This window comes from Nocardioides sp. Root151, from assembly GCF_001427925.1.
Taxonomy (GTDB): Bacteria; Actinomycetota; Actinomycetes; order Propionibacteriales; family Nocardioidaceae; genus Nocardioides.
Window position 1 is genome coordinate 222,543 of sequence record NZ_LMGG01000001.1, and the last position, 55,649, is coordinate 278,191.

The window sequence follows — 55,649 nt, forward strand, 5'->3', positions numbered from 1 at the left end:
GAGGTGCTCCCCGAGTTCGGTCGCCTCCTGCGGGTGCTCGCCGAACCCGCGGCCGCTTCGGCGGCGGATCGCGCCAACGCCGTCGACGACCTGGTCGGCATCGGGCACACGTCGGGAAGCGCCCTCCTGCTGGGCGTGGGTCTCGCGCTCGCGTCGCTGTCATCGGCCGGGCCCCCGGCAGCCAGCACCGACGCGACCTCCCCCGACACGCAACGGAGCCGCTGCGCATGAGGCACACCCATGTCGAGCTCAGGCGCGGCGCGTACGCCGACTCCGTGACCCTGCTGCAGGTCAGTCGCACCGTCGCCGCCGGGGCCGGTGTCGAGGCCGCGCAGGTCGCGATGGCCACCGACCTCAACCTCGACGTGCTGGCCGGCATGGGCTTCGCGCCGCCTCCGGACGTCACCGCCAACGACATGGTGGTGGCGTTCCGGTTGTCCGACGCCTCGGCACTGGACGCCACCCTCGTCGCGGTGGACGCCGCCCTGGCAGGGTCGAGCCGCGTGGCAGGCGGCAGTGCCGAGCTGGCGCCGCCGCGCACCACGGGTTCGGCCCTGCGCCGCGACGCGAATGGCGGTGACGTGCTGGCGCTGGTCTCGGTGCCCGGTCCGAGTGCGTTCGTCGAGGCGATGGACGCACTCGACGCCGGTCACGACGTGATGGTCTTCAGCGACAACGTGCCCCTGGATCAGGAGGTCGCGCTCAAGCGCACGGCGACCGCGCGCGGGCTCCTGGTGATGGGCCCCGACTGCGGAACCGCCGTCGTCGGCGGACTGGGCCTCGGATTCGCCAACGCGGTGGTGCCGGGACCTGTCGGCATCGTGGCCGCCTCCGGCACCGGATGCCAACAGCTGATGGCCCTGCTCGACCATGCAGACCTGGGGGTTGGATCGGCCCTCGGCGTCGGCGGACGCGACCTGTCCGCCGACGTCGGAGGGCTCTCCACGAGGGAGTCGCTGCGCCGTCTCGACGACGACCCGGCGATCGAGCTGATCGTGGTCGTCTCCAAGCCGCCGGCGGCCGAGGTGGCCGCCACCATCCGTGAGTACGCCGCCACGCTGGGCACCCCGGTCGAGCTCGCCCTGCTCGGCGCAGGTCAACCCGACCTGACTGCCGCGGCGGAGACCGTGCTGGCCAGGCTCGGACGCGAGGTCCCGGACTGGCCCGTGTGGGGCGAGGCGACGGCCCGTGCGGACGGCGGTGGGCTGCTGCGCGGGCTGTTCGTGGGCGGGACCCTGTGCGACGAGGCCATGCTCGTGGCGACGCAGGTGATCGGCCCGATCAGGAGCAACATTCCCTTCTCGCCCGAGCTGGCCCTCGGCCCCGACCTCGACGCCGACGCCCACCTGATGATCGACTTCGGCGACGACACCCTCACCTCCGGGCGGGCGCACCCGATGATCGACCCGACGTTGAGGCTCGAGCACCTCGCAGAGGTCGCCGCCGACCCGCGGACCGGCGTACTGCTCCTGGACGTCGTGCTCGGCCACGGTGCGGAGGACGATCCGGCGGCGTCTCTCGCGCCGGCCATCGCGCGGGCGGCGTGCCCGGTCGTGGTCGCGTTGGTCGGCACCACCTCCGACCCCCAGGGCCTGTCCCGGCAGGCGGAGGCGCTCTCGGCCGCGGGGGCCGAGGTCCACCTGTCCAACGCGGCGGCCTGTCGCCGCGCCCTCGAGCTGATCGGTGGCGCGCGATGACCACACCCACCCGCATCGTCAGCGCCGGTGCCGGGCTGTTCGCCGACGCGATCGAGGCCCAGGCCGTGCCCGTCAGCCGCGTCGACTGGCGGCCGCCGATGCCCGGCGCCGAGGCCGACCTCGCCACGGTGGCCGCCGACCCCCTGCGCAGGCCCGCCAACGAGCAGGCACTGGCCGCGATGCTGGGAGTGCAGGCCCTGCTGGTCGACGTCGCTCCGGCGTCGGAGGTGCTGGGCCTGCACCGGGGCGAGTTCCTGCACGCCGGTCCGCCGATCGGGTGGGAGACGACGTCCGGTCCGTTGCGCGGTGGCCTGATGGCCGGCGCCGCGCTCGAGGGCCTGGTCGACGACCCGGAGGAGGCCGTGGCCCTGTTCGAGTCGGGTGAGGGGGTCTCCCTCGAGCCGTGCCACCACCGCGACACGGTCGGGCCGATGGCGGGTGTGGTCACGCCGTCGATGTGGATGTTCGTGCTCGAGGACCCCGCCACCGGCAGGCGCGCGCACTGCTCGCTCAACGAGGGTCTCGGCAAGGTGTTGCGCTACGGCGCCTACTCCCCCGAGGTCCTCGACCGGCTGCGCTGGATGTCGGCGGTGCTGGGGCCGGTGCTGCAGAAGGCGGTGCGCACCAGTGGGCCGGTCGACGCGACCGGCATCCTCACCCAGATGCTCCAGATGGGCGACGAGGCGCACAACCGCAACCGGGCCGGCACGTTGATGCTGCTGCGCGACCTGTCCCCCGCGATGGTCGACTCCGGATTCCCGTCCGCCGACGTCGCGGCGGCCCTGCGCTTCATCGGTGGCAACGACCACTTCTTCCTCAACGTGGCGATGCCGACCTGCAAGCTCGCCCTCGACGCGGCTCGCGGCATCGACGGCTCCACGATGGTCGTGGCGATGGCCCGCAACGGCACCGAGTTCGGAATCCAGACCTCGGGCACCGGCGACCAGTGGTTCACCGGACCGGCCCAGGTCGCCGACGGGCTCTTCCTGGGTGACTACGGCCCCGACGACGCCAACCCCGACATCGGCGACTCCGCGATCACCGAGACCGCCGGCATCGGCGGCTTCGCGATGGCGACCGCACCGGCCATCGTGCGGCTGGTCGGCGGCAGCGTGCCCGACGCCCTCGCCACCACGCGCCGGATGCACGAGATCACCCTCGGGGAGAACCCGCGCTGGTCGATCCCGGTGCTCGAGTTCCAGGGTGTGCCGAGCGGCATCGACGTGAGCCTGGTCTGTCGCACCGGCATCCTGCCGCAGATCAACACCGGCATGGCCGGCAAGGTGGCGGGCGTCGGGCAGGTGGGCGCCGGGCTGGTGACCCCACCGGCCGAGATCTTCCCGCAGGCACTGGCCCAGCTCGCCGCCCGCGCCCGGGCTCGCAGCACCACCTGAAGCCGACCCGTCGCCAGTTCGTGTCGACCCGTCGCCAGTTCCTGGGTGCACGCCGTCCGACGAGTCAGGCGGGCTGCCAGAAGGCGGCCTTCAGGTCGACCTTCCCGGAGGGGCGCATCGGAGTGTTCTCCTCCAGGTAGCACTGCCGTGCCTCGTCCTGGTGGCTCGGCGGCAACGACCCGTCGGCGCGCACCACCCGCCACCACGGCACCGGCCCGCCGTGCATCGCCATCACGTTGCCGACCAGGCGCGGACCACCGATGCCCAGGACCTCACCCACGACGTCGGCCACCGCGCCGTACGTCGTCACGCGTCCCCGCGGCACGCGTTCGACGTACTGCAGCACCGCTTCGACGTACTCCTCATTCACGCGCCCAAGCCTAGGGCGAGGACATGCTCTAGCCGCGCACCCAGCGGTAGTCCCACGTCTCCGAGTCCTCGTCGATGTCGAACACCGGGACCACGCGCTGGCTCCCACCCGTGAAGGTGGTGATCGTCGGTCCCTGCACCGTGGTGGAGGCGATCAGTCCACCCTCGGGGGCGATCGTGACCGGGTTCTGCTCGTCGTCGACGGACACCACGACGCCGGTCCGGGCGTCGGCCAGGGCAAGATCGGTGAAGCCGTTGTCGTTGCGGAACGGCGCCGCCCGGTACCGCCCGTCCAGGTGCTCGACACCGTCCGCGAGGGCGGCGAGCTGGGCCAGGTCACCGCCGACCGGACGGGCCACGCCGGTGCCGGGCGCGACCGCGACCAAGGGGAAGCGGCTCAACGGTGCCGTGCGACCGGCCGTGGAGAACCACCAACCGGCGGAGTCGGCCAGCTCGAGCTGCATGCCACGGACCGCGCGCATCTCGGTCAGGCGCGTCCCGGACAGCCGGTACCAGACCGGCGCCTCGTCGTCCCCGCGACGCAGGAGGCCCGACGGGTCCTGGAGCTCGAGTCCGTCGACCGCGCCACGCACCGGGCTCTCGCGACCGTCCCTCCCCACGAGCGCCAGACCGGTCCCCCGGTCGACCAGCGCCGAGCGGCCCACGACACCGAGCACCGTGCCCTGTTCCCGGCCGACGCCGTCCAGCTCAGCCGAGGTGTCGCCGAGCCGGAGGCTTCCCTCCACGGAGGTCGCGGCCGTGTGACCGTCCGCCGAGAAGCTGATCTCCCCGAGGTCGTCGGTCGGCAGCTCGACCGGCGTCGCGATCGGCTTGTCGAGGCGGAGGGCGACCAACGCCCCGTCCTCGTGCCGTTCGAGCACCATCAGGTCACCGGTGCGGGCGACCACCTCGGCGGGCCCCCCGCCCAGGGTATCGGCCGTCTCCGTGTCGCCCGTGAGCACGTCCTGCACAGAGACGAGCTCCTCCGGCCCGGGCTCGTCGGACGCGGTGGACCCGTCGGACGCATCACCCTGCGTCTCGGTGCGCACGGCCAGGCGCTGGCCGTCCTCCAGCCGTGACGGGTCTCCGTCCAGTCCGTGGATCGTGTCGACGGAGCCCTCGGAGAGATCGAGGTTCCAGATCGTGTCGTCCCCGAAGAAGCTGACCGTCCCCGGCACTGCCTGCCGGATCACCGCGTGCTCGGGCAGCGTCACCTCGTCGACGACCGTGCTCTCCCGGTCGACGACGTACGCCGTCCGGCCGCCGTGCACCACGGCGTACGTCGTGTGGCCGGCGCCGACTCCCTGTCCGGCCGTCACGACCGGACGGCCGGGGTCGCCGCACGCGCAGGCGGGCTCGTCCCCCGTGCACGCGACGACGCCGAGCAGCGCCCCCACCACCGTCAGTCGGGTCCCGAGAAGCGTCAGAGAATTCATGGGGGTACGACGTACGACGAGCAGGGGCGGTTCCGTGGCCGGACACGACACGGCCCCCACCCGGTGCTCGCCGGGCGGGGGCCGTGACGTGGGTCAGCGGGTCAGAGCACGGGCTCGAACGGCTCGGTGCCGGGGACCAGGCGCAGGCCCGGGATCCCCGAGTGCTGCTGCGCATACGAAAGCTCGCGGGACAGGTCGCCGATGTTGTTCGACAACGGCAGCGGCGCCAGACCGAGCGTCGAGAGCGTGCCGACCGCCTTGCCCTGCGCGTCGAGGAACGCGCTGCCCGAGTCACCGGGGACACCGGGGGTCAGCGTGTAGAGCGGGTGCGACCAGCCACCGTCGGCAGCGTCGTCGCCGAGGCTGATCCCGGTCTTGGGCGAGAGCAGGGTGATGCCGCCGCGCAGGCTGGAGTTGCCGTAGGAGTAGACCTTGTCACCGGTTGCGGTGCCGGTGGTGTTGATGCCGACCGGGCCACCCCAGAACGGCACCGACGGGTTCACCTTGGCCACGTCGGGGGCGCTCACCTTGACCAGTGCCAGGTCGTTGTAGGCACACGTGTTGGCGTTTGTCTCCCCCACGGCGTGCATCGTGTTCCAGCTGCTGTAGGCGATCGTTCCGGTGCCCACCTGGGTGCCCTCGGAGATCAGGCTGCCCCCCTCGTTGAAGGTGACCTTGGTGCCCAGTGGAAGGGTCCCGGCGTCGCAGCCGTTGGTGTCGGTGGCCTCGCCGGTGCCCGAGCAGTGGGCGGCCTGGCCGAGATAGACGTTGCCGGCGTCATCGGTGAAGACGAAGTTGGCGGTGCACTGGCCGCCCGACGTGTAGGTCTGGACGCCGGGGTGGATCACGGCGGTCTCCGCCGGGGCCCAGGCCTGGGCGGTGGCCGCAGAGTTGGCCGCAGAGGTGGCCGCCTGAGCAGGCATCACGGTGACCGCCAGGGCGACGGTGCTGGCTGCTGCGACTGCGCCGACCATCAGGCGAGTCGGGGTGAACTTCGGGGTGAAACGCATGAGATGCGTCCTCCAGTCGGTGTGTGGGAGTCACTGCACCAACGACCCCCGGCCCGAAATGGTTACGACCCCATGGCCCGATCGGGCCATGGGGTCGCTGGGGTCGACCGGTCAGTAGGTCGGCTGGCTGGGGTCGATCTGGTTGACCCAGGCCACCACGCCACCACCGACGTGCACGGCGTTCTCGTAGCCGGCACCCTTGACGATCGCCAAGCACTCGGCCGACCGGACGCCGGACTTGCAGTGCAGCACGATCTGCTTGTCGGAGGGCAGCTGCTCGAGCGCGTTGCCGTTGAGGAACTCGCCCTTCGGGATCAGCACCGCGCCGGGGATGTTGTTGATCTCGGCCTCGTTGGGCTCGCGGACGTCGACGAGCAGGAAGTCGGCACCGCCGCCCTCCTTCTCCTTGATCATGTGCTCGAGCTGGGTCACCGAGATCGTCGAGCCGACGGCAGCGTCGGCCGCCTCCTCGGAGATCGCGCCGCAGAACGCGTCGTAGTCGATCAGCTCGGTGACGGTGGCGTTCTCGCCGCAGAGCGCGCAGTTGGGGTCCTTGCGGACCTTCAGCTTGCGGTACTCCATCTCGAGTGCGTCGTAGATCATCAGCTTGCCGACCAGCGGGTCGCCGATGCCGGTGAGCAGCTTGATGCCCTCGTTGACCTGGATGGAGCCGATCGCGGCGCAGAGCACGCCGAGGACGCCGCCCTCGGCGCACGACGGGACCATGCCCGGCGGCGGGGGCTCGGGGTAGAGGCAGCGGTAGCAGGGCGCCTCGGCCGACGTGCCGTCCTCCTTGACCGCGTGCGGCCAGAAGACGGACGCCTGGCCGTCGAAGCGGTAGATCGACCCCCACACGTAGGGAATCTTCAGGAAGTACGCCGCGTCGTTGACCATGTAGCGCGTGGCGAAGTTGTCGGTGCCGTCGAGGATCAGGTCGTAGCCCTCGAAGACGCCGAGCACGTTGTCGTTGTCGAGGCGGCCCTCGTGGATGACCACGTTGACGTGCGGGTTGATCTCCTTGATGGAGTCACGCGCCGACTCGGACTTCGGACGGCCGATGTCGGACTGGCCGTGGATGACCTGGCGCTGGAGGTTCGACTCGTCGACCTCGTCGAACTCCGCGATGCCGATCGTGCCGACACCGGCGGCGGCGAGGTAGAGCATCGCCGGCGAGCCGAGGCCGCCGGCGCCGATGACGAGCACCTTGGCGTTCTTGAGGCGCTTCTGCCCGGACATGCCGACGTCGGGAATGATCAGGTGCCGGCTGTAGCGGCGGACCTCGTCGATGGTCAGCTCGGGGGCTGGCTCCACGAGCGCGGGATAGGACACGGGGACTCTCCTCGGACGGCAATTGTGCTGACACCGGTGCAACGCAACGTACGACGTCCATGTTCCCTGCGGCCGGGTCCGAGCCCGGTCACGTCCCGTCATCCGGACGGGGACGAAACAACAAATTTTGCGCCAGCCTCTTGCGTAGACGACAAGAAAAGGACGAATGTCCTCTTTGGATCGTTGGTCCCGTCCGCACTCCTGCCGTCGGCAGGAACGGATGCTCCCATCGAAAGGCAGACACGTGAAGAAATTGGCACCCGGCCTCCTGGCCGGAACCGCCGCGCTGGCGTTGAGCATGACCATGCTCCCCACCGGCACAGCCGCACCGAGTCCCAGCCCACAGGCATCTGACTCGAGCGCGAAGACCAAGCACGACAACCGCCCGGGGCCCAAGACCCGCGAGCAGACGAAGCAGCGCCAGAAGGCGCTGGCCATGCTCAGCAACGGCACCGCCACCCTCCGGAAACAGCCCGGCGGCGGCGCCACGGTCGACCTCGGCAACGGCGAGTTCGTCGAGTTCCCGGTCGAGAAGGAGGACAAGGTCTTCACGGTCCTCGCCGAGTTCGGCACCGAGGGGTCCGGCCGCTTCGGCCGCACCCCCGGCCCACTCCACAACGCGATTCCCGAGCCGGACCGCGCCCTGGACAACTCCACTGTCTGGGCACCGGACTTCAACCAGGCCCACTACGAGGAGATGTTCAACGGCGACGGCGAGTCGTTCAAGAATTACTACTCCCAGCTCTCCAGCGGCCGCTACACCGCGACCAACACGGTCAGCAACTGGGTCACGGTGCCCGGCAACGCGTCGTCGTACGGCGACAACGCGATCGAGGACGACGGCGGCTCGTGGGCCTTCATCCAGGACAGCCTCAACGCGTGGTACGCCGACCAAGTGGCCGCAGGCAGGACCACCGCGGAGATCGACGCCTACCTCGCGCAGTTCGACGAGTGGGACCGCTACGACTTCGACGGTGACGGCGACTTCAACGAGGCCGACGGCTACCTCGACCACTTCCAGGCCGTGCACGCCGGCGAGGGCGAGGAGGCCGGGGCCGACCCCGACGCCATCTGGTCGCACCGCTGGTTCGTCAACGCCACCGACTACGGCGTGTCCGGCCCGACCGTGGGCAGCACGCCCAACCTGTACGGCGGCGCCCGGATCGGCGACTCGAAGTACTTCGTCGGCGACTACACCGTCGAGCCGGAGAACGGCGGCCTCGGCGTCTTCGCGCACGAGTTCGGCCACGACCTCGGCCTGCCCGACTACTACGACACCGCCGGCGGCGAGAACGGCACCGCGTTCTGGACGCTGATGTCCTCGGGCTCCTGGCTCGGGCACGGCGGCGACGCGGACGGCATCGGCAACACCCCCGGCCTGATGGGTCCGGAGGAGAAGCTCTACCTGGGTTGGCTCGACTACTCCGAGGTCAGTCCCGGGGAGTCGGCCTCGATCGGCCTCGGCCCGTCGCAGCACACCTACGACGGCCAGGACCAGGCGATCAAGGTGAACCTGCCCGACGCCTCGGTGACCAACGCCTACACGACGCCTCCCGAGGGTGCCCACGCCTGGTACTCCGGACGCGGCGACCAGCTGAACAACACGTTGACCCGCGAGGTGCCGGCCGCGTCACGCGTCTCCGTCTCCGCCAGCTCGTGGTACCAGATCGAGTCCGGGTACGACTACCTCTACGCGGAGTACTCGCTCGACAACGGCGCGACGTGGACGCAGCTCGGGAGGCCCCTCACCGGCAACTCGAAGGACTGGGCCAGCCTGAAGTTCGCCTACTCGGCCAACGGACAGGCTTCGTTGTTCCGGTTCCGCTACCAGACCGACGGCGGCGTCAACGAGGCCGGCGCGTTCATCGACCAGGTCTCGATCAAGGCCGGGAAGGCCTACGCGTTCGACGACGGCGCCGAGGCCGGCGACAACGGCTGGACCGTGAAGGGCTGGTCGGTCTCCACCGGCACGGAGACCAAGAGCTCCACCCGTTACTACCTGCTCGAGAACCGTGCGTACGTCGGCTACGACGCCACACTGCAGGTCGGTCCCTACCAGTTCTCCGAGGGCGTCACGCGCCCGAACTGGGTCGAGCACTTCCCGTTCCAGGACGGCATGCTCGTGTGGCTGGTCGACAACCGGTACACCGACAACAACGTCTCAGCCCACCCGGGCGCGGGCTATGCCTTGCCGGTGGACGCACGTCCGACGCCGATGACGTTCGGTGACGGCACCATGCCGAGCAACCGTCGCCAGCCGTTCGACGCGACGTTCGGGCTGCAGGCCACCGACGACGTGTGCCTGCACAAGCAGGGAGCCGACGGTACGACGTACGAAGCGTGTGCGCCGTCCTCGCCGGGCATCGCCACGTTCGACGACAGCAACCCCGAGGCCTACTGGAGCGCTGCGAACCCGCAGAACTCCGTGAAGGTGGCCGGGGTCGGGGTCACCGCGACGGTGACCGCACAGCAGGGCGACGTACTGACGGTGCAGGTCGACAACCCGTGACCTGAGCCGATCCATGGTGTCGGCCCCGTCTGCCCGGAATCCACCGGGCGGGCGGGGCCGAACTCATGAGTACGGGTAGGCTTCCGTCGGCGGGCAGGTACCGCCACCGCACCGGAACGAGGAGCATGCATTGAGCAGTGGGCACGACGAACTGGGCGAGGTTCGACCCCGCGGCGGACGCATGCCGCGCAAGGCGCGTCGCGCGCAGCTTCTCGGTGCGGCGCTCGAGGTGTTCGTGGCCCAGGGCTACCACGCGGCGGCCATGGACGAGATCGCCGATCGCGCCGGTGTGTCCAAGCCCGTGCTCTACCAGCACTTTCCCGGCAAGCTCGACCTATACCTCGCCCTGCTCGACACGTCGTGCGAGACGATCATCGCCAACTGTCGCGCCGCACTGGAGTCCACCGACGACAACAAGCTGCGCGTCGGCGCGACGATGGCCGCCTTCTTCGAGTACGTCTCCTCCGAGACCGGCGCGTTCCGCCTGGTCTTCGAGTCCGACCTGACCAACGAGCCCGCCGTCCGCGACCAGGTCGAGCGGGTCACCCGCGAGTGCGCCGAGATGATCGCCGGCGTGATCCACGAGGACACCGCACTCCCCGACGAGGCTTCGCACCTGCTCGCCGTGTCCCTGGTCGGCATGGCGCAGGTGAGCGCCCGCTACTGGCTCACCGACTCCTCGAGCATCGACCGCGAGGACGCCGCCAGCCTGATCGCCGGCCTGGCGTGGCGCGGCATCCGCGGTTACCCGCTCCAGGACTGACCGCCTGACTGATTGACTGAGCCAGCACCCCCGCAAGCACGCCACAGAGAGGAAGGCCCCGCCATGGAGGTCAAGATCGGTATCCAGCACGCCCCACGCGAACTCGTCTTCGAGGTCGATTCAGACATCGACACCGTCGAGAAGACCATCTCGGACGCCGTCGCCGCCGATGGCGTGGTCGCGCTCACCGACACCAAGGGCCGCCGCGTGATCGTGCCGGCCGCTCGCCTCGCGTACGTCGAGATCGGCACCGGCGTCGCCGGCCAGGTCGGGTTCCGCTCCTGACCGGAGCTTCCTGGCACGAGAGGCAGCCATGGTCACCGAGACACTCTGGGCCCTGATCGGCGGCACCGTGATCGGGCTGTTCGGCAAGGCGGTCGCCCCCGGCGACCGCGACAACATCCCGCTCTGGCTCACCATCATCTGCGGCATCGCCGGTGCCGTGATCGGGTCGTGGGCCTACGGGCAGTTCTTCCCGCAGGCCACCCCCGGCGTCGACTGGTGGCGACACGGCTGGCAGGTCGCCGTCGCGGCGATCCTGGTCATCATCGCCGCCGGGTTCACCGGCCGCCGCCGCCCCTGACCCCCGCCCCACCAGCAGTAACGCGTGGGTCGGTCAGTCGATCGCGTTCTCGAGCGAGAGCGGGTCGTCCTTGTCCTGCTTGGCGACCGTGGTGCGCAGCTCGGTGTGCGGCATCCGCCAGACGGCGACCAGCGTGACCAAGGTGACGAACCCGGCGACCACGAAGATGTAGCCGGTGCTGTCGCCGTACGCGTGCCGCACGATGGTCAGGATCGGCTCCGGCAGCGCGTCGAGGTCGAGCGTGCCGCCGCCGGTGGTGTCGTCGGGGACCGGCAGGCCCTCGCCCCGGAGCCCGGTGGCGATGTGGTCGCTGACCCGGGTCGAGAGGATCGCGCCGAGCACGGCGATGCCGATCGTCCCGCCGAGCGAGCGGAAGAAGCTGACCACGCCGCTGGCCGCGCCGATGTCGCGTACGTCGACCGTGTTCTGGACGACGAGCACGAGGTTCTGCATCAGCGAACCCTGGCCGAGGCCCATCAGGATCATGTAGATCGACAGGTGCCAGATCGGGGTGGTGTGGTCGGTCAGGCCCATCAGCATCAGGCCCGCGATCAGCATGACCGTGCCGGTCAGCAGATAGGGCTTCCAGATGCCGGTGCGGGTGATCAGCTGGCCGGAGACCGTGGCGCCGACCATGCTGCCCAGGATCAGCGGCAGCATCAGCAGTCCGGCCTCGGTGGGCGTGAAGCCCTGTGCCACCTGGAAGAACTGGCTCAGGAACACCGACGTGCCGAACTGGGCGATGCCGACCGCGATGCTGGCGAAGACCGCGAGCGTGGTGGTCCTCTCGAGCAGGATCTTCGGCGGGATCAGCGGCTCGGGGTGGCGCGACTCGACCCGGATCAGGGCGAGTACGGCGACGGCCGCGGGCACCAGGAAGTAGAGGCTCTCACGCGAGACCCAGTCGAAGTTCTTGCCGGCGAACGACACCCAGACCAGCGGCAGGCTGGCGGCCACCGAGATCAGGCCGGCACCCCACCAGTCGATCTGCACCGAGCGGCGGACCTGCTGCAGGTGGAGGAACTTCTGCAGCATGCCCAGGCCGAGGATCGAGATGGGTACGGCGGCCCAGAAGCACCAGCGCCAGCCGACGGTGTCGACCAGGAGTCCGCCGATGAGCGGGCCCGAGACGGTGGCGACGGCCATCACGGCGGCCATGTAACCGCTGTAGCGGCCGCGTTCGCGGGGCGGGATGATGGAGCCCATGATGGCCTGGGAAAGCGCCATCAGCCCGCCGACGCCGAGGCCCTGGAGGGCACGGGCGCCGAGCAGCTGCGGCACGTTCTGGGCGAACCCGGCGGCCAGCGAACCGAGCAGGAAAACGACTCCGGAGACCTGGACGAGCAGCTTCTTGTCGAACAGGTCGGAGAGCTTGGACCAGATCGGGCTCGACACCGTCATCGCCAGCAGGGTGGTGGTGACGACCCAGGTGTACTGCGTCTGGTTGCCGTGCAGGTCGCCGATGATCGTCGGCAGCGCGGTGCTGACGATCGTGGAGCTGACCATGGCCACGAAGAGCATCGACATGAGGCCGGTGAGGACCTCGAGGATCTCCTTGTGGCTCAGGTTCGGCTCGGTGCGGGCGGTGCGGTCGGTCATGCGAGTCCTTCGGTGACGTTCGTGGTGGCGGCGTGCGTGGCGCCGGCCTCGGTGGAGTGCGCGGAGGTCGCCGCACGCTGGGCGGCGATCGACGCGATGCGGTCGGAGATCTCGTCGAGCAACCGGGCTGCCCGGAGCACCTTGACCTCGTCCCAGTCGGTGAACTGCGCGCGCAGCGTGCTGACGTAGGCCGCGCGGAGGGCAGTGAGCCGCTCGGCACCCGCGGCGGTCAGGCTGATCAGCTCGGCCCGGCCGTCGTCGGGGTCGGGACGGCGTACGACGAGTCCGTCGGCGTCGAGGGACGCCAGCTGGCGGCTGATCACCGACGGGCCGACGTTGATCTGTTCGGCGATGAAGCCGGGGCGGCAGTCGCCGTGGTCTGCCAGCACCTTGAGCAGCGTGACGTCGGCGCGCTTCAGGTTGCCCGGGAGCTGCACCCACAGGTGGCCGGTGGTGCGCAGCGCGCGTGGCAGCCGGAAGAGGCTGTGGCTGAACACGTCGAACGCGTCGACGGGCTCCGGATGCTTGACCATGTCAACTATTGTGACCCGATTGCTTTCATCAAGCAATTAATTGCCGGGTGACGTCCGCCACCCGGCGCCGGGCAGGAACGCGCGGGAAGGGCCCGCGCAGAGGACCGCGAACGGTCAGTGTGCGAGCCCGAGCTCGGCCATCCGCTCGGCGTGCCGCTCGGTGAGCCGGGTGAACATCCGTCCGATCGCGGCCAGGTCGAGGCCGGGTCGGTCCACTCCCCCGGCCAGCAGGGCCGAGAGGGCGTCGCGCTCGGCGGCCACGCGCTGCGCCTGCGAGAGCGCCTCCCCCATCAGGCGGCGGCCCCACAGGGCCAGCGGGCCGCCCACGCGGGGGTCGGCGGCGATGCCGGCCCGCACCCGGTCGACGACGAACTCACTGTGGGTGGTGCGCTCGAGGGCGCCCAGGATCAGGTCGCGGGTGTCCACGTCGACGAAGGCCGCGATCTCGGCGTAGAAGTCGCGGGCCAGCCCGTCGCCGACGTACGCCTTGACCAGGCCCTCCAGCCAGTTCGACGGGGCCGTGTGCGCGTGGAACGAGTCGACCGCCGCGCGGAACGGGGCCATCGCCTCGAACGGGTCGGCGCCCAGGGACTCGAGGCGGTCCCGGAGGCGCAGCACGTTGTCGAACTCGGCACTGGCCATCGTCGCCAGGGCCACCTTGTCCTCGAGGGTGGGCGCCAGCTTGGCGTCCTCGGCGAGGCGCTCGAAGGCCGAGATCTCGCCGTACGCGATCACTCCGAGGAGGTCGACGACGGCGGCACGGTACGACGGGTCGGCGAAGGCAACGCCCTCGCCCTCGCTCGGGGATTCAGTCATGTCCGCAGCGTACCGATAGACTTGTGGTCATTGCGTGGCGCGACCGAGTTCGCGCCCCCCTCTCGGCACCGCACCGGGACCGGTCCCCAGGGATCGTCCAGATGAACGCAGGTGCCGGCGCATGTGCGCGGCAGATCCGCACTTCGGAGTCGGCCGCACAGACCTACTCACGGAAGTGAACACACGCTCTTGACCACCTTCAGAGAACTTGGCGTCCTGCCCGAGATCGCAGACGCCCTCGAACGCGCCGGCATCGTCGAGCCGTTCCCCATCCAGGAGATGACCCTCTCCGTCGCCCTGCTCGGCACCGACCTGATCGGCCAGGCCCGCACCGGCACCGGCAAGACCCTCGCCTTCGGCATCCCGATCCTGCAGCGCACCGTCGCCGCGCACGACGCCGACTACGCCGAGATGGCCCAGGGCAAGCCCCAGGCGCTCATCGTGGCCCCCACGCGCGAGCTCGCGCTGCAGGTCTCCAACGACCTCCACCTGGCCGGCAGCGACCGCGGCATCCGCGTCCTCACCGTGTACGGCGGCGTGGGCTACGACCCGCAGCTCGACGCCCTCAAGTCCGGTGTCGACGTGGTCGTCGGTACGCCGGGACGCCTCCTCGACCTGTCCAACCGCAAGGCACTCGACCTGTCCCACGTGAAGTCGGTCGTGCTCGACGAGGCCGACGAGATGCTCGACCTGGGCTTCCTGCCCGACGTCGAGCGACTGCTGTCGAAGACTCCCGAGACCCGCCAGACCATGCTGTTCTCGGCGACCATGCCGGCCGCGATCATCGCCCTGGCCCGCACCCACATGCGCCACCCGATGAACATCCGCGCCGAGTCCGCGGCCGACAACCAGATGGTGCCGGCCACCGCGCAGTTCATCTACCAGGCCCACGACCTCGACAAGCCCGAGATCATCGGTCGCGTCCTCCAGGCCGACGACGCCGACAAGGTCATCGTCTTCACCCGCACCAAGCGTCAGTCGCAGCGCATCGCCGACGACCTGACCGAGCGTGGCTTCAACGCCAGCCCGCTCCACGGCGACATGCAGCAGACCTCCCGTGAGCGCGCGATGACGAAGTTCCGCGAGGACAAGATCAAGGTGCTGGTCGCGACCGACGTCGCAGCCCGCGGCATCGACGTGGCCGGCGTCTCGCACGTCATCAACTACACCTGCCCCGAGGACGACAAGACCTACGTGCACCGCATCGGCCGCACCGGCCGCGCGGGTGCCACCGGCACCGCGATCACCTTCGTGGACTGGGCCGACCTGACCCGCTGGAAGGTCATCAACAAGACCCTCGGCCTCCCGTTCGAGGAGCCGCAGGAGACCTACTCGACCTCCGAGCACCTCTACCACGACCAGGGCATCCCGGCCGGCACCAAGGGTCGCATCAAGGACCCGGAGCCGGTCGAGAAGAAGCCGTCGACCCGTGACGGTGACCGCAACCGTCGTTCCGGTGGTCGCGGCAGCCAGGGCGCTGCCCCGGCCGAGGGCGGCGAGAAGACCGCTGCTCCGCGCAAGCGCAACCGCAACCGTCGTCGCACCCGCAGCGGCGAGACGGTCGCGGCGAACACCACCCAGGCCGACTGACACACACGTCGCCGCTCTTCTCCGGCCCGTCACGAGTTCGCTCGTGGCGGGCTGGTGCCATTTCGGTGACCGGTGCGCAGGACGTTGTGCGGGACGTCCTGCGTCGCGGTCGCCCGGGCAGCCGGAGCGCAGGACATTGCGCAGGACGTGGTGGTGCGGGAGGCGCCGGTCAGATGACGACGACGTCGGTGCCGATCGGGGCGAAGTCCCACAGGGCCAGCGCGTCGTCGGTGCGCTGGCGGATGCATCCGTGTGACTGCGGCGTGCCGAGCTCCTTCTCGCTCTGCAGCGGCTCGCCCCCGGCGTACGGGATGTCGTGGAAGCCGATCGCGGCGTTGGGGCCGTGCGCGAAGCGCACGAACCACTTCATGGTGCCCGAGTCGTCGATGCCCCAGGCCTCCTCGGAGCGCGAGAACACGGCGTAGGAACCGGGCTGGAGGTTGTCGTAGACGCTGCCGGAGACCAGGTAGGTCCGCTCGACGGTGTCGTCCTCCTCGATCAGCCAGACCCGCTGGTCGATCTGGCTGAAGACCACGCGCTTGCCCTCGCCGGAGTCGGCCGGGACCAGCGTCGGGTCGGCCGCGAGCACGAGGGGGTCCGAGACCTCCTTGGGCCCGGCCACGTCGGTGTTCCGGGACTGCTCGGCCCGACCCGGGTCGGCCTCACGGAGCCCGGCCTGGCCGGACCCCGACTGCCCGGACCCGGACTGCTCGGGCCTCGGGTCCGCCGACGGTGACTGGATCGCACTGCTCAGCGCCGCGGCACCGCTGCCTCGGGTGGGCAGCACACCCGTGCCGCCGAGTACGGCGACGAGGGTGACCCCCACTGCAGCCAGCACCGCGAGGATGCGGCCGTACCTCGGCCGGATCGGTTCGAGGCGATGACGGCTCACGACAGCGTCACTTGTCCTTGCGCAGCTTCACCAGGTTGGCGGCCACCTCGCGGTAGGCCATCGCACCCTTGTTGCTGCGGTTGGTGGAGAGGATCGAGCGTCCGGCGGCCGGGGCCTCGGCGAACTTGATCGTCTTCGGGATCGGCGGCTCGATGACGGCCAGGTCGTAGGTGTCGGAGATCGTCTCCAGCACCGTGCGGGAGTGGTTGGTGCGGCCGTCGAACAGCGTCGGCAGCACGCCCCAGACCTTGAGCTTGCGGTTGGTGAACTTGCGAACGTCGTGCACGGTGTCGAGCAGCTGGCCGACACCACGGTGCGAGAGCGTCTCGCACTGGAGCGGGATCAACACACCCTGCGCGGCGGTCAGTGCGGCGACCGTCAGCACGCCCAGGGACGGCGGGCAGTCGAGCAGCACCCAGTCGTAGTCGACGCCGGACTCGGAGAGGTCGTCGAGGGCGCCCTTGATGACGTGCTCGCGGCCGGTGCGGGTCAGCAGGTCGGCCTCGGCCCGGGCCAGCTCGATCGTGGCCGGCAGCAGGTCGACGCCGTCCTCGGTCGCGATGATCACCTCGGTGGGGTCGAGCCCCTTGGTGAGCACGTGGTGCACGGAGAGCTCGAGGTCCTCCGGGTCGATGCCGAGGGAGAACGTCAGGCAGGCCTGCGGGTCGAGGTCGACGAGCAGGACGCGGTGGCCGAGCTCGGCCAGGGCGGCGCCGAGGGAGGCGACGGTGGTGGTCTTGGCGACGCCGCCCTTCTGGTTGGCGATCGCGAGCGTTGTGGTGGTCATCGTGCTACATCATGCCTGACCGGCCACGGCGTACCGCACAGGCATGCCGACCCCACGACTGGCGAGTCGCCCCCGCCCCGGCACAGTGGGTGTCGCCGGAGGTTCGTCGGGGGTGGCGAACCTCCGGTGGTGCCCACTAGCCGTCACCGGCGATGAAGGCGCGGACCGCGTCGGCCACCATCTGTACGGCGATCGCGGACAGCAGCAGACCCGCGATCCGGGTGACCAACAGCACGCCGCTCTCGCGAATCACCTTGAGGATCCGCACCGAGAACCGCATCGCCGCCCAGGCGCTATGCCGAAGTCGGCATAGCGGCTGTTATGCCGACTCGATGGTTATGCCGAGTCGGCGCTCGGTGGTTGGGGTGGCGCGGGTTGGCCGGCACTTTCTGGGGTGAGGGGCATGGTGGCCCAAGCGGAGGACAGAGCGTCGGTGCCGAGCTCGCGGCGGCCTCCGGGGGTGAGTTCGTCAAGTTGGAGGGCGGCCCAGTAGTCAGCGTGTCGTTCACAGTCGAGAACGGCGGTGATGTCGCCCCTGATGGGTGCACGCTTGCGGTGGGCAGACACTTGTAGGTAGCGGTGTCCGGAATCGGTCGCGCGCCAGGCGAGGATCTGGGGGCGGGAGAGGATCAGTGCCCAGGCGAGGAGTTCTGAGGGATTATCCACGGTGGCGGTGACGTCTCCGACGACGTCGAGTTCGCGGCTGATCCGTAGCAGGATCGCTAGTTCGCGCGCGTCCTTTGCTGGGTACATCATTTCTCCGTTCGAGCTCGGACCGAGTGGATGAGGCTCAAGAGCCCGGGGGCATGGGCCAGCTTTGGATCGTGCGCCGAAGTGTTCGTCGGTTGCCGGGAGGACCCGACCGGAGGGCGGGTCCTCCCGGATGGGACGCCGAGGGCGTCAGCGTGTGCGCGGCTCGGGTCCCTGTTGGCCGCCTCCGTTGTTGACGAGCCGTGCCAGGGCTTTGCGGAGGGCTGCGCTGGCGTTTGCGACGCTCTGCACGATCTTGCTTGCAAGTCCTCGCAGTGTTTCGCTTGTGTTGGGCAGTGCTGGCATGACCACCCCCTCTCGTGATCTCAGGATGACCACACACCGGGAGGCCGGCTGCGGCTGGCCTCTGCTCAGGTCGCCACGGGCGATCCGAGACTTGACGATGCTTAGGCGTTGATCTCCTTGGCGGACTCCCCGGCGGTGATTTCGACCTTGCGGGGCTTGGCCTTCTCCGCGATGGGGAGCCGCAGGGTCAGCACACCGGCGTCGTAGTTGGCGCTGAGCTGGTCGGCGTCGAGGGTCTCGCCCAGGAACAGCTGGCGGCTGAACACGCCGTAGTTGCGCTCGTCGACGACGCGCTCGGCGTCACCTGCCGGGGGCTTGCGTTCGGCGTGGACGGTGAGCACGTTCTGCTCCACGGTCAGATCGATGGAGTCAGCCGAGGCGCCGGGGAGGTCGAGGTGGACCACGAAGGCTCCGTCGTCTCGGTAGGCCGTCATCGGCATCACGGCCGGGCGGGCACGAGTCCCCAGCATCGCCTCGGTGAGACGGTCGAAGTCACGGAACGGATCGGTTCGCATCAGCATGAGTTCTCCTCCTCACTAGCAGTTCTGACATGGGATCTGAGGCCGGGTTGGCGTCAGATAATCTACTGTTGCTATTTCAGATTTTCTCTCATTGTGCGAAGATGTCAAGAGGGAATTCCAACCTTCTCTAAAGGTGCTATCAGCGACGGGAGGTAGGGCATGGACAGGAGACGGACAGAGGCGTTCGAGGTGCTGGGCATCCCGGTGGACAGCGACGCGGACGCGGTGGCCCATGCCTACCGCCGGCTCGCGCGCGTTACCCATCCCGACGTCTCGGCGGAGCCTGAGGCCGCGGCCCGGTTCGCTGCTCTTGCTGCCGCGTACAGGCTGGCGTCCCAGGTTGATGCCGTGACTGAAGGCTCCGCATCCGCCCGCAGGCCGGGGATGCGATACCCGGGCTCCGCTTACGGACGCGAGCCCGGCTACGGTGACCCGACTTCCGACTGGGCGCGCGGGTGGGGCTCGGTTCCGCAGTGGCCGATAGCGTTGTGGCCGAATCGAAGCGGACGCCCGCGTCCAGGTGTCCCGATCGTCGCAGGGCCGGTTTTCATCAGTCCAGCCCGCCGCCCGGGCAATGGGGAGGTTCGTGGTGGTTGATCTGGGTGCCAACCGTGCACTGTTCTCGATCTCGGTGGCCGCAGAGGTTACCGGCGTCAACCCACAGATGCTGCGCGTTTACGAGCAGAAGGGATTGCTTGAGCCTCACCGCACCGAGGGCGGGACTCGTCGCTACAGCAATCAAGAGCTAGATCGGGTCAGCGAGATCACCACCCTGCTCGCAGCCGGACTGAATCTGGCCGGAGTGGAGCACGTGTTCCGGCTCCGGGCCGAGAACCATCGCCTGCAAGGTGAGGTCGACCGGCTCCGCCAGGGGCATACGGCCGCGGAGACCACCGAGGCAGGCAGACCCCACTCCGGCGGGTGATCGTATGGGTGAACTCGCTATCGTGCTGCGCAACCCTCCGGGAGACGGGTCAACAGGGCTGGGGATCGCCGGGCCCCTGACCCATGGCACCACGCCGGCCCTGCGTGACCACCTCCGGCGACTCATAGACACCACGACCGGAGCGCCCTGCATCCTGCTCGACATGTCCTGCTGCACCGGCATCGACGTGGACGGTCTCCTCGCCCTGGCCGTGGCCCAGCACGCTGCACGACTGCGCAGCGGAGACCTTCGCCTGACCCGTACCCCGGCCCTCATCGCCCGCCAGATACGGCAGCACAACTTCGACCACCTCCTCGACGACTCGACCAGCGACGAAAATTGACTTGGCCGACACCCGGGCACTTCGCATTGCCGGTGAAGGCCGACCGGAGCGGGCAGAAGACGGGACAGCCCACGAGCCGGGACTGTCGCGACCTCCACAGTTGGGGGACGATCGCTGTTGGCATAACGCGGCAGCGCTGATCGCCTGTTCTTCTCACTGTTCTGGAGAAGGAGGCGCGACATGGAGCACTCTGCGATGTCGCCGAAGAAAGTCGTACTGACCGGACCGCTCGCTGTTCACGGACCCGGGTTCGCCGCCGAACTGCACAGACAGGGCTTTGCGCCGTTGTCGGCGGAGCACCAGGTGCGGCTCGCCGCTCACTTGAGTCGCTGGATGCAGGCCCAGTGCGTTGAGGTCGCCCAACTCACGACGGGTCGAGTCGATGAGTTCCTGTTGGAGCGGCGCGCGACGCACACCAATCGCTATTCGCACAGGTCACTGCGCACCCTGCTCGGCTTCCTCAACGAGCTCGGCGTCCTGCCAGAGGAGGCGCCTGTCGCGCCCACGCCCATCGAGGTGGTGGTCGCCGGCTTCGAGGGCTACCAGGTCCGCGAGCGTGGCCTGTTGCAGCGGACGGCTGCCGCGCAGGCGTCGCGCGTGCAGCGGTTTCTTGATCAATACTGTCCGCCGGGCGGAATTGAGGATCTGTCCACGGCCGAGGTCACCGCCGCGTTGCTAGCCGAAGGCACTGACCATGCGGTGTCGTCGGTCAAGCGGTTGGGTTACACCCTGCGATCGTTCCTGGGCTATGCGTTCCTGACCGGACTGATCGATCGCGATCTGTCGGGAGCATCGATTCCGATCCGAGCGCACCAGCCGTCCTTGCTGCCGATCGGGATAAGTCGCCAGCAGACCACGGCCCTGCTCGCCGCATGTGACCGCCACACCGTGGTGGGACGTCGCGACTACGCGGTGATCCTGCTGCTGGTCCGGCTCGGGCTGCGTGCCACCGAGGTCGCCCGACTCCATCTGGACGACCTCGACTGGCACCACGGCGAGATCACCGTGCGGGGCAAGGGCCGCCGGGACGAACGCATGCCGCTGCCGTCCGAAGTCGGCGAAGCATTGGCCGACTACCTGATGCGGGCACGTCCGAGCGACGCCCCCGAGCTTCGCACGGTGTTCCTGGCGGTTCGAGCCCCGCGTCGGCCGATGGATCGCGTGACCGTCTCCTCCATGATCGGTCGGGTCTGTGAACGAGCCGGGCTCGAACCCATCGGAGCGCACTTGCTGCGGCACACCTTGGGAGAGGCGATGATCCGTGCCGAGGTCCCCTTATCGTCGATCGGCCAGGTGCTGCGCCACCACGACCCGCTGACCACGGCCAACTACGCCCGAGTCGACGTCCACCGACTCCGCGATCTCGCCCGTCCATGGCCCGCGAGAACGCTGGCCAACATGGCAGGGGCTGTCCGATGAGCGCGCCGATGGTGATGACTGTGCCGGGCGCAAGCGCGGACACGGCTTCCGCGTGGTGGGCTACGCAGGTCGCGGACTACCTGAGGTTGCGGCGCTCGCTCGGGTTCAAGCTGACTTGGGACGAGCACCTGCTCAACCGGTTCACTGCCTTCCTGGCCAGCCGGGAGATCTGTGTGGTGACGGTGGCCGACGCGGTCGCGTGGTCGGCCTCGCTACCGGCCGGGCAGGCACATAGACCCCTTACACGCGCCTCAGTCAGGTTGACCGCCATTCGCGGATTCGCCACCTACCTGCACTCCTTGAACCCGGCACACGAGATCCCGCCAAAGGACGTGTTTCGATGGTGCAAGACCCGTCCGACGCCCTACATCTACACCGAGGAACAGGTCCAGGCACTGTTGGGTGCCTGCGCGAGCATGATCCGCTACGGTCGCAGTGATCTCTATCCGGTGCTGTTCGGGTTGATTGCGGCCACCGGGCTGCGACTCGGCGAGGCGCTCGGGATCGGGCTCGATGAGGTCGACCTCGATCAAGGGATCCTGACGATCACCCGCGGCAAGTCCCGTGACCCCAGGCTGGTGCCCCTCCATCCGACCACCACCGCCGCACTGCGTGACTATGCCCAAAGCGTCGCCCCCACCCGTCGGAGCGGAAACGCCCGAAGCGAACGCGCGGGCGGTCGGGTCAGGTTCTTCACCCTCCCTGGGGGTGGGCCGCTGCCGCCATGCAACGTGCACCATGCCTTCCGCGAGGTCACCACCCGGATCGGGGTGCGCACCGAGACCGTTCGACCGCGCATTCACGACCTGCGGCACACCTTCGCGGTCAACACGCTGCTGGATTGGTATCGCGACGGCCGCGACGTCGCCGCGATGATGCCGGTGCTGTCGACCTACCTGGGTCACACCAAGCCAGCCATCACCTACTGGTACCTGACAGCGACACCCGAACTGCTGACCATGGCCGCGGGACGCCTTGCGATAAGCGAAGCAGGTGAACGATGACCAGTCTCGCTCCGCTGCTCCAGGCGTTCTTCACCGACCGGCTGATGACTCAACGACGCGCCAGCCCACACACCATCGCCGCCTACCGCGACACGTTCCGCCTGCTGCTCGAGTACACCACCGCGCAGACCGGGACAGCACCTTCGGCATTGCAGATCAGCGACCTGGACGCACCATGCATCAGCGGATTCCTAACCCACCTTCAGCAGGTTCGCGGCAACACCGTGCGGACCCGCAACGCCCGCCTCGCGGCGATCCACTCCTTGTTCGGCTATGCCGCGCTGCGCCATCCCGAACACGCCGCCGTCATCCAGCGTGTTCTGGCCATCCCATCGGCACGAATCGAACGCAACCTGGTCAACTACCTCGATCACGCCGAGGCCGACGCCCTCCTGCAGGCCTGCGACCAGACGACCAGGACCGGACGCCGAGACCACGCCATGTTCGCCCTGGCAATCCAGACCGGACTGCGGATCAGCGAGCTGATCGGCCTGACAGTGGCAGACATCCACCTCGGGACGGGACCTCACGTCCACTGCGTAGGCAAAGGCCGCAAGGAACGCCGCACTCCGATCCTGGCCGGGACAGTTGCTGTGATGAGGCCCTGGCTCACCGAGCGCAACGGTCACCCCGACGATCCGCTGTTCACCACTACGGCCGGTCGTCCGCTGAGTCGCGACGCGATCGAACGACGCATCAGGCTGGCTGCGACACGAGCCCAAGCCGTCTGTCCGTCGCTCGCGGGCAAACGAGTCACCGCCCATACCCTGCGGCATAGCGCGGCGATGCGACTGCTTCACGCCGGTGTGGACACCACCGTGATTGCGCTCTGGCTCGGCCACGAGCAGATCACCACCACCAACATCTACCTGCACGCCGACATGACCATCAAGGAGAACGCGATTGCCAAGATCACTCCGCAGAGCGTCACAGCCGGCCGCTACCAGCCGTCCGACCCTGTGCTCGCTTTCCTCGCCAACCTCTGACTATGCCGACCAAAGGGCTACGCCCACCGACCTGCGGCCACCCTGGTTCGGCATAACCACCGTGTCGGCATAACAGATGCAGAGGTGCACCAGGATCACGCCGATCGAGACCGCGGTGACGTCGGCGACCGAGTCGATCTGCTCGACGAACAGCATCGTCGCCACGATCGCGCCCGGCCCGGCCAGCAGCGGCGTGCCGAGCGGCACCATCGCGATGTTGGCGTCCTGGCTGGCCACCGGATCCTTCTCGTTGCCGGTCAGCAGCTCGAGGGCGATCAGGAGCAGGAGCAGCCCGCCGGCGCACTGCAGCGCCGGGATGGAAATGTGCATGTAGCGCAGGATCTGGTGGCCGAAGAAGGCGAAGATCGTGATCACGAGGAACGACACGGCCACCGCCTGCCAGGCGGCCCGTCGCATGGTCGCAGCCGACCGGCCCGCCGTCAGCGAGAGGAACACCGGGATCGTGCCCGGCGGGTCCATGATCACGAACAGGGTCACGAAGACCTCGGTCAGGAGGACCGCGTTGAGGACCTCGCTCACGGCCGCAGCACGTCGGTGACGGGGCGCCCCGAGGCAACGGCCGCGGCATCGGCGAGGTCGACCAGCCGCTCGAACTGGTCGGGCGCGGTCGTGTTGCAGCCGAGCTCGTGGTTCTTCTTGCCGGTGCCGTGGTAGTCGCTGGAGCCGGTCTTCACCAGGCCGAGGTCGTCGGCGATGCCGGCGAGCTCCTTGCGGGACCTGGTGTCGTGGTCCTGGTGGTCGACCTCGAGCCCGGACAGGCCGGCCTGCGCCAGAGCCGCGATGTCGTCCGCGGTCATGCCGGTCGGGGCGTGACGACCCCACGCGTGGGCGATGACGGTCACGCCGCCGGCCTCGCCGACCACGCGGATCATGTCGACGAGTGGTGCGGCGTAGCGGTCGACGTACGCCGGGCGGCCGGGGCTGAGGTAGCGCGCGAAGGCCTCGTCGCGGTCACGCACGACGCCGAGGTCGACCAGCGCATCGGCGATGTGCGGCCGGCCGGTGGCGGCCGGGTCGCCGGCCACCCGGTCGACGTCGGCCTTGCTGATGTCGATGCCGCAGCCACGCAGTCGCTCGATGACCGCCGGCACCCGCGAGTTCCGCCCGTCGAGGATGCGCTGCAGCCCCTCGACCAATGGCGGGTAGGTCGGGTCGGGCAGGTAGCCCAGCAGGTGCACGCCCTGGTGGTTGTGCCGGGTGCTGATCTCCATGCCGCGGACGAGGGTGATGCCGAGCTCCCGTGCCGTCCCTGCCGCCTCCGCCCATCCCTCACTCGTGTCGTGGTCGGTGAGGGCCACGACGTCGAGCCCGGCCGCGGCCGCCGCGCGGATCAGCTCCTCGGGAGTCTGCGTCCCGTCGCTGGCCCGTGAATGCGTGTGGAGGTCGATGCGCACCTCGGCAGCCTAGTGGGTACCGCCGGAGGTTCGTCGGGGGTGGCCCGTGCTCTGGGTGCGTGCATCGCAAGGAGGAGGAGCGAAGGCGGGGCGGAGCCCCGTCGAGTCTCCGACAACGCCGCGAGGTGCGTGCACAGGGTTCGGGACACACGACGAACTTCCGGTGGTGCCCACCTAGTGGCAGTTGGCCGAGGGGCCTCACCAACGAGGCGGTGGACCACCGAACGGAACCTCCAGCAACGAGGCCCCGATGCCCGAGACGTCGGCGAGGGGCAGGTCGTCGGCCAGCAGGAACACCGCGGAGGCCGGGCGCAGCACCAGCCACAGCCATCGCCCCCGTGCCTCCCCCGCCACGACGCTGCGGTCGAGGGTGAGGTCGTTCTCCGCGGTCGAGACCGGCCACAGCGAGACCGGTTGCGCATCCAGGCGGACCCTGGTCGTGGGACGCGATGCACCGATCTGTGCGCCGGGGTCCGAGTGGACGGTCCCGGCGCAGCGCGCGCCCAGCCCGGTGCCGGGTTCCTCGCTGACCACCAGGACCTCGACGGGCCCGTCGAGGTCGCTGTTCCCTGCCAGCGCCACCATGGTCGCCCGCGCCCGTCCCTCACCCCGCACGACACCGAAGTCGGTGACCCGCCAGCCACTGGCCAGCGGCCAGGGCAGGTACGTCGGGAAGTCGTCGGCCCGGTTCAGGTGCTCGCCGAAGTCGTCGTACGACGCCTCGTCGGGGCTCCACAACGGTGGCACCGTGCCGTGCTGGCCACAGCGCCAACCGTCGTCCGCCTGCATGAGCGGGGACGGACACCGAGGGCAGCCGGCGTTCAACGACACGAGTCAACGGTGCGGCGCGGCGACGTCTCCGTCAAGGGGCCGCGGTCACGCGTTCCACCTCAGGACCACCCGGGACTCCCGTTCGTGGCCCAGCACCGACACCGTCGAGGTGTCCAGGCGCAGCAGGCGTCCGTCGGTCGCCGGCAGGCCCAGCCACCGAGCCGCAAGGACGCGCAGCGAGTGGCCGTGTGCGAAGACCAGCGTGCGGCCTGCGACGGCCTCGGCCCTGGCCACCACGCGGTCCAGCCGGGCACCCACCTGCTCGGCGGTCTCGCCACCGGGCACGGAGTGGGTCCAGACGGTCCAACCCGGCACGATCCTGCGGATCTCGGGGGTGGTCACGCCCTCGTAGTCGCCGTACGCCCACTCGCTCAGGTCGTCGTCGATGACGGCGTCCGGGAAGCCGGCCAGCTCGGCGGTGACCCGGGCCCGCTTGCGGGGGCTGGTCAGCACGAGGTCGAACTCCTCGCCGGCCAGCCGCTGCGCCAGCCCGCGCGCGACCTTGACGCCCTTCTCGGTCAGGTCGAGGTCGGTGACCGAGGTGTGCCGGCCGTCGCGGCTCCACTCGGTCTCGCCGTGGCGCACCACCCACAGCTCGCGAGCGGGCGCGTCCGTCGTCTCCCCGGTCATGGGGCAACTGTGCCACGGCCGACGTGCTCGATGACCGTTGTCCCGCCGCGACGGGGCTTCACGTGCGATGCTCACCGCCATGACCACAGCCGCTGAGCCGACCCGGGCTCGCCTCGCGGTCGCGGCCGCCTTCCTGGCCCAGGGGCTGGTGTTCATCAGCCTGACCACCCGGCTGCCGACCCTGCAGGACCGCTGGGAGCTCGGTGAGGCGGCGCTCAGCGGCCTGCTGCTGATGATGGTGCTCCTGGCCGGCGCCGGTTCCGTGATCGCCGAGGTGGCCGCCAAGCGGCACACCAGCGCAGCAGTGCTCCGCGCCGGGCTGGTCCTGGTCGCGGTGTCCGCACCCACGGTCGCGGTGGCCCCGTCGTTCCCGTTGTTCGTGCTCGGCCTCGCGGCGTACGGCGTCGGGCTGGGCGTCGTCGATGCCGCCAGCAACATGCAGGCGGTGGCGGTCGAGCACGCCTACGGGCGGCCGATCCTGCCGTCGTTCCACGGCGCGTGGACCCTGGGCGGGCTGGTCGGCGCCGGCGTCACCCTGGCCGTGGCCGGTACCTGGCCGGTGAGCCTGGTCGCCGTGGTGCCCTTGCTGGTCGCCTTCGGGCCCCTGCTCCCCCGCGTCGGCGACCCGATGCCCACCGACATCGACGTGCCGTGGCGCCCGATCGTGCTGGTGGGGCTGGGCATGGTGCTCTTCTACATGGTCGACACCGCCTCGATGACCTGGGGACCGACCTACCTCGACAACACCTTCGCGACGCCCGAGAGACTGGTCGCCCTGGCCACGTTCCCCTACCTGCTGGCTACGCTGATCATGCGGCTCGCCGGAGACCGCCTGGTGGCCCGCTTCGGACCGGTCGTGCTGCTGCGCGTCGGCGGAGTGCTGGCCGCGGCAGCGCTCGCCGTGGTGGTCTCCGCGCCGACCTGGCCGGTCGCCGTGCTCGGCTTCACCCTCGTCGGGTTCGGGGTCGCGGTGATCGCACCGCTGAGCTTCTCGGCCGCGGCCCGCATCGCCGGCGGTGACGACGTGCCGGCGCACCTGCGCCAGGCGCGGGTCGACGCCGTGATCGGCCGGTTCAACCAGTTCAACTACGTCGGCGCGCTGCTGGGCTCGGTGCTCACCGGCCTGGTCGGCGCGGACAACCTGCGGATCGGCTTCGCCGTACCCATGGTGCTGGTGCTGGCCATCGTGCCGCTGGCCCGCGCCTTCCGCTGAGCCCTGGGTCCGGGCTGAGCCCGGATCCGGGCGGAGGCGGGCTCAGCGCGGGACGAGCGCCCAGTAGTCGAGGTCGAGCAGCACGCCGGCGGCGTACTTGCCCTCGTCGTTGCGCAGCGTCATCGACTCGTCGCGGCCCTTGGTGGCGACCAGTCGCAACCGGAGGGCGCCGACGCCGGGGGCCGAGGTCGTGGCCTTGTCGAGCACCTCCGACCACGCGTAGACGGTGTCGCCGGCGAACGCCGGCGCGGTGTGGGCTCCGGCGTTGATCGCGGCGATCAGCTGGGCGTTGGCCAGGCCGTTGAACGACAGCGCGCGCGCCATCGAGATCACGTGCCCTCCGTAGATCAGGCGGGTGCCGTCGGGCCGGGCCTCGGTGTTGAAGTGCACCTTGGCGGTGTTCTGCCAGAGGCGGGTGGCAAGCATGTGCTCGGGGTCGGTCAGCGTGACGCCGTCGACGTGGTCGATCTTCTCGCCGACCTCGTAGTCGCCGAAGCTGTGCGGCTCGCCGGCCGCCGCGAAGTCGTACGCCGTGAAGTCGAGGCCCGCGGGCAGCACGAGGTCCTTGGCGGCCACCGAGGCGGCCAGGTCGGGTACGACGGTCTCCGGCGCCGGCGCGTCGTGGTCGCGCTTGTGCACCATCACCCAACGTGCCCAGTCGAGCGCCACCTCGCCGCGCTGGTTGGTGGCCGTGGACCGGACGTAGACCACGCCGCTCCTGCCGTTGGAGTTCTGCTTGAGCCCGATCACCTCCGAGGAGGTGCTCAAGGTGTCGCCGGGCACGACCGGCTGGTGGAACCGGCACTCGGCGTACCCGAGGTTCGCCACGGCGTTCAGCGAGATGTCGGGCACGGTCTTGCCGAACGCGATGTGGAAGGCGACCAGCTCTTCCACCGGCGCGGGGTCGAGCCCGGAGGCCTTGGCGAACTCGGCGGACGAGGGCACCGCGAAGCGAGTCGGGTAGAGCGCGCCGTAGAGGGCACGGTCGCCCTCGGTCACGGTGCGGGGCGTGGCATGGCGCAGCACCTGCCCGACGGTGAAGTCCTCGAAGAAGTTGCCCGGGTTCGTCTTGGTCATGGCGTCATGGTGCCGCACCCTGACCGCTCGCGGGCCCTCGTCTCACGTGGAATTGGCCACAGTCCCCCACGCCTCCCGCAGGCTCAGGCGCCTCCCCCACCGGCCTTGCGACGGTGCATCTTCGGGCCGCCACCCTCGACCTCGGAGCCGTGGACCTTCTCGCGAGCAGTGGGCTGGCCGTCGGCATCGGTGGGGTGGTGCGCGTTGTTCTTGCGGTCGAGAGCCTCCCGCATCTTGGCCTTGAGGTCGGCGTTGGCGTCGCTGGCGTCCGTCATGGTGTCTCCTCGCGTCGGTCAGAGGTTCCACCTTGACACTCAACACGTCCGGGGCCAAGGGGTTATCCCGCCGGTCCACGGGGTAGTTTCTGCGCATGATCCGTACGTGGGTGGTCGGCACCCTCCTGGTCCTGGCCCCGGTCGTCCTGACCGGATGCGCAGCCGATCCCTCCGGCAGCGAGATGGTGATGGGCGAGGCCGCGGGCACCGCGGAGGCACCCGACGCCGCCCAGGAGGAGACCCAGGCGCCTCCGGACCCGTTGGCCACTCCGGACGCTCCTGCGCCGTCCTCCGCGGACCCGGCGACGGGTATCCGCATCACCAAGCAGGGCTACGAGTACTCCGCGCCCCAGGGCTGGGTCGAGATCACCAAGCAGATGCGCGAGAGCGGCCAGGACATCGACACCGCGGTCGGCGAGGCCATGTCCGGCGCCACCACGGTGCGGGAGAACCTGAACGTCGTCCTCACGCCGGCGCCGGGCGGATCGATGGAGGCCTACGAGGCGATCGCGGCCGACACCCTGAAGTTCATGGTGAAGGACCTCGACGTCTACGACCGCACGGTCATCGACGGACGGGAGGCAGTGCACGTCGGCGGGGTCGCCGAGGTCGGCAACGCCTCCTTCTTCTTCGAGCAGTACATCGCGGAGAAGGACGGCACCATGTACGCCATCTCCTTCGCCGTCGACCTGGCGACGCCCGAGGCCGGCCGCCGGGAGCTGATCGACTCCGTGCTCGCCTCCTGGAAGTGGCCTGCCTGACGACAGGCTGAGAGAATCGTCGGCATGCACACCATCAAGCGACCCGCGGCCGCCCTCGCCGCCGTCCTGCTGGCTGCCGTCGCCCTGACCGGCTGCGGTGGCGACGACGGCAAGGACAAGGCGTCCGACGACTCCAGCTCGAGCGCGCCGGCGTCCGAGGACCCGACCGACGAGCCCTCCGAGGAGCCGAGCACGACCGACTTCGGCGCACCGGCGAAGGGCGACCGGGTCAAGGGCGCGGGATACACCTACCGCGTTCCCGCGTCCTGGACCGGGATCACCAAGAAGGCCGCGCAGGTCGACCGGACCATCGACTCGGCCGCGGGTGAGAAGCAGTTCCCCGACGGATTCCAGGACACGGTCATCGTGTCCTTCGACAAGGCCGAGGCGGGCACCGGTCTCGACGAGCTGGAGGCGTCGGTTCCCGACCAGGTCAAGAAGATCGTGAAGAAGCTGGAGATCCTGCCCGCCGTCACGATCGACGAGGTAGCCGCGATCCACTACCGCGGCACCGTCGGCAAGGCCGCTGGCACCTCGGCGTACGTCCTCGACCAGTACGTCGCCATCGACGAGGCCGGCAAGATCACCGTGATCTCGTTCTCGTTCTCCCCCGGGCTCGCCAGGCCGGCGCAGCAGAAGCTCGTGAACAGCGTCCTGGCGTCCTGGAAGTGGAGCGCCTGACAGCACGGACATGCGGACGGCCCGGCTCCCCACGTGATGGGGGCCGGGCCGTTCGTCGTACGGGTGATCAGCCCTTGAGCTTGTAGTCCTTGAGCAGGGACCGGCCGATGATCATCTTCTGGATGTCGGAGGTGCCCTCGCCGATCAGCATGAACTTCACCTCACGCATCAGGCGCTCGATCTCGTACTCCTTGGAGTAGCCGTAGCCCCCGTGGATCCGGAAGGAGTCCTCGACGACCTCGTTGGCGAACTCCGAGGCAACCATCTTCGCCATCCCGGCCTCGACGTCCATCCGCCGACCGGTGTCCTTCAACCGGGCCGCGCGCACCATCATCGTGTGCGCCGTCTCGACCTTCGTCGCCATGTCGGCCAGGCGGAACAGCACCGCCTGGTGGTCCGCGATGACCTTGCCGAACGTCTTGCGCTGCTGGGCGTAGGCGATGCCCAGCTCGAAGCCACGCCACGCCAGCCCACACGCGCGAGCAGCCACGTTGACCCGACCCACCTCGACACCGTCCATCATCTGGAAGAAGCCCTTGCCGGGCTCACCACCCAGGATCTGGTCGGCCGAGATCTGGTGACCCTCAAGGATCATCTCCGTGGTCTCGACACCCTTGTAGCCCATCTTCTCGAGCTTGCCCGGCACGGTGACGCCCTGCGCGGTCTCACCGAAGCCCGGCTTCTTCTCGACCAGGAACGTGGTCATGTTCTTGTAGACCGACTCGGCACCCTCGTCGGTCTTGGTCAACAACGCCACCAGCGTCGACGTGCCACCGTTGGTCAGCCACATCTTCTGGCCGGTGATCGAGTAGGAGCCGTCCTCCTGCTTGGTCGCCTTCGTCGAGACCGCAGAGACGTCCGACCCCAGACCGGGCTCCGACATCGAGAACGCACCCCGGACCTCGCCGGTGGCCATCTTCGGGAGGTACTTCTGCTTCTGCTCCTCCGTGCCATGAGCCATCAGCAGGTAGGACACGATGAAGTGGGTGTTGATCACACCCGAGACGCTCATCCAACCGCGGGCGATCTCCTCGACCACCAGCGCGTAGGTCAGCAACGACTCACCGAGGCCGCCGTACTCCTCGGGAATCATCAACCCGAAGATGCCCAGCTCCTTGAGGCCCTCGATGATCTCGGTGGGGTACTCGTCCGCGTGCTCGAGCTCCTGGGCCACCGGAATGATCTTGGCCTCGACGAACTGCCGAACCGTCTTCAGGATCTCGTCCTGGATGTCAGTGAGACCCTCGGTCTCGCAGAGTCGTCCCATCTTGCTTCCTTTCAACGCGACTCCGGTCAGGGCCACATCGTCGTGGCCCTGACCGGGTCATTTCTGAGTTCGTGCGTCCGGGGGTCAGTACTCCCAGTCGTCCGGCGGCGTCAGCTCGGGCTCCGGCTTGGCGGCGTCCCAGGCGGACGAGGTGCGGAGCCTCGTCGACGTGCGGTACGGGATGTACTTGGCCAGGTAGGAGTGGCTGTACCAGATCGAGTCGAAGTTGCGGTTCCAGTCCCGGAACAGGGACACGCCCTTGAGCCTCAGGATGATCTCGTCACCACGCAGGCCGGCGTTGCCCCAGTTGCTGGAGCCGGTCCAGATGTGGGCCGAGGAGCGGTCACCCGCGTAGTTCCCCGAGACCAGCAGCACCTTGTGGTGGCCGTAGAGGTCGATCTCGCCGTCGTAGTCGGTGTCGTAGCCGGCCACGTGCACCGGCACGTAGCCGCGCGCCGTACGGGTGGCGAAGACGTTGCGGGCGCCACGGTCGGCCCAGCTGTACCAGACCCGGACGTTGCAGCCCTGGGCGAACAGCTGGCGCACCTTCTTGGCCAGCCACGTGCCGCGCTTGCCGGAGATCGTGTGCATGCCGACGCGGATGACCGTGCGGCCGTTGATGCCGGTCCCGCCGTTGGCGCCGGTGCACGTGATCTTGCGCATCTCACGCATCTGCGGGTCGTTCTTGACGTTCCAGCCCGGCAGCGGCAGCACCTCGAGCTGCCAGATGCCGGCCCGCTTGATGTAGTGCTGCCTCGCCGCCGACAGCTTCCGGTCAGCCTTCAACTGACGGTAGAGGCCGAGGAAGTCGCGGTACATGTTCGGCTTGTTCCACGTCGTGTAGAGGTCGTTGTGCTGGTTCACCGCGGCGTTGCCGGTGAAGTTGAACGACCCGGTCATGATGACGTTCTTGACCGCACCGGTGTAGCCGAACAGCACCATCTTGGTGTGCAGGTTCTCGTATCCGGCGCGGCAGCTGCCGACGCAGATGTGGTAGAACGACGGCCTGCTCCGGTTGGTGCCCAGGGCACCCTTGAGCTTGCGCATGGCGCGGTTGATCTGGTGGTTGTTCAGGATCACCTGCACGCGAACGCCGCGCTTCTTGGCGCGGATCAGCGCGTCGGTCAACGGCATGCGGTCGAAGGAGAAGAGCGAGATGCGGATGTAGGAGCCCTTGTGGGCGTGGTTGATGCCCTCGAGGATCTGGTTCTCGATGCGCCACATGTCGGCCGGACTCGAGCGCGCGTGGTTGAAGGTGCCCCCAGGGATCGGCCTCCATCCCGCGGCTTGCTGATTGGCTGGTGTGGTTGTGGCTGCCCCCGCTGCCGGTGATGACTCAGCCGGGCTGACGACAGCGCCGCCACCCAGCATCACGACCAGAATCGAGAGAGCACTGATGACTGCTCTCAACGTCTTCCCCTTCTCCATGTTGATCTGCGAAAGAACTTCGGAACGCTAACACGCGATTCGGGCTCAGGTGGTTTCATCTCGAGCGCCTCACGAGCCCGGGTGAGCGATCTCACCTCGGTCATGAGGTTGGCGATCGCCTGGGCCGCGAGGTCGAGAATCTCCCCGTCCGGAACCTCACCTGGATGGCGAAGGTCGCCGAGCTCGACCGGCTCCAGCAGACTGAGGTCACCGACGAGATCGAACTGCCGCTCCTGCAGCATCTCGATCGAGCGTCGGGCACGTCGCTGGAGCTCCTCGAGCATACGGGTGCCGGGCCGGAATTTCTCTCCACTCGCCGGGATCACCCGGCCCATGGCGAGGTAGCCCCGGATCCAGCGACCACGGTTGCCGGCGGAGGAGAAGTCCTCGAGCCGACCGTTCACCCGGCGCAGCAGCTCGGCCTCGACGAGGCCCAGGGAACGGTTCGACGGCTCCTCGGGGACCTCGAGCCCTTCGGGTCCGACGTCGACGACAGACGCGAACCGCCGCCACAGCTCACCGGGTTCGGCCCGCCCGACGGCGACGGGGAGGACGTGGATGCGGGACGGCTCGACCACGCTCCCCCAGCGCTCGAGTATCTCGGCCAGGTCGAACGCTCCCCAGCCCCACTCGTCGGTGGGGTCGTAGTCGGCGCGCTCGGGCCATTCGTCGATCGACAGGTCGCCGCCGTTCTTCACCCACTCCTGCCAGTACGACGTACCGAGGGTGACCAGGTCGCGTGCCGTCAGGATCACGTGCAGCTCGGCGTCGGGGAACGAGTCGCACGCCCGGCGTACGTGCTCGGGGGCCGCGGCGCCGAAGAACTCGTGGCTGATCAGGACGTCGCCGTCCCACGCCAGGGCCTCGTCGACCAGGTCCTGCCACGGGGCGGTGATGTCACCCGAGCGGCGGGCCAGCTTCGGGTCGTCGCGGAGGTCGAGGGAGGCCAGCAGGTGGCGGCGTCGGTGCCGGCCCGGAATCAGCAGGCCGCGCTCAGCGAGCAGGTCCTTGTTCGCCCAGACGACGTCCTGGAGGTAGGTCGTGCCCGTCTTCGGGAGACCGATGTGCAGGAAGACCCGTCGGGTCATTTCTCAGGGTCACTCACACTGTCGTGGTAGCGCTTCAGCGCCTCCGCCACGCGGGACTCGTCACGCTCCGACAACGGCACCAGAAGCTCCATGACGACGTCGGTGAGCTCGGCCAGGCGCAGGTTGACCTGCCGGCACTCCTGCACCTCGGCCTCGAGGGCGGCCAGGCGCCGGGCGGTGCCGGTGCGGTCGCGCGCGCGGCGGGCCACGTCCTTCAGCTTGTCCACGTGATCACCAATCTGCTGATGGGGGTTCCGGCGACAGAGGGACCTGGCGCCTCGGTGCTGCCGTCGTCGAGCTCGACCAGGTCGGCCCGCTCGACCACGCGGCCGCCGGTCGACTCGACCTGCTCCAGCAGGTCCTCGAGGTTCAACGGTGAAACCCCGAACGGGTGACGGCCGGTCGCCGGCGCGGTCTGCACCTGCAGGTGCAGCCGTCCGGTGGTTCCGACCACCATGCGGGCCAGGCGGAGCAGGCTGAGGCGGCCGAAGTCGTCGGTGGTGTCGGCCACGTGCCGGGCCAGCGCGATGCGGGGGCCGGGTTCGCGGGAGAGCTGTGCACCCGCAGCCAGCACGGACCGGAGCTCGGTCAGGTTGACGAACTGGAACGTCACCGGGAGTCCGGCGTCGGTCGAGCGCCGGGCCTCGCGACGGAAGCCACGGGCCACGTAGTCGAGACCCCAGGTGGTGACACCCTGCTTCGCCAGCCAGGCGGCATCGCGGCCCGCCCCGCAGCCGATGTCGACCGCGGTCTGCACCTCGGGCTCGCGCTCGCGCACCCAGTGCACGAACGACGACTCGCGCGGGTGCTCCTCGTCGACCTTGGCGGGCCGGCCGTAGTAGCGGTCCCAGACCTTCTCGCGGCCGACCCGGGTTCCCCGGAACCAGCCGTTGAGCCGACGGACCGTCGCGTGCGGCGTCTCGAACTTGTACGCCGGGTCCGGCACCTTCCAACTGGGCCCGTACATCGCCTCGAGCAGGTGCTCCGGGTGCGCCGGCGCCGGGAACGGGCGGCCCTCGAACTCGATCTCGTGGGTCGGGAAGATCCACTCGGGACGGAACGGGTGCCCGACCTCGCCCATGAGGTAGAGGTGCCCCTCGCGCAGGAAGCCGCCGAACACGTCGAGCCCACGGACCGCGCCGTCGGACTCGGTGACCAGCACCTTGAAGGCGAGCCCGCTGTATCGCGTCACCGGGTAGCCCATGTCGATCAGTGCGCGCTGCAGCCGGAACGACTCGAGCATCGCGTCGACCGGCTGGTCGTGACGGCTCACGTAGCCGAGATCGGCGTCGGAGTCGTGCCCGATCAGGCCGCCCTGGCGGACCGCGCCGAGGAGCGTGCCGTAGGCCATGAACGCCTCGACGCCACACGTGGCAAGCGCGTCGACCACGGCCCGCATCGAGTCGAGGAGCGGCCCGGTGTGCTCGGCGCTGCGGCTCTCGAACAGGCGGGAGAGCCGGTTGCTCTTGTCGAGTCCCAGGGGATGGCCGTCGGAGTCCTCGACCGTGATCGCACCGTTGCCGCTGCCGAGGCTGACCTCGGCGCAGAAGAGCTCGTCACCACTCACGTGGTCGACCAGCGCGAGGGTCGTCGTACCGTCGAGGAACCTGCGCAGCGCCTCGGGCCAGCGGGCGAGGAGCTCACGACCGTCGGCGACCGTGTCGCGGCGCGACCAGAAGGACCAGACCCGCCGGTCGTCGAACTTGACGTCGATGGCACGGTCCCGGCGGCCGCGCATGCGAATGCCCTCGTCGGAGATGCTGATGTCCCGGATCACGGGAGCGGTCGCCTTCATGGGCAGTCCTCCCTCGTCAGGGTCGTCGCTGCGTTCGGCACCATGCTACGCATTCCACCCGTTGGCCCGGCGCAGTGCCTGACCCGCGGTTGCGATGAGATCGTCCACCTTCGACGGGCGGGCTCCGACGGCCACGTCGGTGGTGGCCTCGAGGTGGTCGAGGACGGCGAGGGTGGCCGCCCGCACCTCTGCCTCGGGTGCGCTGGCGGCCTTGCGCGGGAGGTCGGGGAAGCTGCTCGACACGGGGAGGTCGTCGAGGCTGCCGTAGAGCTCGAACCGCGAGTCGGACATCGCCTCGCGCAGCTCCTGGTTGAGCGTGGCGGCGTACTCGGCGGCGCGACGGTCGAGCACGGGCCTGCTCTCGGAGGCGCGCAGCGGGGCGAGCACGTCGCGGGCCAGCGCCCGCATGCCCACGCGGTAGCGACGCGGGGGTACGTCGGCCAGGTGTGCGTTGACGCGCCGCAGGAACTCGCAGGAGCCGAACCCCAGTGAGGTGTTGTCGTGCACGTCGTCGAGGTCGACCCCGCTCCCGTCGAACCCGGCAGCGGCACTGAACCGGTCCCACAGCTCCGAGCGGGGCGCGTCCGGGGGCGGGACGGTGACGACGTGGGTCTTGGCGATGCCGTGGGCACGACTCCATCGCTCCAGCATCGGCGTGATGTCCTGGGCACGGTGGAAGGTGCGGTGCGCCCGGGAGCGGGTCACCCGGCGACTGCGCGAGGGCTCGATGCGGCGCAGGTAGTCGGGCCACGACTCGTCACCGAAGTTGCGGGTGTAGGTCTGCCACTGCGCAGGGATCACCCGGGACTGGTCGCGCACGGTGAGGATCACCTCGATGGTGGCGTGGGAGTTCCTCAAGGGGTTGAGGAACGGACCCATGTGCCGGTCCGAGGCGAAGCTGAGGAACTCCATCGACACCACGGCCGTGGTGTCGGGGTCCATGGCGCCCACGGGCTGCACGAGCGCGCGCCACTTCCGCTTGTTCTTCCCGGGCTGCTTCGGCAGGTTGAGCACGTCGCGCACGGCGCGGGACTGGACCCCGAAGGCCCCACCGAGGAACACGGCGTCACGCTCGGCGAGCAGCTCCTGGTTGTTCCCGAGCACGGACTGGACGAAGCTCGTCCCGGTCTTCATCGCACCGATGTGCAACACAATCCGGCCAGCCATCGTCGCCCTTTCTCCCCTCGCTCCGAACCCGTCGTCGGCATCGCGCGCAAGGTATCACCGGGGGCTCCCCCGACGACATCCGGTGCGACACGCCGACAGGCGGCCGCGTCGGAGTGCCCGGGAAACCGGTCTCCGACTGTCATGCTGGCGCCTACGTGCCCAGAGAAGTCGATCGGTTAGGAGGGCACGCATGAGGCTGGCCCGGTTCACAACGTGGCGGCGTTCCCATCCTCGCGTGCTCATCGGAGCCGGCCTCGCCCTGGTCCTGATGGCGACGGTGCTGCACTTCGCGTCCCCCTTCGACTCCGACGGCAACGGCAACGACGACGGTCAGGCCAGCCTGAGCGCGGAGAACCCGCGCGCACCCGCACCCACCGGGGCCACCCAGTTCCGGATGGCGTCGTTCAACCTGCTCGGCGCCGGCCACACCAGGCCCGGTGGCGACCGACCCGGCTGGGCCTCCGGCGAGCAGCGCATGGTCTGGTCCGTGCAGCTGCTCCGCCAGCAGAACATCGACCTGGTCGGCTTCCAGGAGATGCAGGACCCCCAGTTCAAGAAGTTCAAGGCGCTCACCGGCACCCAGTACGGCATCTACCCCGGCTCCGAGCTGGGCCCGGCCGCGATGCACAACAGCATCGCGTGGCGCCGCGACACCTGGGAGGTCGTGCAGAAGAAGTGGGTGCACATCCCCTACTTCGGCGGCGACCTGATCCGCATGCCCTACGTGCAGCTGCGCCACGTGAAGACCGGCCAGCTCGCGTGGTTCGCGAACTTCCACAACCCCGCCAACGCCCGCGGTGACGCCCGCAAGTGGCGGATCAAGGCGACCAACATCGAGATCGCCCTGGCCAACCGGCTGCGCGAGAACTACCCCGGACAGCCCGTCCACTTCACCGGCGACATGAACGAGCGCGAGCTCTACTTCTGCCCGGTCTACCGACGCACCGAGCTTCGGTCAGCCAACGGCGGCTACTTCACCGGGTCCACCTGCCACCCGCCGAAGCCGATGCCGGTCGACTGGATCTTCGGCACGGCACCGACCCGCTTCACCGGCTACGTCGCACTCCGCAGCGCCCTGGTCCGCAAGAGCACGGACCACCCGCTGGTGATCGCCAACGCGAGCATTCCCCCGGCGCGCGCCCAGACCAGCGGAGTGACCCGGGTCGTGGTCATCTCGGTCGAGGGACTGCGCCCCGACATGCTGGCCCAGCTCGCCGCGGCAAGGGCTCCGGGCATGGCCTACTTCATGGAGAAGGGCGCCTCGACGCTCGACGCCCGCACCGAGTACACCCGCACCACGCAGCTTCCCAACGCCACCTCGATGGTGACCGGGCGCTCGGTGACGGCGAAGTACGGCGGCCACGGGGTGGGCGTCGACAGGGACACCGGTGGCACCATCGCCCAGGCTGCGGGCCACTACGTCAACAGCGCCTTCGCGATGGCACACGACGTCGGCTACTCGACCGCGCTCTACGCCCAGGATCCGGCCATGGCGATGATCCGCAGGTCGTACGACGCCCGGCACGGCGCGCTCGACCCCCAGACCAGGGACTACGGCCGCAACAAGATCACGACGTACGCCCAGAACAGGAGCAGCGCGATCCTGGTCCGCGACTTCACCCGCCAGCTGGCCACGTCCCCGCGACGGTTCTCCTTCCTGCAGCTCAACGACCTCGACACCGTCGGTCACGAGTCGGGCTACATGTCTGCGGCGTACAGGAAGAGCGCCCGACGCGTCGACGAGCTGGTCCGCCGGATCCGGGTCACGATCAACAACTCCGCGACCCTGCGTGGCCACACCCTCGTCGTGCTGACCACCGAGCATGCGGGCTACCGGCGTACGAACTCCGATCCGTCGCTGCTGCGCAACCACCAGATCCCGTTCGTGGTGTGGGGCCCCACCGTGCGCGCGGGCACGGACCTCTATGCGATCAACCCGCAGCTGCGGCGTCCCGGTCGCACGAGGCCCGGCTACAACGAGGCACAGCCGGTGCGCAACACCGACGTCGCCAACCTGGTCATGACCGCGCTGCGCCTGCCCTCCGTCCCCGGCAGCAACATGAACCGCGGACAGACGTTGAACGTCTTCGGCGGTCCGTGAGCACGATTTCGCGTCCCGGCCGATACGGTGGGGTCTCGTGAGCACTGCCCCTTCCCGCGTCTTCGTGGCCCGACTGGTCGGGCTGCCGATCTTCGACCCCCAGGGTGACCAGGTCGGCAAGGTGCGAGACCTCGTGGTGGCGCTCCGCACCGAGTCCAGCCAGCCGCGTGTGCTGGGGCTGGTCGCCGAGGTCTTCGGCCGGCGCCGCATCTTCGTGCCGATGACCCGGGTCACCAACATCGACTCCGGGCAGGTCTACACCACGGGCCTGCTGAACATGCGTCGGTTCCAGCAGCGGCCCACCGAGACCCTGGTGATCGGGCAGATGCTCGACCGCAACGTGCGGGTGATCGGCTCGGAGGTGACCGGCGTCGTCTACGACGTCGCCATGGAGCAGGCCCGCAACCGCGACTGGGTGCTCAGCCGGGTCGCGCTCCAGGAGCCGGGACGGGGGTTCCGCCGCAAGGGTCAGACCCACGTCCTCGAGTGGGGCGAGGTCACCGGTGTGACCCGGCCGGAGGAGAGCCAGGGCGCCACCCAGCTGCTCGCCTCCCTGCACGAGATGCGGCCGGCCGACGCGGCGAGCGTGATCCACGACCTGCCGAAGGAACGCCTCGGCGCGGTCATCGCCGGTCTCGACGACGAGCGTCTCGCCGACGTCCTCGAGGAGCTGCCCGAGGAGGACCAGGTCGAGATCCTGGAGCACCTCGACTCCGAGCGGGCCGCCGACGTGCTCGAGGAGATGTCACCCGACGACGCCGCCGACCTCATCGCCGACCTGCCGCCCGAGACCGCGGCCCAGCTGCTCGAGCTGATGGAGCCCTCGGACGCCGAGGACGTCAAGCGACTGATGTCGTACGCCGAGCACACCGCCGGCGCCATGATGACCGTCGAGCCGGTGATCCTGCCGCCCGACGCGACCATCGCCGAGGCCCTGGCCCACGTCCGCAACCCCGACCTCACCACGTCCCTGGCCGCTCTGGTCTACGTGTGCCGGTCGCCCCTCGAACCACCGACCGGGCGCCTGCTCGGCGTCGCGCACATCCAGCGCCTGCTGCGTGAGCCACCGTCGACGCTGGTGGCCGCCGCACTCGACCAGACGCTCGACCCACTGCGTCCCGGGATGAGCATCGACGCGGTCGCCGCACACCTCGCGACGTACAACCTGGTGGCCGCCCCTGTCGTCGACGACGACGGCCGGCTGCTGGGCGCGGTCACCGTCGACGACCTCCTCGACCACATGCTCCCGGAGAACTGGCGCGAGCAGGTCCCGCGCACGGGGGTGACCCATGGCTGAGCGCCGAAGCCGTCTCGACACACCCCGCGAGGTACGCCGACCGCTGGTCCGCCGGCCGACGTACGACTCGGAGATGTTCGGCGTCTTCGCCGAGCAGTTCGCCCGCTTCATGGGCACCGCGAAGTTCCTGATCTACATGACCCTGTTCGTGGTGGTCTGGATCGGCTGGAACGCGCTCGCGCCCTCGTCGGTGCGCTGGGACGACTACCCCTACATCTTCCTGACGCTGATGCTCAGCCTCCAGGCGTCGTACGCCGCACCGCTGATCTTGCTCGCGCAGAACCGGCAGGAGACCCGCGACAAGGTGATCGCCGAGCAGGACCGGCAGGCCAATGCCCGGGCCCACGCCGACATGGAGTTCCTGGCCCGCGAGGTGGCCTCACTGCGGATGGCGGTCGGCGAGGTGGCCACCCGCGACTTCCTCCGCTCCGAGCTGAAGGTCCTGCTGACCGATCTCGAGGAGCTCGCGGCCAGCGGGCCTGAGGAGGAATCCGGGGACGAGACCGAAATCGTTGAACCTCGGAGCACCACGTAGGCTTGGGGATCATGAGCACCCCCACGATCGAGCAGGTCACCGCCGCACTGGCGACAGTCAACGACCCTGAGATCAAGCGCCCTATCACCGAGATCAACATGGTCGACCGCATCGAGATCGGCGACGACGGCGTGGTCTCCGTGACCGTGCTCCTGACCGTCGCCGGGTGTCCCCTCAAGGACACCATCACGCGTGACGTCACCGCCGCGGTCAGCCGGGTGGCGGGCGTCACCGGCGTCGACCTCGAGCTGGGCGTGATGACCGCCGAGCAGCGCGCCGGCCTGCAGGAGATCCTCCGCGGCGGCCAGGCGCAGCGCGAGATCCCCTTCGCCCAGCCCGGCTCCCTCACCAAGGTCTACGCGATCGCCTCCGGCAAGGGTGGTGTCGGCAAGTCCTCGGTGACCGTGAACCTCGCCCTCGCGCTGGCCAAGCAGGGCTTGCGGGTCGGCGTCCTCGATGCCGACATCTACGGCCACTCGGTGCCGGCCATGCTCGGCGTGGGCGACGCCCGCCCGACCCAGGTCGACGACCTGATCATGCCCGTGCCCACGCCGTCCGGTGTGTCCGTGATCTCGATCGGCATGCTCAAGCCCAAGCGCGAGCAGGTCGTCGCCTGGCGCGGGCCGATGCTCGACCGTGCGCTCGTGCAGATGCTCTCCGACGTCTACTGGGGCGACCTCGACGCGCTCCTCCTCGACCTGCCGCCCGGCACCGGCGACGTCGCCATCTCGCTGGGACAGCACCTCCCCAACGCCGAGGTGATCGTGGTGACCACCCCGCAGGAAGCCGCCGCCGAGGTCGCCGAGCGCGCCGGCACGATGGCCTCGATGATGCACCAGCGCGTCGTCGGCGTCGTCGAGAACATGAGCTTCCTGCTCTGCCCGCACTGCGCCGAGGAGGGCAAGCCCGAGCACCGCCTGGAGATCTTCGGATCCGGCGGTGGCGACCGGGTGGCCGCGACGCTCTCCGAGCGCTTCGGCTACGACGTCCGCGTGCTCGGCCGGATCCCGCTCGACGTGTCCCTCCGCGAGGGTGGTGACTCGGGCAAGCCGATCGTCGAGGCCGACCCGACCGCGCCTGCCGCCCAGGAGCTCAACCGCATCGCGGAGGGCCTCTCCGGACGGGGCCGCGGGCTGGCCGGCATGCAACTCGGACTCACGCCCTCCAGCCGGTTCTGATCCGTGTTCGACATCGGCCTGGCCGAGATGGCGGTCATCGCCCTGGTCGCGGTGCTGGTGTTCGGACCGGACAAGCTGCCCGACCTGGCCCGTCAGGCCGGGCGGTTCCTCAAGCAGATGAAGTCCTACGCCAACGCGGCGCGTGACGACCTGCGCAACGAGCTGGGCCCGGAGTTCTCCGACCTCGAGCTCCGCGACCTCGACCCCCGCACGATCGTGCGCAAGCACATCGCCGAGGCGATGGCCGACGATCCCCAGCCCGAGAAGCCCCGGGGCCGCCGCCCGTTGGACGCCGGCGAGCTGCCGCCGTACGACGCCGAGGCGACCTGAGGCAAGCGCCCTCAGCGCCTGGTGTGCACCGCCGCCAGCGCCTCGAAGGTGAAGAGGTGGAGCTCGCGCTGCTCCCCCATCACCGCTTCCACGAAGTCAGCGCCGACGCGGACCGGTACGACGTCGTACTGGGCGCCGTCCAGCATTCGCAGCCCGCAACGCTCCTGTGACTCGCTGATCCGCCGCAGCGCCGACCCGAGACCGAGCTTCGCCGTGACCGGCCAGGCGTCGTGCGGGACCGACCGTGGCGAGACGCCCTGCATGGCGCTGATCGCGGCCAACCGCACGATCCACTCCTGCTGCCCGGACTCGACCAGGCACCAGCCGGTGGCCACCCGCACCAGCTGTCCGCGCAGGGCGCCCAGACCGGTGACCCGCAGGGCCACGTCGGAGCCGACACTCGCCATCAGCCGGCCGGCCGCGTCGACCGAGGAGTACTCCGCCCGCGCACGGTCGGCCACCTCCATCTGGCGCTCGGCGTCGAAGACGGCGCCGGCCTCGCCCTCGAGGTCGTCGAGATAGGCGAACAGGTCGGCCTCCCAGGTCATGGGGAGGAGCCTCCACGGCTCACGCCGCCCTGTCAACGACCCACACCTGTGGAGAAACCGTTGACAAACCACGTCACGAGACGTTCACTGATGCAAACGCACGCAAACGAAAGCATTGGCCATGTCTCGGGTCCCTCACACCGCACCGCTCAGCCGCTGCCTCCTGGTCTGGGCGGGCGTCTCCCTGGTCTGCCTGGCCGCCCTCGTCGCGCTCCTTCCCGACCTCCGGCGCTGCGGCGTGCTGCTCGACGCCGGGGCGCTGGCCGACGCGCCCTTCGACCGGGCCCTGGCACTGCTGGCCGTCGTGGCACTGACCGGGAGTGCGGTGTGGTGGTGGGCGGTCACCTCGTTGGCCGTGCTCGAGGCCGCCACGGCCGTCCGGGTCCGGGGCTGCCCGCCGGCGATGCGCCGGGTGGTGCTCCTGGCCTGCGGAGTCACCCTGGCCTCCGGGCTGTCCCCTGCGGTCGCCGACCAGTCTGCGGGCCTGCCGCCTCGACCTGCCGACCCGGGGCACTCCGTGCTGGCCGGCCTCCAGCTCCCCGATCGCTCACCGGGTGTGGTCACCCGGCCCGCCACGGCCGGTGCGACGTCCGCGCCCGGCGCCGTGCGCGTGCGGGCCGGCGACTCGCTGTGGTCGATCGCCGAAGGCAGCCTGGGGCACGACGCCGACGACGCATCGATCGACGCGCGATGGCGGCAGATCTGGCAGGCCAACCGCGAAGTGGTCGGGGCCGACCCCGATCTCATCCATCCCGGCACCCGCCTCCGCCTACCCCGGTCGCGAGCCTCCGCGGTCCGAGCCTCCACCGTCCGTTCCAGCACCGACCAGTCCGCCCGCGAGCAGTCCGCCGAGGAGAAGTGATGTCGTCGACCCGCAACAACGTCAGGGCGCTGATCAGCCCCCGCCAGCCCGTGGAACCCGCTGCGAACAGCTTCCAGGGCACCCTCGCCCTCGAGCTGGAGCCCGACCTGGGTCCGCCCTGGGCGCCAGAGCAGTCCCCTCAGCGCGGCGCCGACGTGGTCGCCGTCGCTCCCCCGGTCCGCGCCGACCTGCACCGCTGGATCGTGACCTTCAGCCAGGCGTGTGTCGAGGTGATCGGCGGCGACCGCCCCGCCTCCCAGCTGGTCCGGTGGACCTCACCCCGGATCCACGCAGAGGTCGCCTACCGGGCCGGCGTGGTCGCGCGCGCCGGCGTACACGCTGCCGGGCACGGCCGTGGCCGCCGTCCCGTGGTGCGTCCCCAGGTGCAGACCGTGCACACCTGCTTCCTCGACGACGACACGGTCGAGTTCTGCGTGCGGGTGAAGTACGGCGAGCGCAACCGCTGCCTCGCCGGCCGCCTCGAGATCGTCAGCTCGCGCTGGCAGTGCACCGCGTTGGAGTTCGGGTAGCAGAATTCGCTCTGCGAATGCCGCTACCCGAACTCCAACGCAGTGCGGGTCCCAGCGGCAGGAGTCGAACCATGGGTTGTTGTCACGGAGCGCCAGCGGAGTTGACGAGAACCCACGGTTCGACGAGGTGAGCAGGGCCGGGAGCTCGCTGCCTCGTCAACCCCAGGGGGTTGGCCTCAACCGCAAGAACCCCGGCCTGAACCGCAAGAACCCCCGGCTCGAACCGCAAGAATCCACGGTTCGCGCAACAAGAACCCGGGGCTCGCCTCAGCCGTTGACGCGGGTGGTCAGGCCGGTGGGCCCGCCGGGTGCGCCGTGGCACTTCTTGTACTTCTTGCCCGAACCACAGGGGCAGTCGGCGTTGCGGCCCACGTTGGCGAACGGGTCGTCCGCGTCGGTGACCGTCGTGCCGCCGGTGACCTCGGCCTCGCCGTCCTCGGAAGGACCGGTGTAGGACAGGTTCGCCGGGGGCGCCGGGGCCTGCAGGCCCTTGGCGCTGATCCGCGGTCCCTCGTGCACGTGGGTCGGCTCCGCGTCGACGGCGGTGACCTCGTCGGCCTCGACGACCTCGGCGGGCGCCTCGTCCTCCTCGACCTCGACCTCGAGGTTGAACAGGAAGCCGACCGACTCCTCCTTGATGCCGTCCATCATGGCCTGGAACATGTCGAAGCCCTCGCGCTGGTACTCCACGAGCGGGTCTCGCTGGGAGTACGCGCGAAGGTAGATGCCCTCGCGCAGGTAGTCCATCTCGTAGAGGTGGTCACGCCACTTGCGGTCGAGCACCGAGAGCACGACGCGACGCTCGAGCTCGCGCATGTTCTCCTCGCCGACCAGCGCCTCGCGCTCGTCGTACGCCTTCTGGGCGTCCTTCTGCAAGGTGGCGGTCAGGTCGACCCGCGACATGGCCGCGCGGGCGCCGGCGTCCTCCTCGACCTGGGCCAGGCTGAGGCTGATCGGGTAGAGCTGCTTGAGCGCGGTCCAGAGTGCGTCGAGGTCCCACTCCTCGGCGAAGCCCTCGGTGGCACCGGTGACGTAGGCCTCGATGACGTCGTCGACGAAGCCGCGCATCTGCTGCTCGAGGTCGGCACCCTCGAGCACCTCGCGGCGCTCGCCGTAGATCACGTGGCGCTGGCGGTCCATCACGTCGTCGTACTTGAGGACGTTCTTGCGGGACTCGAAGTTCTGCGACTCGATCTGGCCCTGGGCGTTGGCGATCGCGCCGGTGACCCGCTTGTTCTCGATCGGTACGTCGTCGGGCACCTTCAGCATGGTGAGCACCCGGTCGACCCAGTCGGACTTGAACAGGCGCATCAGCTCGTCCTGGAGCGACAGGTAGAACCGGGACTCCCCCGGGTCACCCTGGCGGCCGGAACGACCACGCAGCTGGTTGTCGATGCGACGGGACTCGTGGCGCTCGGTGCCGACGACGTAGAGGCCGCCGGTGTCCTTGACCTCGTCGTGCTCGGCCTTGACCTGCTCGCGGATGCGGACCAGGGTCGGCTCCCACTCGGCTTCGTACTGATCGGCGGTCTCGCCCGTCGGCTCGAGGCCCTTCTTGCGCAGCTCCTCGTCGGCCAGGAACTCGACCGAACCGCCGAGCATGATGTCGGTGCCTCGACCGGCCATGTTGGTCGCGACCGTGACCGCGCCCTTGTGGCCGGCCATCGCGACGATGCGCGCCTCGTCGGCATGCACCTTGGCGTTGAGGACGCTGTGCGGGATGTTCTTCTTCTTCAGCAGGCCGGAGAGCAGCTCGGACTTCTCGACCGAGACGGTGCCGACCAGCACCGGCTGACCGTTCTTGTGGCGCTCGACGATGTCGTCGCACACGGCGAGGTACTTGGCCTCCTCGGTGCGGTAGACGAGGTCGGCCTGGTCGTTGCGGAGCATCGGCTTGTTGGTCGGGATCGGCACCACGCCGAGGTTGTAGATCTTGTCGAACTCGCTGGCCTCGGTCATCGCCGTACCGGTCATGCCGGAGAGCTTCTTGTAGAGGCGGAAGTAGTTCTGCAGGGTGACCGTGGCGAGGGTCTGGTACTCCTCGCGGACGGTCACGCCCTCCTTGGCCTCGATCGCCTGGTGCAGGCCGTCGTTGTAGCGGCGACCGGCCAGCATGCGGCCGGTGTGCTCGTCGACGATGAGGACCTCGCCGTCCATGACGACGTACTCCTTGTCCTTGCGAAACAGCTCCTTGGCCTTGATGGAGTTGTTCATGAAGGAGATCAACGGTGTGTTGACCGAGTCGTAGAGGTTGACGATACCGAGGTGGTCCTCGACCTTGGTGATGCCGCCCTCGAGCACGGAGATGGTGCGCTTCTTCTCGTCGACCTCGTAGTCGACGTCGATCTTCATCGTGCGCGCGATCTTGGCGAACTCGGCGTACCAGCGGACCTCGTCCTGGGTGGGGCCGGAGATGATCAGCGGGGTGCGCGCCTCGTCGATGAGGATCGAGTCGACCTCGTCGACGATCGCGTAGCCGTGGCCGCGCTGCACGCAGTCCTTGATGTCGGAGGCCATGTTGTCGCGCAGGTAGTCGAACCCGAGCTCGTTGTTGGTGCCGTAGGTGATGTCGCAGTTGTAGGCCTCGCGACGCTCGGCCGGACGCATCGACGGGAGGATCACGCCGGTGCTCAGGCCGAGGAAGTGGTGGATGCGGCCCATCATCTCGGACTGGAACTTGGCCAGGTAGTCGTTGACCGTGACGATGTGGACGCCCTGGCCGGCCAGTGCGTTGAGGTACGCCGGGAGGGTGGCGACCAGGGTCTTGCCCTCACCGGTCTTCATCTCGGCGATGTTGCCCATGTGGAGCGCCGCGCCACCCATGATCTGGACGTCGTAGTGACGCTGGCCGATCACGCGGTGGGCCGCCTCGCGCACGGTGGCGAAGGCCTCCGGCATGATGTCGTCGAGGGTCTCGCCCTTGCCGAGGCGCTCCTTGAACTCGTCGGTCATGGCTCGCAGCTCGGCGTCGCTCATCTTGACGAAGTCGTCCTCGATCGCGTTGACCGCCTTGGCCACCGCCTCGAGCTCGCGAAGGATCTTGCCCTCACCGATACGGAGGATCTTGTCGAGGATGGCAGGCACGAGGAGGAACTCCCTGGGTAGATGGTCGAGCCGGCGCCAGGCCAAGCCGCCCGCGCCGCAGGCAATGCTACCCACGGGCCAAAGAATTTCCGCTACCGATGCCGCTCGGGCACGGCCGGGGTCAGTAGCCGACCCACCCGCTGCGGGTGTACTCCAGGATCACCGGGTCGAGCAGCGTCGAGACCTGCACGTCGCGCTCGGCCCGATCGGGCGGGAACACGGTCGCCGCGCCGAGCGTCGCGTCGTTGACGAACCGCAGCCCGTCGGGGACGTCGTCGTCCAGTGACAGCGTGGTGGGCTCCTCGGTGGCGAGGACGAAGCCCCAGTCGCCGAACGAGGGCACCTCGGCGTGGTACGGCACGGTCGAGAGGCCGCTGGCCGCGACGGTACGACGAACGCACCAGAATGCGTCGGGGGCGAAGAACGGGCTCCCCGACTGCACCACGGTGCGGCCCCCGGGCGCCATCAACGGCCGGAGCATCCCGTAGAACTCCTCCGAGTAGAGCTTGGCGATGGCCGTGGAGTCCGGGTCGGGGAAGTCGACGACGATCGTGTCGAACCGTCGGTCGCCCCCGGTCTGCTCGCGCACCCAGGAGAACGCGTCGGCCGCGATGCGGGTGACCCGGGGGTCCTCGAACGAGTGCTCGTTGAGCGAGCTGATCGGCTCGAAGCTGCGGGCCAGGTCGACGACTGCCGGGTCCAGGTCGACCAGGGTGACCTCGTCGACGTCGTCGTACTTCAGGATCTCGCGGAGGGCGAGGCCGTCGCCGCCGCCGAGGACCAGCACCCGTGCGTGCGGCCCGGACATCGCCGGGTGGACCAGCATCTCGTGGTAGCGGTACTCGTCGACCGAGGAGAACTGGAGGTCGCCGTCGAGGAAGAGGCGCACGTCGGTGTGCTCGGGCCCGGTGACCGCGCCGCGGGTGACCACGATGTCCTGGTACGCCGAGCGCTCGGCGTGGATGATCGGGTCGCGGTAGAGCAGCTGACGGGCGGTCGCCTCGAACTCCGACGCCTTCCACGCCATGCCCCCGAGGAGTACGGCGACCAGACCGCAGGCCAGCGACGCCGACACGAGCCGGCGGCGTTCACCGGTGCCGCGGAGCAGGACCAGGGCCACCAGCCACGCGGCGGCGACGTTGAACGCGGCCACCACCAGGGTGCCGATAAGCAGGTCGAGCATCGGGAGCAGCACGAACGGGAAGGCCAGTCCCCCGACGAGGGCGCCGATGTAGTCGACGGCGTTGATGTTGGCCACCGCGCGGGCCGGGTCCTGGGCCCGGAACCGCTGCAACAGCTCCATCAACAAAGGGATCTCGGCCCCGATGAGCATGCCGATCAGCAGGGCGCAGATCACCATGGCCGGCGTGTAGAACTCCAGCCAGGCGAACGCGACGTACAGCAGCGGGACGCTGAACCCGCCGATCAGGGCCAGCCCGAGCTCGACGCACAGGAACGCGGCGAGTGGACGGCCCAGCCACTGCTTGGCGAAGAGGGCACCGAGACCCATCGCGAACATGGTCACCGAGATGACGATCGCGGTCTGGGTGATCGAGCTGCCCAGGAGGTAGCTGCCCAGGGTGACCAGTGCCAGCTCGTAGACCAGTCCGCAGGCGGCGCAGATGAAGACGGCCACCAGCACGACCACGGTCATGGCTCGTCCGACCGGCGCCTCGGGTCGGGCCGTGGTGTCCGCGGTCAGGGTCGGCAAGATCAGGACAGGGAGGCCATGACGATCACGCCGACGGCCAGGTTCATGGCCACCGCGACCCAGACGGCCGGATCGTCGTCCTCGTCGGTGAGGGTCTCCCCCAGCTTGCCGGGGGTCAGCAGGTCGAGCACCACGAAGGCGGCGCCCTGCATCGCCACGCCGATCGCGCCGTAGGCCACGGTCTCGACGAGGTTCTCCAGGGTGTCGCCGTCGGCGGTGAAGATCGCGCTGGCCACGATGCCGCCGATGGCCAGCAGCGATGACGCCAGGACCAGCGACGCGTCGCGGTTGCGGTCGACGAAGATCAGGTGGCCCAGGCGGCCCGGGGTCAGCAGGTCGACCATGTAGAAGCCCACCGCCAACAGGACCAGTCCGACGGCACCGAAGGCCAGCGACGCCAGCACACCTTCAACGAGTTCGTTCATGGGGTTCCCTTACTTTCCGCTTCCGCTGCCGCCGCCGCGGAAGAACCCGCCGCGCTGGTAGTGACTGCTCCAGAAGAAGAGCAACGTGCCGTGGTGCCGGTAGCCGGCGTCGAACTCGAAGAGCGTGACGTCGGTGCCCGACCCGTCGTCGTCGGCCTCGACCTCGACCAGCCAGTCGTTCTTGTAGCGCAGGAAGTACGTCGAGTCCTCCTGGCGCTTCTCGCTGGGGTCGGTGCCCTGGTCGATCGCGGCCACCGTCTGGTCGACGGTGTCGTCGGACGTGTAGTGCCGACCGTCGTTGTCGACGTCGCCGTCGACGTACGTGTAGTGGTCGTCGAGCCAGCCCTCGGGGCTGCTCCTCAGCGCGTTCCAGATGAGGGGGACGGCGATCAGCGCGACGACCACGAGCACGGCCACGATGATGAGTCCGCGCGGGTTGCCCGGCCGGCGGCTGGCGTGGCGGAACTCGGGTTCCTCAGTTCCGGACATCGGTGCTCACCCCTGTCGTCGCACGCGTGGTCGTGTGGACCAGCTCGCCGGTCTGCGGATAGGCATGCCAGGACTCCCAGGAGATCGCGTCGGGTGTGCGACGGAGCGCCAGCGCGGTCACCGCGTGGGGCACCCCGGGGAAGGACACCACCAGGGCGTCGGGGTCATCGGCCAGGGACGAGGTGAGCACGTCGACCCGGGCCACCAGGTCGTCGGCCTCGAGTCGCTCGACGCCGGAGGTGAAGTCGTAGCCGGGGGCGCCGATCTGCTCGGGCATGGCCGCGGCCCCGGGGAGGTCGCAGGCCACGGTCTCGGAGAGCAGCACGTCGCCGGCGGCGTCGCGGACCAGCACCTGGTGGGAGGCGCCGAGGACCCGCAGGTCGACGACGACACCGTGGCCGACCTCGAGGGTGCGCGTCACCAGGGCCACGCGCTCGGGGAGTCCGACCGCCCAGCGCAGGGTGGCGGCGCGCACGTCTGCGAACGCCACCGAGATTTCCTGGACCGTCATGTCAGTCGCGGTCTGAGCCGGGGAAGACCGTCAGCTCGAACGGTTGCAGGACCTCGCCGACCGACGCCTCCCACGAGGAGCCGAACCTCTCGAAGCCGAGCAGCTTGCCGTCCTTGCTCTTGTAGTCGGCGTAGTCCACGTTGCCGCTGGGCGCCGTACCGGTGCTGCCGAGGGCCGAGAAGCGGGCGGTGCCCTGCTCCTGCAGGCGGTAGGCCACCCCGGCGACGATCACGTCGCGGTCGCCGGCCGAGCCCTGGTCGATGTCACCGAGCGCGAGTGAGTGCCACAGGGAGACCTCGAAGCCCTCGTCGTCCTCGACGCAGACCCAGCGCTTCTCGTCGGCGTCGTCGAGGAGGTGCTCGGTCCAGAGGTAGCCCTCCTCGTTGAAGTCGAGGCGCCCGCGGACGAACCACTTGTGGCCGAGGTATTCGATGACGTCGCCGTTGCGCAGGTCGCGCAGGGCCTGGGTCGAGGCCACGTCGGCGGTGCCGACCACGTCGTCGGGCTGCCACGGGGACTCGCCGGGCTTCTTGCGCCGTTGCAGCAGCCAGATGGTGACGCCCACGATGGCGGCCACCACGATGATTCCGATCAACCAGCCCACGACGATCCCCGTTTCCCAGTCAGTGTTCTCGGGAAACAGTAGCGAGTGCCGCGGCCACACCGGCGGCAAGGTCGCCGCGTGGCTCCACCACGATCTCGTCGAGGCCGAGCCAGCCGGCCAGCCGCCGGAGCTCGGCGGCCAGCTCGGCGTCGGTGTCGGGCGCCGCGGTCTCCTCGGCGTACGCCGCCTTGACCAGCAGCCGGCCGGTGGCCCGGTCGGCCTTGAGGTCGACCCGGCCGGCCAGCCGGTCACCGCTGAGGAACGGCAGCACGTAGTAGCCGTGCAGCCGCTTGGCGGCGGGCACGTAGATCTCGATGCGGTAGTGGAAGTCGAAGAGCTTCTCGGTGCGCTCGCGCTCCCACACCACCGGGTCGAACGGGCTGAGCAGGGTACGGGCCCGGACCCGCCGGGGCAGGCGCGCGTCGCGGTGGAGGTACGCCGGGCGCGTCCAGCCGTCGACCCGAACCGGCAGCAGCTCGCCGTCCTCGACGAGGCGCTCGATCGCCGGGCCGGCGGCCATTCCTGCGTTGTCACGGGTGCTGGCGCCCATCGGCATGCGGTAGTAGTCGGCCAGGCAGCGGCCGGTGGCGACGCCATGGGAGACGGCCGCGCGCCGGACCAGCTCGACGGCCGCGTCCTGCGGCGTCGGGGTCGGGGCGTTGAGGACCTCGGCGGGCAGCACGCGCTCGGGCACGTCGTAGACCACCTCGAACTGGGAGTTGCGCCCGGCGACGGCCACGTCGCCCACCATGTAGAGGTAGTCGAGCACCTTGCGGGACTCCGACCAGTTCCAGCCCCAGTGCTTGCGGTCCCGGGGCTCGGAGCTGAACTCCGCGTCGAGCTGGCGTGCGGTCACCGGACCGCGGTCGCGGACAGCCGCCAGCACCTCGTGCTCGAGGCCCGGCTGGGTGTCGGTGATCGGCCACCACTTGCCGCGCCGGACCCGGTAGGACGCCATGCGGTGCTGCATGAACGGCCACAGGTCGACCGGCATCAGCGCCTGCACGTGCGCCCAGTACTCGATGAGCTGACGGGGCTGCCGGGCCCGGTGCTCACTGGCCTTGCGCAGGAGCTCGGTGTCGTAGGGGCCCATCCGCGAGTAGAGCGGCATGTAGTGGGCGCGTTGCAGCACGTTGACCGAGTCGACCTGCAGCACGCCGGTGCGGGCGACGGTACGGCGGAGCGTGCGCAGCGTGGGCGTGGCATGCGGCGCATCGAGGAAGCCCTGGGCGGCCAGGGCCACCCGGCGGGCCTGGGCCAGTGACAACGACTCCACGGTCAGGGAATGTCGAGCAGCTTCTCGCGGACGGCGTACATGACGGCCTCCATGCGCGAGTGCAGCTGGAGCTTCTCCAGGATGTTGCGGACGTGGTTCTTCACGGTGTTCTCGCTGATGAACAGCTGGCGGGCGATCTCGCGGTTGTTCATGCCCTTGGCGACCAGGCGGAGCACCTCGAGCTCACGCTCGGTGAGCCGGAGCCCGGTCGGCTGCTCGCGCTCGGGGCGCGACATCTGCTTGAACTCGTCGATCAGCTTGACCGCCATCGAAGGGCTGATCAGGGACTGTCCGTCGGCCACCACCCGCACGGCCTGGGCCACCTCGTCGATGGAGGAGTCCTTGAGCAGGTAGCCGGAGGCGCCACTCTTGACCGCTTCGTAGAGATCGGCCTCCTCGTCGGAGACGGTGAGCATGATGATCTTCGCCGACGGCACGATCTCCTTGATCGCCACACAGGCCTCGATGCCCGACCGCTTCGGCATGCGCACGTCGAGCAGCACCACGTCGGGTGCCACGCTCGCGGCCAGCTCGGTTCCCTCGATGCCGTCGCCGGCCTCGCCCACGACCTCGATGCCGGGCTCGACGCCCAGAAGCATCGTCAGGCCGCGTCGGAAGAGTTCCTGGTCGTCAACGACCAGCACCCGGATCGGCTCGGAGTCATTGATGTCGCTCACCCGAGCATCATGACACGACTGGGCGTCAGCGTGCTTGCTGTGCCACCCAGTCGTGTCATGTGTCCATCACCCGAACGGGTCAGTTCCCGACCTCCAGGGAGATCACTCCGTAGTCGTACCCACGGCGGCGGTACACCACTGCGGGACGCTCGCTGTCCTTGTCGACGTACAGGTAGAAGTCGTGCCCGACGAGTTCCATCTCGTAGAGCGCTTGGTCGAGGGTCATCGGCTCGGCGGGGTGCGACTTCTCGCGGACCACCAGCGGACCGTCGCCGGTGACCGTGATCGGGCCGACCTGGCGTTCGGTGGTGACCACGCCGTCGTCGGCGGGCACGGTGGGCTGGCTCGGCTCCGCGGCGGCGAGTGCCTCGCCGACGGAGACGGGCGTGTGACGCCCACGGTGCACGCGACGGCGGTCGGCCGCGCGACGCATCTGGGCGGCCATCTTGTCGAGGGCGAGGTCGAGCGCTCCCATCTTGTCCTCGGCGGCCGCTTCTGCACGGATCACCGGACCCTTGGAGAGAGCGGTCAGCTCCACGCGCACGGCACGATCGTGTTGACGGGGGTTGCGCTCCTGTTCGACCTCGACGAGCACGCGCATGATGCGGTGGTCGTGCTTCTCGAGTCGGGCCAGTTTCTCCTCGACATGACTGCGGAACCGATCAGACACCTCACAGTGTCGAGCGTTCACCACAACATCCATGTAGACCTCCCGTGCATCAGTTGGTTACTTGAACATGCCGGAGCACCGCCCGACGGGCGGTCTCCGGACGCGAGGGGGTGGAGTCCGTTCGGCCGACCTGGTCTTCGACCCCACAATCGCCTGCTGCAGCTCTCGCGGCTTGATGCCACTACCCACCGTCTCCCGACGAATCGTCGTATCTGACGACGAGGCCGGGGCAGGACTTACTTCTAAGCCGCACCGTGATCGTCCGCCGACCGGGAGCGAGCTCCTGACCGTGGACTTACGTGGACCGTTTCGCCTGCGACTGGCTTCGGCTTGCCCACAGGGCTCGGTGAGCAACCTGTCGACGCAACCACGGACCCGAACGGACTCCATGCACAGACGCTAGTCGGTTCCCGCTGACAAGGCCAGCGATCCGCCTGAATGTTCGCTGTGCGCGCGCTCACCCCGACCGGCGCACCGCTGGGAGCCTCTTGCGGGTCGCCGCGACCGTGGCCACCCCCAGCACGCCGATCCCGCTGGCCTGCAGCGCTCGCTGTGCCTCACGGGCGGTGGCGCCCGTGGTGAGCACGTCGTCGCAGACCACCGCCCAACCCTCGGACTGGCGCGATGCCAGGCGGCGCAGCGCCCGCGAGGGCACCGACATCGATCCGGCGAGGTTGGCCTGGCGGCCGGCGAAGTCGAGTCCGCCCTGGTCGAGCACCCGGCCGACCCGGAGCAGTCGCGCACACGTCACGCTGCCGCCTCGCCGCCGCAGCTCGACGGCGGCGGCCCGGGTGAGGAGGTACGTCGGGTCGTGGCCGCGCGAGCGCACCGACGCCGGCTGGGACGGCACCGGCACCAACAGCAGGGGCACGCCGTCCGCGGCACCCGCGGCCGCGACGAGGCGTTCGACGGCACCGGCGAGCAGGACGCCCAACGGTCGACGTAGCCCGAACTGGTGGTGCTCCTTGTGGCCCAGGAGCAGCGTGCGCAGCAGGCCGTCGTACTCCCCCGCCGCCCAGGGACGCAGCAGCCCCGGCGGGGGCGGGGTCGGCATCGCCGGTCGGGCGATCCCGTCGAGGCCGGCGAAGCACTCCCGGCACACGAGCTCGCCGGCCTGACCACATCCGGGACAGGCAGAGCCGGTGACCAGGTCGTTGAGGGTGGTGAGCACGCCACCATCCGAACGCGTCGACGGCAACGGGGCAAGGGCGGTACGCCGGCCTGTGGACCGACGCTGTGAAGAGTCCGGCTCAGCCGGCGTAGGTCAGCGAGACCAGGCCCTCGGCGGGGAACGTGCCGTCGAGCTCGGCATTGAGCTCGTGGACCTCGCCGGAGGCCGCGATCGCCCACGTCGGGGTCTCCGGGACCGGCGAGCTGACCAACGACACGATGTCGTCGCGGACCAGCTCGACGGGCACGTTGGCCGACGACACCGCGCGCGATCCGTCGACCGAGAAGGTGGTCACCTGGGACAGGTCGTCGGAGAGCGACCTGACCAGCACCACCTCGGTCGGGGAGTACCACCCGATGTCGTTGATCCGGGTGCGCTCCTCGGCGTCGCCGTGGATCACCCGGGCCCTGGTGCCGCGGGCACGGGAGCCGTCGACCGCCAGCCGGCTGAGCACCACCCGG

At 69.5% G+C, this 55,649-nt stretch carries 59 protein-coding genes (2 of these 59 cut by a window edge); 24 read left to right on the forward strand and 35 right to left on the reverse strand.

All coding sequences use genetic code 11. The annotated features are described in order from the left end of the window. The 3 genes in view from ASD66_RS23985 to ASD66_RS01070 are tightly spaced (each overlapping or abutting the next) and all read left to right on the forward strand, a layout consistent with a single transcriptional unit that may run on beyond the window. Positions 1-231, forward strand: the final stretch of a protein-coding gene (locus tag ASD66_RS23985) for a DUF2877 domain-containing protein (RefSeq protein ID WP_200949821.1). It extends 606 nt beyond the left edge of the window; 231 of the gene's 837 nt are visible here — the last part of the coding sequence; its start codon lies beyond the left edge, outside the window; its stop codon occupies positions 229-231. After that, positions 228-1,697 (forward strand): FdrA family protein, encoded by a 1,470-nt coding sequence (locus ASD66_RS01065; RefSeq protein ID WP_056889797.1) that lies wholly within the window; start codon positions 228-230, stop codon positions 1,695-1,697. The genes ASD66_RS23985 and ASD66_RS01065 overlap by 4 nt, the downstream gene beginning before the upstream one ends. Next, on the forward strand, positions 1,694-3,091 hold the full coding sequence (locus ASD66_RS01070; RefSeq protein WP_056889798.1) for a DUF1116 domain-containing protein: 1,398 nt from the start codon (positions 1,694-1,696) through the stop codon (positions 3,089-3,091). Before ASD66_RS01065 ends, ASD66_RS01070 begins: the two co-directional genes overlap by 4 nt. 64 nt (positions 3,092-3,155) lie before the next feature. On the opposite strand, the gene ASD66_RS01075 is transcribed toward ASD66_RS01070, so the two are convergent. The 4 genes from ASD66_RS01075 to moeZ form a co-directional block, all read right to left on the reverse strand. Beyond that, on the reverse strand, positions 3,156-3,461 hold the full coding sequence (locus ASD66_RS01075) for an MGMT family protein (RefSeq protein WP_056889799.1): 306 nt from the start codon (positions 3,459-3,461) through the stop codon (positions 3,156-3,158). Positions 3,462-3,489: 28 nt separating this feature from the next. After that, entirely contained in the window at positions 3,490-4,896 is a 1,407-nt protein-coding gene (locus ASD66_RS01080; RefSeq protein ID WP_156388488.1) for a hypothetical protein, read from the reverse strand. Positions 4,897-4,997: 101 nt separating this feature from the next. Next, the gene (locus ASD66_RS01085) at positions 4,998-5,906 is read right to left on the reverse strand and encodes a hypothetical protein (protein WP_200949822.1); all 909 of its coding nucleotides are present in this window, start codon (positions 5,904-5,906) and stop codon (positions 4,998-5,000) included. A gap of 111 nt (positions 5,907-6,017) precedes the next feature. Beyond that, positions 6,018-7,235, reverse strand: coding sequence for an adenylyltransferase/sulfurtransferase MoeZ (moeZ, locus tag ASD66_RS01090; protein WP_056889801.1), 1,218 nt, complete (start codon positions 7,233-7,235; stop codon positions 6,018-6,020). A 244-nt stretch (positions 7,236-7,479) separates the two neighbouring features. Here moeZ and ASD66_RS01095 point away from each other — a divergent pair, with 244 nt between their 5' ends. The 4 genes from ASD66_RS01095 (at position 7,480) to ASD66_RS01110 (ending at position 11,090) form a co-directional block, all read left to right on the forward strand. Beyond that, on the forward strand, positions 7,480-9,744 hold the full coding sequence (locus ASD66_RS01095) for an immune inhibitor A domain-containing protein (RefSeq protein WP_200949823.1): 2,265 nt from the start codon (positions 7,480-7,482) through the stop codon (positions 9,742-9,744). A gap of 181 nt (positions 9,745-9,925) precedes the next feature. Beyond that, positions 9,926-10,507 (forward strand): TetR/AcrR family transcriptional regulator, encoded by a 582-nt coding sequence (locus ASD66_RS01100; protein ID WP_056681179.1) that lies wholly within the window; start codon positions 9,926-9,928, stop codon positions 10,505-10,507. Positions 10,508-10,570: 63 nt separating this feature from the next. Next, the gene (locus tag ASD66_RS01105; RefSeq protein ID WP_056681182.1) at positions 10,571-10,792 is read left to right on the forward strand and encodes a DUF3107 domain-containing protein; all 222 of its coding nucleotides are present in this window, start codon (positions 10,571-10,573) and stop codon (positions 10,790-10,792) included. Positions 10,793-10,820: 28 nt separating this feature from the next. Next, a complete protein-coding gene (locus ASD66_RS01110) occupies positions 10,821-11,090 on the forward strand; it encodes a GlsB/YeaQ/YmgE family stress response membrane protein (RefSeq protein ID WP_056681186.1) in 270 nt (89 codons plus the stop codon). A gap of 33 nt (positions 11,091-11,123) precedes the next feature. Here the strand turns inward: ASD66_RS01110 and ASD66_RS01115 are convergent, their stop codons facing one another. The 3 genes from ASD66_RS01115 to ASD66_RS01125 form a co-directional block, all read right to left on the reverse strand. After that, positions 11,124-12,689, reverse strand: coding sequence for an MDR family MFS transporter (locus ASD66_RS01115; protein ID WP_082599274.1), 1,566 nt, complete (start codon positions 12,687-12,689; stop codon positions 11,124-11,126). Beyond that, positions 12,686-13,222, reverse strand: coding sequence for a MarR family winged helix-turn-helix transcriptional regulator (locus tag ASD66_RS01120; protein WP_056889803.1), 537 nt, complete (start codon positions 13,220-13,222; stop codon positions 12,686-12,688). Before ASD66_RS01120 ends, ASD66_RS01115 begins: the two co-directional genes overlap by 4 nt. A gap of 114 nt (positions 13,223-13,336) precedes the next feature. Continuing rightward, positions 13,337-14,038, reverse strand: a complete 702-nt coding sequence (locus tag ASD66_RS01125; protein ID WP_056889804.1) for a ferritin-like fold-containing protein — start codon at positions 14,036-14,038, stop codon at positions 13,337-13,339. 189 nt (positions 14,039-14,227) lie between these two features. On the opposite strand from ASD66_RS01125, the gene ASD66_RS01130 reads away from it, so the two are divergent. Further along, entirely contained in the window at positions 14,228-15,628 is a 1,401-nt protein-coding gene (locus ASD66_RS01130; protein ID WP_056681194.1) for a DEAD/DEAH box helicase, read from the forward strand. Between the two features lie 169 nt (positions 15,629-15,797). Here ASD66_RS01130 and ASD66_RS01135 read toward each other — a convergent pair whose 3' ends face one another. The 4 genes from ASD66_RS01135 to ASD66_RS01145 all read right to left on the reverse strand — a co-directional run bounded on the left by ASD66_RS01135 (position 15,798) and on the right by ASD66_RS01145 (position 18,884). Continuing rightward, positions 15,798-16,520: a L,D-transpeptidase gene (locus tag ASD66_RS01135; RefSeq protein WP_056889805.1), complete on the reverse strand. Its 723-nt coding sequence runs from the start codon at positions 16,518-16,520 to the stop codon at positions 15,798-15,800. Between the two features lie 7 nt (positions 16,521-16,527). Continuing rightward, positions 16,528-17,307 (reverse strand): ParA family protein, encoded by a 780-nt coding sequence (locus ASD66_RS01140; RefSeq protein ID WP_056681201.1) that lies wholly within the window; start codon positions 17,305-17,307, stop codon positions 16,528-16,530. Between the two features lie 136 nt (positions 17,308-17,443). After that, positions 17,444-17,587, reverse strand: coding sequence for a MarC family protein (locus ASD66_RS23990; RefSeq protein WP_082563752.1), 144 nt, complete (start codon positions 17,585-17,587; stop codon positions 17,444-17,446). An 877-nt stretch (positions 17,588-18,464) separates the two neighbouring features. Next, on the reverse strand, positions 18,465-18,884 hold the full coding sequence (locus ASD66_RS01145) for an Hsp20/alpha crystallin family protein (RefSeq protein ID WP_056681207.1): 420 nt from the start codon (positions 18,882-18,884) through the stop codon (positions 18,465-18,467). Between the two features lie 159 nt (positions 18,885-19,043). Between ASD66_RS01145 and ASD66_RS25680 the strand changes: the two genes are divergently transcribed. The 6 genes from ASD66_RS25680 to ASD66_RS01165 all read left to right on the forward strand — a co-directional run bounded on the left by ASD66_RS25680 (position 19,044) and on the right by ASD66_RS01165 (position 23,561). Continuing rightward, positions 19,044-19,481, forward strand: a complete 438-nt coding sequence (locus ASD66_RS25680; protein WP_082563753.1) for a J domain-containing protein — start codon at positions 19,044-19,046, stop codon at positions 19,479-19,481. Then, the gene (locus ASD66_RS24000; protein ID WP_235529922.1) at positions 19,471-19,809 is read left to right on the forward strand and encodes a MerR family transcriptional regulator; all 339 of its coding nucleotides are present in this window, start codon (positions 19,471-19,473) and stop codon (positions 19,807-19,809) included. Before ASD66_RS25680 ends, ASD66_RS24000 begins: the two co-directional genes overlap by 11 nt. Before the next feature lie 4 nt (positions 19,810-19,813). Next, positions 19,814-20,152 (forward strand): STAS domain-containing protein, encoded by a 339-nt coding sequence (locus ASD66_RS24005; protein WP_056681214.1) that lies wholly within the window; start codon positions 19,814-19,816, stop codon positions 20,150-20,152. A gap of 180 nt (positions 20,153-20,332) precedes the next feature. Beyond that, complete coding sequence (locus ASD66_RS01155) at positions 20,333-21,571, forward strand: tyrosine-type recombinase/integrase (protein WP_056681217.1); 1,239 nt, start codon at positions 20,333-20,335, stop codon at positions 21,569-21,571. Further along, positions 21,568-22,575, forward strand: coding sequence for a tyrosine-type recombinase/integrase (locus ASD66_RS01160; RefSeq protein ID WP_162250947.1), 1,008 nt, complete (start codon positions 21,568-21,570; stop codon positions 22,573-22,575). Before ASD66_RS01155 ends, ASD66_RS01160 begins: the two co-directional genes overlap by 4 nt. Next, positions 22,572-23,561 carry a tyrosine-type recombinase/integrase gene (locus ASD66_RS01165; RefSeq protein ID WP_056681223.1) on the forward strand — a complete coding sequence of 330 codons (990 nt, stop codon included), beginning with the start codon at positions 22,572-22,574 and terminating at the stop codon, positions 23,559-23,561. Before ASD66_RS01160 ends, ASD66_RS01165 begins: the two co-directional genes overlap by 4 nt. On the opposite strand, the gene ASD66_RS01170 is transcribed toward ASD66_RS01165, so the two are convergent. The 4 genes from ASD66_RS01170 to ASD66_RS01185 form a co-directional block, all read right to left on the reverse strand. Beyond that, on the reverse strand, positions 23,562-24,101 hold the full coding sequence (locus ASD66_RS01170) for a MarC family protein (protein ID WP_082563755.1): 540 nt from the start codon (positions 24,099-24,101) through the stop codon (positions 23,562-23,564). Continuing rightward, complete coding sequence (locus ASD66_RS01175; RefSeq protein ID WP_056681227.1) at positions 24,098-24,976, reverse strand: PHP domain-containing protein; 879 nt, start codon at positions 24,974-24,976, stop codon at positions 24,098-24,100. Before ASD66_RS01175 ends, ASD66_RS01170 begins: the two co-directional genes overlap by 4 nt. Before the next feature lie 198 nt (positions 24,977-25,174). Beyond that, positions 25,175-25,807 (reverse strand): DUF6758 family protein, encoded by a 633-nt coding sequence (locus tag ASD66_RS01180; protein ID WP_056681230.1) that lies wholly within the window; start codon positions 25,805-25,807, stop codon positions 25,175-25,177. Between the two features lie 45 nt (positions 25,808-25,852). Beyond that, positions 25,853-26,437: a histidine phosphatase family protein gene (locus ASD66_RS01185; protein WP_056681232.1), complete on the reverse strand. Its 585-nt coding sequence runs from the start codon at positions 26,435-26,437 to the stop codon at positions 25,853-25,855. Positions 26,438-26,516: 79 nt separating this feature from the next. Between ASD66_RS01185 and ASD66_RS01190 the strand changes: the two genes are divergently transcribed. Next, a complete protein-coding gene (locus ASD66_RS01190) occupies positions 26,517-27,650 on the forward strand; it encodes an MFS transporter (protein ID WP_056684787.1) in 1,134 nt (377 codons plus the stop codon). Positions 27,651-27,692: 42 nt separating this feature from the next. On the opposite strand, the gene ASD66_RS01195 is transcribed toward ASD66_RS01190, so the two are convergent. Next, entirely contained in the window at positions 27,693-28,727 is a 1,035-nt protein-coding gene (locus tag ASD66_RS01195) for a MaoC family dehydratase (RefSeq protein WP_056681234.1), read from the reverse strand. An 83-nt stretch (positions 28,728-28,810) separates the two neighbouring features. After that, positions 28,811-29,002 carry a DUF5302 domain-containing protein gene (locus ASD66_RS01200; RefSeq protein ID WP_056681237.1) on the reverse strand — a complete coding sequence of 64 codons (192 nt, stop codon included), beginning with the start codon at positions 29,000-29,002 and terminating at the stop codon, positions 28,811-28,813. 95 nt (positions 29,003-29,097) lie between these two features. Here ASD66_RS01200 and ASD66_RS01205 point away from each other — a divergent pair, with 95 nt between their 5' ends. Both ASD66_RS01205 and ASD66_RS01210 read left to right on the forward strand, forming a co-directional pair. Continuing rightward, complete coding sequence (locus ASD66_RS01205) at positions 29,098-29,763, forward strand: hypothetical protein (protein ID WP_056681239.1); 666 nt, start codon at positions 29,098-29,100, stop codon at positions 29,761-29,763. Positions 29,764-29,787: 24 nt separating this feature from the next. Next, the gene (locus ASD66_RS01210) at positions 29,788-30,444 is read left to right on the forward strand and encodes a hypothetical protein (RefSeq protein ID WP_056889807.1); all 657 of its coding nucleotides are present in this window, start codon (positions 29,788-29,790) and stop codon (positions 30,442-30,444) included. Between the two features lie 67 nt (positions 30,445-30,511). Here ASD66_RS01210 and ASD66_RS01215 read toward each other — a convergent pair whose 3' ends face one another. From ASD66_RS01215 to ASD66_RS01240, 6 genes are all read right to left on the reverse strand, one after another. Beyond that, a complete protein-coding gene (locus ASD66_RS01215; protein ID WP_056889808.1) occupies positions 30,512-31,711 on the reverse strand; it encodes an acyl-CoA dehydrogenase family protein in 1,200 nt (399 codons plus the stop codon). 84 nt (positions 31,712-31,795) lie between these two features. Then, positions 31,796-32,935: a phospholipase D-like domain-containing protein gene (locus ASD66_RS01220; protein WP_056889809.1), complete on the reverse strand. Its 1,140-nt coding sequence runs from the start codon at positions 32,933-32,935 to the stop codon at positions 31,796-31,798. 182 nt (positions 32,936-33,117) lie between these two features. Next, a complete protein-coding gene (locus ASD66_RS01225; protein WP_056889810.1) occupies positions 33,118-34,227 on the reverse strand; it encodes a hypothetical protein in 1,110 nt (369 codons plus the stop codon). Then, complete coding sequence (locus ASD66_RS01230; RefSeq protein ID WP_056681254.1) at positions 34,224-34,454, reverse strand: DUF6752 domain-containing protein; 231 nt, start codon at positions 34,452-34,454, stop codon at positions 34,224-34,226. Before ASD66_RS01230 ends, ASD66_RS01225 begins: the two co-directional genes overlap by 4 nt. Further along, on the reverse strand, positions 34,442-36,022 hold the full coding sequence (locus ASD66_RS01235) for a class I SAM-dependent methyltransferase (RefSeq protein ID WP_056889811.1): 1,581 nt from the start codon (positions 36,020-36,022) through the stop codon (positions 34,442-34,444). The genes ASD66_RS01230 and ASD66_RS01235 overlap by 13 nt, the downstream gene beginning before the upstream one ends. Before the next feature lie 45 nt (positions 36,023-36,067). Then, the gene (locus tag ASD66_RS01240) at positions 36,068-37,189 is read right to left on the reverse strand and encodes a hypothetical protein (RefSeq protein ID WP_162254236.1); all 1,122 of its coding nucleotides are present in this window, start codon (positions 37,187-37,189) and stop codon (positions 36,068-36,070) included. Between the two features lie 235 nt (positions 37,190-37,424). On the opposite strand from ASD66_RS01240, the gene ASD66_RS01245 reads away from it, so the two are divergent. The 5 genes from ASD66_RS01245 to ASD66_RS01265 are packed head-to-tail and all read left to right on the forward strand — an operon-like array spanning position 37,425 to position 42,630. After that, positions 37,425-39,290 (forward strand): alkaline phosphatase family protein, encoded by a 1,866-nt coding sequence (locus ASD66_RS01245; RefSeq protein ID WP_056889813.1) that lies wholly within the window; start codon positions 37,425-37,427, stop codon positions 39,288-39,290. A gap of 37 nt (positions 39,291-39,327) precedes the next feature. Continuing rightward, complete coding sequence (locus ASD66_RS01250) at positions 39,328-40,587, forward strand: magnesium transporter MgtE N-terminal domain-containing protein (RefSeq protein WP_056681269.1); 1,260 nt, start codon at positions 39,328-39,330, stop codon at positions 40,585-40,587. Further along, positions 40,580-41,122 (forward strand): DUF1003 domain-containing protein, encoded by a 543-nt coding sequence (locus ASD66_RS01255; protein WP_056889814.1) that lies wholly within the window; start codon positions 40,580-40,582, stop codon positions 41,120-41,122. The genes ASD66_RS01250 and ASD66_RS01255 overlap by 8 nt, the downstream gene beginning before the upstream one ends. An 11-nt stretch (positions 41,123-41,133) precedes the next feature. Further along, positions 41,134-42,300, forward strand: coding sequence for a P-loop NTPase (locus tag ASD66_RS01260; protein WP_056890530.1), 1,167 nt, complete (start codon positions 41,134-41,136; stop codon positions 42,298-42,300). A gap of 3 nt (positions 42,301-42,303) precedes the next feature. Continuing rightward, positions 42,304-42,630 (forward strand): sec-independent translocase, encoded by a 327-nt coding sequence (locus tag ASD66_RS01265; protein WP_056681275.1) that lies wholly within the window; start codon positions 42,304-42,306, stop codon positions 42,628-42,630. An 11-nt stretch (positions 42,631-42,641) separates the two neighbouring features. Here ASD66_RS01265 and ASD66_RS01270 read toward each other — a convergent pair whose 3' ends face one another. Further along, positions 42,642-43,178 carry a hypothetical protein gene (locus ASD66_RS01270; RefSeq protein ID WP_056889815.1) on the reverse strand — a complete coding sequence of 179 codons (537 nt, stop codon included), beginning with the start codon at positions 43,176-43,178 and terminating at the stop codon, positions 42,642-42,644. 121 nt (positions 43,179-43,299) lie between these two features. On the opposite strand from ASD66_RS01270, the gene ASD66_RS01275 reads away from it, so the two are divergent. Together ASD66_RS01275 and ASD66_RS01280 are read left to right on the forward strand one after the other, a co-directional pair. After that, positions 43,300-44,040, forward strand: coding sequence for a LysM peptidoglycan-binding domain-containing protein (locus tag ASD66_RS01275; protein WP_056889816.1), 741 nt, complete (start codon positions 43,300-43,302; stop codon positions 44,038-44,040). Further along, positions 44,040-44,570 (forward strand): Rv3235 family protein, encoded by a 531-nt coding sequence (locus ASD66_RS01280; RefSeq protein ID WP_056681285.1) that lies wholly within the window; start codon positions 44,040-44,042, stop codon positions 44,568-44,570. Before ASD66_RS01275 ends, ASD66_RS01280 begins: the two co-directional genes overlap by 1 nt. 267 nt (positions 44,571-44,837) lie before the next feature. On the opposite strand, the gene secA is transcribed toward ASD66_RS01280, so the two are convergent. The 11 genes from secA to ASD66_RS01335 form a co-directional block, all read right to left on the reverse strand. Then, a complete protein-coding gene (secA, locus tag ASD66_RS01285; protein WP_056681288.1) occupies positions 44,838-47,654 on the reverse strand; it encodes a preprotein translocase subunit SecA in 2,817 nt (938 codons plus the stop codon). Positions 47,655-47,775: 121 nt separating this feature from the next. Then, a complete protein-coding gene (locus ASD66_RS01290) occupies positions 47,776-49,365 on the reverse strand; it encodes a polyamine aminopropyltransferase (protein ID WP_235529924.1) in 1,590 nt (529 codons plus the stop codon). 2 nt (positions 49,366-49,367) lie between these two features. Then, positions 49,368-49,790, reverse strand: coding sequence for a DUF350 domain-containing protein (locus ASD66_RS01295; RefSeq protein WP_056681293.1), 423 nt, complete (start codon positions 49,788-49,790; stop codon positions 49,368-49,370). Between the two features lie 9 nt (positions 49,791-49,799). Further along, positions 49,800-50,279, reverse strand: a complete 480-nt coding sequence (locus ASD66_RS01300) for a DUF4247 domain-containing protein (RefSeq protein WP_056681296.1) — start codon at positions 50,277-50,279, stop codon at positions 49,800-49,802. Then, positions 50,266-50,790: a DUF2617 family protein gene (locus tag ASD66_RS01305; RefSeq protein ID WP_056889817.1), complete on the reverse strand. Its 525-nt coding sequence runs from the start codon at positions 50,788-50,790 to the stop codon at positions 50,266-50,268. Before ASD66_RS01305 ends, ASD66_RS01300 begins: the two co-directional genes overlap by 14 nt. Position 50,791: 1 nt before the next feature. Continuing rightward, positions 50,792-51,394, reverse strand: a complete 603-nt coding sequence (locus ASD66_RS01310) for a DUF4178 domain-containing protein (protein WP_056889818.1) — start codon at positions 51,392-51,394, stop codon at positions 50,792-50,794. Positions 51,395-51,413: 19 nt separating this feature from the next. Beyond that, positions 51,414-52,670 carry a winged helix-turn-helix domain-containing protein gene (locus ASD66_RS01315; RefSeq protein ID WP_056889819.1) on the reverse strand — a complete coding sequence of 419 codons (1,257 nt, stop codon included), beginning with the start codon at positions 52,668-52,670 and terminating at the stop codon, positions 51,414-51,416. 2 nt (positions 52,671-52,672) lie between these two features. After that, on the reverse strand, positions 52,673-53,347 hold the full coding sequence (locus ASD66_RS01320; protein ID WP_056681306.1) for a response regulator: 675 nt from the start codon (positions 53,345-53,347) through the stop codon (positions 52,673-52,675). A gap of 79 nt (positions 53,348-53,426) precedes the next feature. Further along, the gene (gene hpf / locus ASD66_RS01325; RefSeq protein ID WP_056681308.1) at positions 53,427-54,050 is read right to left on the reverse strand and encodes a ribosome hibernation-promoting factor, HPF/YfiA family; all 624 of its coding nucleotides are present in this window, start codon (positions 54,048-54,050) and stop codon (positions 53,427-53,429) included. A 424-nt stretch (positions 54,051-54,474) separates the two neighbouring features. Beyond that, on the reverse strand, positions 54,475-55,188 hold the full coding sequence (locus ASD66_RS01330) for a ComF family protein (protein ID WP_082563760.1): 714 nt from the start codon (positions 55,186-55,188) through the stop codon (positions 54,475-54,477). A 79-nt stretch (positions 55,189-55,267) separates the two neighbouring features. After that, positions 55,268-55,649, reverse strand: the end of a protein-coding gene (locus tag ASD66_RS01335) for an LpqB family beta-propeller domain-containing protein (protein WP_056889820.1). It continues 1,358 nt past the right edge of the window; the window shows 382 of its 1,740 coding nt (coding positions 1,359-1,740); the start codon falls outside the window, past its right edge; it ends in the stop codon at positions 55,268-55,270.

Excerpts from the sequence above, each read along its gene's own strand:
- ASD66_RS01065 (WP_056889797.1), top strand. The coding sequence starts at position 228 with ATGAGGCACACCCATGTCGAGCTCAGGCGCGGCGCGTACGCCGACTCC.
- ASD66_RS01070 (WP_056889798.1), top strand. The coding sequence starts at position 1,694 with ATGACCACACCCACCCGCATCGTCAGCGCCGGTGCCGGGCTGTTCGCC.
- ASD66_RS01080 (WP_156388488.1), bottom strand. The coding sequence starts at position 4,896 with ATGAATTCTCTGACGCTTCTCGGGACCCGACTGACGGTGGTGGGGGCG.
- ASD66_RS01085 (WP_200949822.1), bottom strand. The coding sequence starts at position 5,906 with ATGCGTTTCACCCCGAAGTTCACCCCGACTCGCCTGATGGTCGGCGCA.
- ASD66_RS01100 (WP_056681179.1), top strand. The coding sequence starts at position 9,926 with ATGCCGCGCAAGGCGCGTCGCGCGCAGCTTCTCGGTGCGGCGCTCGAG.
- ASD66_RS01105 (WP_056681182.1), top strand. The coding sequence starts at position 10,571 with ATGGAGGTCAAGATCGGTATCCAGCACGCCCCACGCGAACTCGTCTTC.
- ASD66_RS01110 (WP_056681186.1), top strand. The coding sequence starts at position 10,821 with ATGGTCACCGAGACACTCTGGGCCCTGATCGGCGGCACCGTGATCGGG.
- ASD66_RS01115 (WP_082599274.1), bottom strand. The coding sequence starts at position 12,689 with ATGACCGACCGCACCGCCCGCACCGAGCCGAACCTGAGCCACAAGGAG.
- ASD66_RS01120 (WP_056889803.1), bottom strand. The coding sequence starts at position 13,222 with ATGGTCAAGCATCCGGAGCCCGTCGACGCGTTCGACGTGTTCAGCCAC.
- ASD66_RS01125 (WP_056889804.1), bottom strand. The coding sequence starts at position 14,038 with ATGACTGAATCCCCGAGCGAGGGCGAGGGCGTTGCCTTCGCCGACCCG.
- ASD66_RS01140 (WP_056681201.1), bottom strand. The coding sequence starts at position 17,307 with ATGACCACCACAACGCTCGCGATCGCCAACCAGAAGGGCGGCGTCGCC.
- ASD66_RS23990 (WP_082563752.1), bottom strand. The coding sequence starts at position 17,587 with ATGCGGTTCTCGGTGCGGATCCTCAAGGTGATTCGCGAGAGCGGCGTG.
- ASD66_RS01145 (WP_056681207.1), bottom strand. The coding sequence starts at position 18,884 with ATGCTGATGCGAACCGATCCGTTCCGTGACTTCGACCGTCTCACCGAG.
- ASD66_RS25680 (WP_082563753.1), top strand. The coding sequence starts at position 19,044 with ATGGACAGGAGACGGACAGAGGCGTTCGAGGTGCTGGGCATCCCGGTG.
- ASD66_RS24005 (WP_056681214.1), top strand. The coding sequence starts at position 19,814 with ATGGGTGAACTCGCTATCGTGCTGCGCAACCCTCCGGGAGACGGGTCA.
- ASD66_RS01155 (WP_056681217.1), top strand. The coding sequence starts at position 20,333 with ATGGAGCACTCTGCGATGTCGCCGAAGAAAGTCGTACTGACCGGACCG.
- ASD66_RS01160 (WP_162250947.1), top strand. The coding sequence starts at position 21,568 with ATGAGCGCGCCGATGGTGATGACTGTGCCGGGCGCAAGCGCGGACACG.
- ASD66_RS01165 (WP_056681223.1), top strand. The coding sequence starts at position 22,572 with ATGACCAGTCTCGCTCCGCTGCTCCAGGCGTTCTTCACCGACCGGCTG.
- ASD66_RS01185 (WP_056681232.1), bottom strand. The coding sequence starts at position 26,437 with ATGACCGGGGAGACGACGGACGCGCCCGCTCGCGAGCTGTGGGTGGTG.
- ASD66_RS01190 (WP_056684787.1), top strand. The coding sequence starts at position 26,517 with ATGACCACAGCCGCTGAGCCGACCCGGGCTCGCCTCGCGGTCGCGGCC.
- ASD66_RS01195 (WP_056681234.1), bottom strand. The coding sequence starts at position 28,727 with ATGACCAAGACGAACCCGGGCAACTTCTTCGAGGACTTCACCGTCGGG.
- ASD66_RS01200 (WP_056681237.1), bottom strand. The coding sequence starts at position 29,002 with ATGACGGACGCCAGCGACGCCAACGCCGACCTCAAGGCCAAGATGCGG.
- ASD66_RS01205 (WP_056681239.1), top strand. The coding sequence starts at position 29,098 with ATGATCCGTACGTGGGTGGTCGGCACCCTCCTGGTCCTGGCCCCGGTC.
- ASD66_RS01210 (WP_056889807.1), top strand. The coding sequence starts at position 29,788 with ATGCACACCATCAAGCGACCCGCGGCCGCCCTCGCCGCCGTCCTGCTG.
- ASD66_RS01215 (WP_056889808.1), bottom strand. The coding sequence starts at position 31,711 with ATGGGACGACTCTGCGAGACCGAGGGTCTCACTGACATCCAGGACGAG.
- ASD66_RS01220 (WP_056889809.1), bottom strand. The coding sequence starts at position 32,935 with ATGTGGCGCATCGAGAACCAGATCCTCGAGGGCATCAACCACGCCCAC.
- ASD66_RS01225 (WP_056889810.1), bottom strand. The coding sequence starts at position 34,227 with ATGACCCGACGGGTCTTCCTGCACATCGGTCTCCCGAAGACGGGCACG.
- ASD66_RS01235 (WP_056889811.1), bottom strand. The coding sequence starts at position 36,022 with ATGAAGGCGACCGCTCCCGTGATCCGGGACATCAGCATCTCCGACGAG.
- ASD66_RS01240 (WP_162254236.1), bottom strand. The coding sequence starts at position 37,189 with ATGGCTGGCCGGATTGTGTTGCACATCGGTGCGATGAAGACCGGGACG.
- ASD66_RS01255 (WP_056889814.1), top strand. The coding sequence starts at position 40,580 with ATGGCTGAGCGCCGAAGCCGTCTCGACACACCCCGCGAGGTACGCCGA.
- ASD66_RS01260 (WP_056890530.1), top strand. The coding sequence starts at position 41,134 with ATGAGCACCCCCACGATCGAGCAGGTCACCGCCGCACTGGCGACAGTC.
- ASD66_RS01270 (WP_056889815.1), bottom strand. The coding sequence starts at position 43,178 with ATGACCTGGGAGGCCGACCTGTTCGCCTATCTCGACGACCTCGAGGGC.
- ASD66_RS01275 (WP_056889816.1), top strand. The coding sequence starts at position 43,300 with ATGTCTCGGGTCCCTCACACCGCACCGCTCAGCCGCTGCCTCCTGGTC.
- ASD66_RS01280 (WP_056681285.1), top strand. The coding sequence starts at position 44,040 with ATGTCGTCGACCCGCAACAACGTCAGGGCGCTGATCAGCCCCCGCCAG.
- ASD66_RS01295 (WP_056681293.1), bottom strand. The coding sequence starts at position 49,790 with ATGAACGAACTCGTTGAAGGTGTGCTGGCGTCGCTGGCCTTCGGTGCC.
- ASD66_RS01300 (WP_056681296.1), bottom strand. The coding sequence starts at position 50,279 with ATGTCCGGAACTGAGGAACCCGAGTTCCGCCACGCCAGCCGCCGGCCG.
- ASD66_RS01305 (WP_056889817.1), bottom strand. The coding sequence starts at position 50,790 with ATGACGGTCCAGGAAATCTCGGTGGCGTTCGCAGACGTGCGCGCCGCC.
- hpf (WP_056681308.1), bottom strand. The coding sequence starts at position 54,050 with ATGGATGTTGTGGTGAACGCTCGACACTGTGAGGTGTCTGATCGGTTC.